44 protein-coding genes and 2 pseudogenes (2 of these 46 cut by a window edge) are annotated in these 57,671 nt (G+C 61.6%); 22 read left to right on the plus strand and 24 right to left on the minus strand.

Annotation, left to right across the window (positions count from 1 at the left end; all coding sequences use genetic code 11):
* On the plus strand, window positions 1-440 hold the 3' end of the coding sequence (locus GIV26_RS03770) for a bifunctional O-antigen ligase/aminoglycoside phosphotransferase family protein (RefSeq protein ID WP_236279520.1). Its footprint begins 1,402 nt before the window's first position; 440 of the gene's 1,842 nt are visible here — the last part of the coding sequence; its start codon lies beyond the left edge, outside the window; the stop codon is at window positions 438-440.
* Window positions 441-488: 48 nt separating this feature from the next.
* Here the strand turns inward: GIV26_RS03770 and GIV26_RS03775 are convergent, their stop codons facing one another.
* The 7 genes from GIV26_RS03775 to GIV26_RS03805 all read right to left on the minus strand — a co-directional run bounded on the left by GIV26_RS03775 (window position 489) and on the right by GIV26_RS03805 (window position 7,540).
* Window positions 489-1,370, minus strand: coding sequence for a glycosyltransferase (locus GIV26_RS03775; RefSeq protein WP_054896247.1), 882 nt, complete (start codon window positions 1,368-1,370; stop codon window positions 489-491).
* Window positions 1,367-2,515 (minus strand): glycosyltransferase family 4 protein, encoded by a 1,149-nt coding sequence (locus tag GIV26_RS03780; RefSeq protein ID WP_057975427.1) that lies wholly within the window; start codon window positions 2,513-2,515, stop codon window positions 1,367-1,369. Before GIV26_RS03780 ends, GIV26_RS03775 begins: the two co-directional genes overlap by 4 nt.
* A gap of 85 nt (window positions 2,516-2,600) precedes the next feature.
* Window positions 2,601-4,007: a PIG-L deacetylase family protein gene (locus GIV26_RS03785; protein ID WP_186526783.1), complete on the minus strand. Its 1,407-nt coding sequence runs from the start codon at window positions 4,005-4,007 to the stop codon at window positions 2,601-2,603.
* Window positions 4,004-4,900 carry a GNAT family N-acetyltransferase gene (locus tag GIV26_RS03790; RefSeq protein WP_236279521.1) on the minus strand — a complete coding sequence of 299 codons (897 nt, stop codon included), beginning with the start codon at window positions 4,898-4,900 and terminating at the stop codon, window positions 4,004-4,006. The genes GIV26_RS03785 and GIV26_RS03790 overlap by 4 nt, the downstream gene beginning before the upstream one ends.
* Window positions 4,901-6,658: a carbamoyltransferase family protein gene (locus GIV26_RS03795; protein ID WP_014716634.1), complete on the minus strand. Its 1,758-nt coding sequence runs from the start codon at window positions 6,656-6,658 to the stop codon at window positions 4,901-4,903.
* Window positions 6,659-6,800: 142 nt separating this feature from the next.
* Window positions 6,801-7,157: a YceK/YidQ family lipoprotein gene (locus tag GIV26_RS03800; protein WP_236279522.1), complete on the minus strand. Its 357-nt coding sequence runs from the start codon at window positions 7,155-7,157 to the stop codon at window positions 6,801-6,803.
* A 56-nt stretch (window positions 7,158-7,213) separates the two neighbouring features.
* On the minus strand, window positions 7,214-7,540 hold the full coding sequence (locus GIV26_RS03805) for a YceK/YidQ family lipoprotein (protein ID WP_127880472.1): 327 nt from the start codon (window positions 7,538-7,540) through the stop codon (window positions 7,214-7,216).
* 189 nt (window positions 7,541-7,729) lie between these two features.
* Here GIV26_RS03805 and GIV26_RS03810 point away from each other — a divergent pair, with 189 nt between their 5' ends.
* Window positions 7,730-9,817: a TonB-dependent receptor family protein gene (locus GIV26_RS03810; RefSeq protein WP_236279523.1), complete on the plus strand. Its 2,088-nt coding sequence runs from the start codon at window positions 7,730-7,732 to the stop codon at window positions 9,815-9,817.
* A gap of 98 nt (window positions 9,818-9,915) precedes the next feature.
* Here the strand turns inward: GIV26_RS03810 and GIV26_RS03815 are convergent, their stop codons facing one another.
* From GIV26_RS03815 to glnE, 8 genes are all read right to left on the minus strand, one after another.
* Window positions 9,916-11,367, minus strand: coding sequence for a lipopolysaccharide kinase InaA family protein (locus GIV26_RS03815; protein ID WP_236279524.1), 1,452 nt, complete (start codon window positions 11,365-11,367; stop codon window positions 9,916-9,918).
* The gene (locus GIV26_RS03820; RefSeq protein ID WP_236279525.1) at window positions 11,367-12,119 is read right to left on the minus strand and encodes a lipopolysaccharide kinase InaA family protein; all 753 of its coding nucleotides are present in this window, start codon (window positions 12,117-12,119) and stop codon (window positions 11,367-11,369) included. The genes GIV26_RS03815 and GIV26_RS03820 overlap by 1 nt, the downstream gene beginning before the upstream one ends.
* A complete protein-coding gene (locus tag GIV26_RS03825) occupies window positions 12,116-12,850 on the minus strand; it encodes a lipopolysaccharide kinase InaA family protein (protein ID WP_003187993.1) in 735 nt (244 codons plus the stop codon). The genes GIV26_RS03820 and GIV26_RS03825 overlap by 4 nt, the downstream gene beginning before the upstream one ends.
* Window positions 12,850-13,656, minus strand: coding sequence for a lipopolysaccharide core heptose(I) kinase RfaP (gene rfaP / locus GIV26_RS03830; protein ID WP_014716628.1), 807 nt, complete (start codon window positions 13,654-13,656; stop codon window positions 12,850-12,852). Before rfaP ends, GIV26_RS03825 begins: the two co-directional genes overlap by 1 nt.
* Window positions 13,653-14,777: a glycosyltransferase family 4 protein gene (locus GIV26_RS03835; protein ID WP_014716627.1), complete on the minus strand. Its 1,125-nt coding sequence runs from the start codon at window positions 14,775-14,777 to the stop codon at window positions 13,653-13,655. The genes rfaP and GIV26_RS03835 overlap by 4 nt, the downstream gene beginning before the upstream one ends.
* Window positions 14,777-15,838 (minus strand): lipopolysaccharide heptosyltransferase I, encoded by a 1,062-nt coding sequence (waaC, locus tag GIV26_RS03840; protein ID WP_054896238.1) that lies wholly within the window; start codon window positions 15,836-15,838, stop codon window positions 14,777-14,779. The genes GIV26_RS03835 and waaC overlap by 1 nt, the downstream gene beginning before the upstream one ends.
* Window position 15,839: 1 nt before the next feature.
* Window positions 15,840-16,874, minus strand: a complete 1,035-nt coding sequence (gene waaF / locus GIV26_RS03845; protein WP_236279526.1) for a lipopolysaccharide heptosyltransferase II — start codon at window positions 16,872-16,874, stop codon at window positions 15,840-15,842.
* A gap of 221 nt (window positions 16,875-17,095) precedes the next feature.
* The gene (gene glnE / locus GIV26_RS03850; protein ID WP_236279527.1) at window positions 17,096-20,035 is read right to left on the minus strand and encodes a bifunctional [glutamate--ammonia ligase]-adenylyl-L-tyrosine phosphorylase/[glutamate--ammonia-ligase] adenylyltransferase; all 2,940 of its coding nucleotides are present in this window, start codon (window positions 20,033-20,035) and stop codon (window positions 17,096-17,098) included.
* 383 nt (window positions 20,036-20,418) lie between these two features.
* Here glnE and aceE point away from each other — a divergent pair, with 383 nt between their 5' ends.
* The 4 genes from aceE (at window position 20,419) to msrA (ending at window position 28,540) form a co-directional block, all read left to right on the plus strand.
* Window positions 20,419-23,064 carry a pyruvate dehydrogenase (acetyl-transferring), homodimeric type gene (aceE, locus tag GIV26_RS03855; RefSeq protein WP_003187985.1) on the plus strand — a complete coding sequence of 882 codons (2,646 nt, stop codon included), beginning with the start codon at window positions 20,419-20,421 and terminating at the stop codon, window positions 23,062-23,064.
* A gap of 11 nt (window positions 23,065-23,075) precedes the next feature.
* Window positions 23,076-24,710: a dihydrolipoyllysine-residue acetyltransferase gene (gene aceF, locus GIV26_RS03860; protein WP_236279528.1), complete on the plus strand. Its 1,635-nt coding sequence runs from the start codon at window positions 23,076-23,078 to the stop codon at window positions 24,708-24,710.
* A 416-nt stretch (window positions 24,711-25,126) separates the two neighbouring features.
* Window positions 25,127-27,820, plus strand: coding sequence for a putative bifunctional diguanylate cyclase/phosphodiesterase (locus tag GIV26_RS03865; protein WP_034125612.1), 2,694 nt, complete (start codon window positions 25,127-25,129; stop codon window positions 27,818-27,820).
* Window positions 27,821-27,892: 72 nt separating this feature from the next.
* Window positions 27,893-28,540, plus strand: coding sequence for a peptide-methionine (S)-S-oxide reductase MsrA (msrA, locus tag GIV26_RS03870; RefSeq protein ID WP_014716620.1), 648 nt, complete (start codon window positions 27,893-27,895; stop codon window positions 28,538-28,540).
* 127 nt (window positions 28,541-28,667) lie between these two features.
* Here msrA and GIV26_RS03875 read toward each other — a convergent pair whose 3' ends face one another.
* The 4 genes from GIV26_RS03875 to putP all read right to left on the minus strand — a co-directional run bounded on the left by GIV26_RS03875 (window position 28,668) and on the right by putP (window position 34,050).
* Window positions 28,668-29,504 carry a 23S rRNA (adenine(2030)-N(6))-methyltransferase RlmJ gene (locus GIV26_RS03875; RefSeq protein ID WP_014716619.1) on the minus strand — a complete coding sequence of 279 codons (837 nt, stop codon included), beginning with the start codon at window positions 29,502-29,504 and terminating at the stop codon, window positions 28,668-28,670.
* A 97-nt stretch (window positions 29,505-29,601) separates the two neighbouring features.
* The gene (locus tag GIV26_RS03880) at window positions 29,602-30,327 is read right to left on the minus strand and encodes a DUF4123 domain-containing protein (protein ID WP_060764896.1); all 726 of its coding nucleotides are present in this window, start codon (window positions 30,325-30,327) and stop codon (window positions 29,602-29,604) included.
* Window positions 30,327-32,348 carry a type VI secretion system Vgr family protein gene (locus tag GIV26_RS03885; RefSeq protein WP_236279529.1) on the minus strand — a complete coding sequence of 674 codons (2,022 nt, stop codon included), beginning with the start codon at window positions 32,346-32,348 and terminating at the stop codon, window positions 30,327-30,329. Before GIV26_RS03885 ends, GIV26_RS03880 begins: the two co-directional genes overlap by 1 nt.
* Window positions 32,349-32,565: 217 nt before the next feature.
* A complete protein-coding gene (gene putP / locus GIV26_RS03890; RefSeq protein WP_034125609.1) occupies window positions 32,566-34,050 on the minus strand; it encodes a sodium/proline symporter PutP in 1,485 nt (494 codons plus the stop codon).
* Between the two features lie 461 nt (window positions 34,051-34,511).
* On the opposite strand from putP, the gene putA reads away from it, so the two are divergent.
* Both putA and GIV26_RS03900 read left to right on the plus strand, forming a co-directional pair.
* Entirely contained in the window at window positions 34,512-38,465 is a 3,954-nt protein-coding gene (putA, locus tag GIV26_RS03895; protein ID WP_236279530.1) for a trifunctional transcriptional regulator/proline dehydrogenase/L-glutamate gamma-semialdehyde dehydrogenase, read from the plus strand.
* Between the two features lie 241 nt (window positions 38,466-38,706).
* A complete protein-coding gene (locus GIV26_RS03900; RefSeq protein WP_236279531.1) occupies window positions 38,707-40,509 on the plus strand; it encodes an acyl-CoA dehydrogenase in 1,803 nt (600 codons plus the stop codon).
* On the opposite strand, the gene GIV26_RS03905 is transcribed toward GIV26_RS03900, so the two are convergent.
* Window positions 40,506-40,799 carry a cell division protein ZapA gene (locus GIV26_RS03905; RefSeq protein ID WP_003187971.1) on the minus strand — a complete coding sequence of 98 codons (294 nt, stop codon included), beginning with the start codon at window positions 40,797-40,799 and terminating at the stop codon, window positions 40,506-40,508. The genes GIV26_RS03900 and GIV26_RS03905 overlap by 4 nt on opposite strands.
* Entirely contained in the window at window positions 40,796-41,026 is a 231-nt protein-coding gene (locus tag GIV26_RS03910) for a hypothetical protein (protein ID WP_003187970.1), read from the minus strand. Before GIV26_RS03910 ends, GIV26_RS03905 begins: the two co-directional genes overlap by 4 nt.
* 343 nt (window positions 41,027-41,369) lie before the next feature.
* Here GIV26_RS03910 and GIV26_RS27295 point away from each other — a divergent pair.
* The 5 genes and pseudogenes from GIV26_RS27295 to selO form a co-directional block, all read left to right on the plus strand.
* Window positions 41,370-42,026 (plus strand): annotated as a pseudogene (locus tag GIV26_RS27295) (MCP four helix bundle domain-containing protein); the annotation flags it as partial.
* A gap of 303 nt (window positions 42,027-42,329) precedes the next feature.
* A pseudogene (locus tag GIV26_RS27300) lies at window positions 42,330-42,929 on the plus strand (methyl-accepting chemotaxis protein); the annotation flags it as partial.
* 242 nt (window positions 42,930-43,171) lie between these two features.
* A complete protein-coding gene (locus tag GIV26_RS03920) occupies window positions 43,172-44,914 on the plus strand; it encodes a potassium/proton antiporter (protein WP_034125605.1) in 1,743 nt (580 codons plus the stop codon).
* A 49-nt stretch (window positions 44,915-44,963) separates the two neighbouring features.
* Window positions 44,964-48,347: a mechanosensitive channel MscK gene (gene mscK, locus GIV26_RS03925; RefSeq protein ID WP_034125604.1), complete on the plus strand. Its 3,384-nt coding sequence runs from the start codon at window positions 44,964-44,966 to the stop codon at window positions 48,345-48,347.
* A 48-nt stretch (window positions 48,348-48,395) separates the two neighbouring features.
* Window positions 48,396-49,859, plus strand: a complete 1,464-nt coding sequence (gene selO / locus GIV26_RS03930; protein WP_236279532.1) for a protein adenylyltransferase SelO — start codon at window positions 48,396-48,398, stop codon at window positions 49,857-49,859.
* A gap of 4 nt (window positions 49,860-49,863) precedes the next feature.
* On the opposite strand, the gene GIV26_RS03935 is transcribed toward selO, so the two are convergent.
* Window positions 49,864-50,265 carry a helix-turn-helix domain-containing protein gene (locus tag GIV26_RS03935; protein ID WP_034125602.1) on the minus strand — a complete coding sequence of 134 codons (402 nt, stop codon included), beginning with the start codon at window positions 50,263-50,265 and terminating at the stop codon, window positions 49,864-49,866.
* Entirely contained in the window at window positions 50,262-50,558 is a 297-nt protein-coding gene (locus GIV26_RS03940; protein WP_034125601.1) for a type II toxin-antitoxin system HigB family toxin, read from the minus strand. Before GIV26_RS03940 ends, GIV26_RS03935 begins: the two co-directional genes overlap by 4 nt.
* 217 nt (window positions 50,559-50,775) lie before the next feature.
* Here GIV26_RS03940 and trxC point away from each other — a divergent pair, with 217 nt between their 5' ends.
* Window positions 50,776-51,210, plus strand: a complete 435-nt coding sequence (gene trxC / locus GIV26_RS03945) for a thioredoxin TrxC (RefSeq protein WP_034125600.1) — start codon at window positions 50,776-50,778, stop codon at window positions 51,208-51,210.
* Window positions 51,211-51,414: 204 nt separating this feature from the next.
* On the opposite strand, the gene GIV26_RS03950 is transcribed toward trxC, so the two are convergent.
* Window positions 51,415-52,185: a ParA family protein gene (locus GIV26_RS03950; RefSeq protein ID WP_034125599.1), complete on the minus strand. Its 771-nt coding sequence runs from the start codon at window positions 52,183-52,185 to the stop codon at window positions 51,415-51,417.
* A gap of 316 nt (window positions 52,186-52,501) precedes the next feature.
* Here GIV26_RS03950 and GIV26_RS03955 point away from each other — a divergent pair, with 316 nt between their 5' ends.
* The 8 genes from GIV26_RS03955 to GIV26_RS03990 form a co-directional block, all read left to right on the plus strand.
* A complete protein-coding gene (locus GIV26_RS03955; protein WP_054896224.1) occupies window positions 52,502-53,221 on the plus strand; it encodes a beta-ketoacyl synthase chain length factor in 720 nt (239 codons plus the stop codon).
* Entirely contained in the window at window positions 53,197-54,009 is an 813-nt protein-coding gene (locus tag GIV26_RS03960; RefSeq protein WP_236279533.1) for a lysophospholipid acyltransferase family protein, read from the plus strand. Before GIV26_RS03955 ends, GIV26_RS03960 begins: the two co-directional genes overlap by 25 nt.
* Complete coding sequence (locus GIV26_RS03965) at window positions 53,987-54,256, plus strand: phosphopantetheine-binding protein (RefSeq protein WP_034125597.1); 270 nt, start codon at window positions 53,987-53,989, stop codon at window positions 54,254-54,256. Before GIV26_RS03960 ends, GIV26_RS03965 begins: the two co-directional genes overlap by 23 nt.
* Before the next feature lie 9 nt (window positions 54,257-54,265).
* Complete coding sequence (locus GIV26_RS03970) at window positions 54,266-54,520, plus strand: acyl carrier protein (protein ID WP_003187949.1); 255 nt, start codon at window positions 54,266-54,268, stop codon at window positions 54,518-54,520.
* A complete protein-coding gene (locus tag GIV26_RS03975) occupies window positions 54,517-55,062 on the plus strand; it encodes a membrane protein (protein WP_014716602.1) in 546 nt (181 codons plus the stop codon). The genes GIV26_RS03970 and GIV26_RS03975 overlap by 4 nt, the downstream gene beginning before the upstream one ends.
* A complete protein-coding gene (locus tag GIV26_RS03980; RefSeq protein WP_236279534.1) occupies window positions 55,059-56,729 on the plus strand; it encodes an ApeI family dehydratase in 1,671 nt (556 codons plus the stop codon). The genes GIV26_RS03975 and GIV26_RS03980 overlap by 4 nt, the downstream gene beginning before the upstream one ends.
* 161 nt (window positions 56,730-56,890) lie before the next feature.
* Window positions 56,891-57,625 carry a glycosyltransferase family 2 protein gene (locus tag GIV26_RS03985; RefSeq protein ID WP_060764890.1) on the plus strand — a complete coding sequence of 245 codons (735 nt, stop codon included), beginning with the start codon at window positions 56,891-56,893 and terminating at the stop codon, window positions 57,623-57,625.
* On the plus strand, window positions 57,622-57,671 hold the 5' portion of the coding sequence (locus GIV26_RS03990) for an LpxL/LpxP family acyltransferase (protein ID WP_236279535.1). Its footprint extends 886 nt past the window's final position; the window shows 50 of its 936 coding nt (coding positions 1-50); it begins with the start codon at window positions 57,622-57,624; the stop codon falls past the right edge of the window. Before GIV26_RS03985 ends, GIV26_RS03990 begins: the two co-directional genes overlap by 4 nt.

Genomic DNA, 57,671 nt, shown 5'->3' on the forward strand with positions numbered 1-57,671 from the left:
TTCCTACGCCGCACATCCTCGGGCTCTATCGCCTGAGCGATGCCAGCAGCGCAGTGCGCTACACGCCGTTGCCCGGGCTGACGTTGCGCCAAGCGCTGCAAAGCCTGGACAGCAGCCTGCGTGAATCACTGGTTGAGCGCTTTGGACGGTTCATGGCGCAACTGCACGAGCGCGGCGTGTACTTCCGCTCGCTGCACTTGGGTAACGTGTTGTTGATGGACGACGGTGAGTTCGCCCTGATCGACGTGGCTGACCTGCGCATCTACCCGTCTTCACTGCGTTACGCCTTGCGCCAACGTAACCTGCGCCACATGCAACGTTATCCTCAGGATCGCAACTGGCTGTTCGAAACGCATTTCGAACAACTGGTCAAAGGTTACGCCTCGGAGGCGAGCCCAGCCGCCACTGCAAAAATCCGCGAGCAGGTCCAAAGCCTGTAAACACCTGTAGGAGCGAGCTTGCTCGCTCCTACAGGGTGCGGCGTTGGTTCAGTTCTTGAGCGGCGCCAGATACAACCGCACCAGCCCGCGCAAGGTCTTGCGCCCCCAGAACTTCAAAGGGATCTGCTTGAGAACCTCCCGCGCCAACGGGCGGTCGCGGTCGGCGGTCTTGAGAAACATCGAGTTCAGGAAGTTGTAGCGAACCGCGTCATAGGCCGGGTGCTCGCTGAACTTGGCGTAGGTCTTGAGGATGTTCTGGATCATGTAGCGGTGGTTCTTGTACGTGTTGCTGGCGTGCTGGCGATACTTGGCCATCACCACGTCAAGGGCGTCAATGGTGTAGCCCGCCGCCGTGATCTTCAGTTGGATCAGCAAGTCTTCCAGGGGAATCTGCGGGTCGAAACCACCGACCTCCTCCAGCACTTCGCGACGAATCAGCATGGTCGGCGCCGGTGGAAACGGCTTGCGGTCCAGGAAGAGGTCATCGAAGTCCAGACGTCGAAACGGCACGTCGCGACGCTGTTTCTTCTCCGGGTGCAGGTTGCCATCCCCGTCGATCAGCTCGATATTGCCAGCACACATGCCCACCTTCGGCTTGCCGTCCATATACGCCACCTGGGTGGCAATACGGTCCGGCAACATGATGTCATCCGAGCCGAACGGTGCGATGAGGCTACCCTTGGCGCGAGCAATCGCACCGTTCAAGGTCGCGCTGAGCCCTTGGTTCTGCTGCACCTGGAAATCAAAGCCGTGCTCGGCCTGCAAGCGCTGGATGCGTTCGACGCTGTCATCCTTGGAGCCGTCGTCGACTACCAACAGCTCGATATTGGGGTAGGTCTGCCCCAGCACGCTAAGAATGCTTTGCTCGATGTACTGGCCATGGTTGTAGGAAGCGATGATCACCGAGACCAGGGGTTGTGGCTGATTCATGCTCTACCTACTTCACGCAAACCGGTTTCAATCAGGGTCAGGTACTTGTGCTTGAACTCATCGAGGGTGTGGTTGGCCTCCAGATAGCGGAACACCTCCTCACCCTTGGCGCGCAATTGTTCATCGCTCATGGCCAGGTAAGTGTCCAGGGCCGCAGCCAATTGTTCGACGTTGCCCGGATCATGGGACAAGCCGCCCGCGCCCTGCACCAGTGGCAGCATCGCCGGGCCGTTGGAGGCAATCACCGGCAGATGGCCGCTCATGCCTTCCAGCAAGGCCAGGCCCAGACCTTCGAACAGCGACGGCATGGTCCAGATATCGAAGCCACGCACGTACTTCATGCCGTCTTCGCGAAAGCCCAGCAAGTGCGCACGGCCGGTCAGGCCCAGGCGCTCGATGTCGGCACGCAGGTCGGCTTCGGCACGGCCGGAACCAATAATCCCCACCTGCGCCTCAGGGTATTTGTCCTTGAGCGTGGCGAAGGCTTGCAGCAGGTGGGTATGGCCCTTGATCGGCACGAGGCGGCCCAGGGCGCCGATCATCCGTGCATCCGTTGGCAGGCCCAGGGCCTTGCGCGCGTCCTCACGAGACAGCTGCAAAGCCTCGGCCTGGGGAATGTCGATCGCATTGGTGACGTAGGTGGTGTTCTCACGGGTGAACCCGCAGTTGAGGTCTACCAGGTAGTCCTTGACCGCTTCGGACACCCCGACAAAACGCCACGCCGGGCTGACCCAGCGCTGGGTCTGACGCCGACGGTAACCACGGGCGTACTCGCCAAAGCCGTGGGAGATGCCGATGCACAGCGGGATCTTCAACCAGCGGTTGAGCGACAGCATCATGTTCACCGACTTGAAGCGGTTACAGATGACCACGTCGAACTTCTGCTCGCGGCAGTACTTGTAGATCTGCCACATGGCGCCAAAGCGAATGCCCTTGAGGGACTTTTCCGGCAGCTCGAAATAATGGGAGTGCTCGGCCACGCTCAGGGGCTGGCCGGGCAGCGGGCGCCCACTGAGAAATCCGGAGGTCACCTCGAAGCGCTCAGCCGGCAGGGATTTGACGATTTGCTCACCCAAGTCCGCGAAGTCATGGGTCTTGACGTTGTAGTCCGGCTGTAACTGCAAAACCTTGAAACGAGGCTTCATAACTCTCCATGCAGCGATCTGGCTACGGGCACGCAGCCCGGTAAAAAGGGCGACAGGCGCATAACGGCCTGCCTTCAATCGGCTCTCAGTCCTGCTTCAGGACCCACAACAGCTCGTGACGGCGCACGGCCTTGCGGAAGAATTCGTTCTCGCCATAGGGCGATGGACTACGGCCCGCCAGCAGTTGCTGCAACCACCTACGCACTCGACGCTTGAACGGCGCTGGCGGCTGCAGGTCGTGCATCATGCCCAGGGCCATGGCCTTGTCCTGCTGCTGGCTCAAGGCGAGGGCGAAACTGCACGGCACCAGCTCCACAGCACCATCGAAACGTGGCGGCAGCGCCACGCCAGCGCCGGAATCGCCCATTGGCCAGCGGTCGTTATCATGCAGGTGATTGGCGTAGCCGAGCAATGTGTCGGGCTGCCACTCCAGGCCCTGCAAGGCTTCCAGCACTGCCGCGTGGGCGCAGATATGGTCGGCGTGAGGGTCAAGCAACGGCGTGGGCAAGACGATGACCTGGGGCCGCGCCTTGAGCAGCAGCGCCCGCAGGTCGGCGATCAGGTTATGCCAGGTCGGTGCACCATCAGCATCGCCAGGCAGGGCAAAACCATTGAACTGGCGGAACAGCCGCGTATCGGCCAAACCGGCTTCGCGGGAGGCTTGAGGCTGATCTGGCGCGGCCTGCATGGCTTGCAATTGCATGCAGAAGTACCCCAACTGCACGCACTGCGCCTCGGGCACGCCCGCCCAGCGGGGCACGGCGACGCTGTCCCAGGCCCGCAAACGGCCCTTGAGGCGCGCAGCTTCAGCCTTGGGCAGGCCCATGTGCTGATAATGCTCAGCTTCGATTTCACCGGCCGTCAGCGTGACGATCCAGCTTTCAGTCGCCTGGCTGTAAAGGCTGAACGCAGCCAGCTCGGCATCGTCGGCATGGGGCGCGATCACCATCACACGTTGCTGGCGATAGTCCGGCTGGCGAAAGCGCCACAGCGTCGGCTGCCCCTTTATCCGGCAAAAACGCCCGCGCAATTCGAGCTTGCCCGCGGCCAAGGCTTCGGCGGCGCCGGTCAGGTTCAGATAACGCCGCCCAGCGACGCCGCGCTCGAAGGCTTGCCGGTCCGGGCTTTGCAGGCCCAACAGGTCCACCGCAGGGTCGAAGAAACGCCCCAGCCAGGTACTTTTCAACTCAATGCCGACGATCAGGGTTTCATCCGCCGCCAACTGCGCATCCAGCAACAGCCGGCCCGCCTCCAGGCGCAAGCCGGGCTGTTCGTTGCCGGCCGGGAACGCGTACTCATAGCTGTCTTTGGGCGAGTAAAACAGGTGATCGGCAAACCAGGCTTCATGGGCGGCCCACAGCAGCACCGCAAGGATCAGCGGCAACCACCAGGCGACCAGTACGCCGGTGGCGACCAACACCAGCACGCCGATCAATAGCGCAATACGCTTGTTACGCCGATGGCGCTTGAGCAGTTGCTGTTTACGGCTCATACACTGAACACCGGCACCGGGTTGCACCAGCGCTCCTTGTATTCACGGTCGGAACGCCCGAAGGAGAAGCGCAGCGACTTGTTCGCCACCCGCGCCTGCTCCCAGGCACCTTGGGTATTGAGAAAACTCAGCACACTGCCAGGGCTGAATGCACGGGTTTCAGGGTCGACGCCGCCATTGACATACTCGGCACTGAACCACTCGTTGGACTGCACCTGATACACCAATTGCACTGCAATCGGCGCGTCGTTCAGAAACAGCACCGAGCCGAACAGGAATTCCTTGAGCAACTCCAGCACCTCGGCCAGACGCGCCGCGCCCGCCGCCGGGAAGCCCCAACGACGCTGGAACAGGTCGCAATAGATCGCCGCCAGTTCTACGCTGGAAAACTCACTGACCGCCCTTACCAAGCCGCCCGCCTCTTCCAACAGGCGCAGTTCACGCCGCTGGTTGTAGCGAAACTTCTTCGACAGGTCTTCGGGAGTACGCGCCATGGCCAATTGCTCGGCCTGGGGCTTGAGGGTGCTCACGCGCCCTTGATTGAGCGTCGACAGGTAGCGCGCACGATGACGCAACGGCAGCTGCGCATCGGCAGCAATCGGCAGGATGATCTCGGCGTTGCCCAGGTCAAACAGGCCTTTCTTGCCGCTGCGCTTGAGCACATCCTTGGACAGCGCCAGGTCGCGCCCCCAGGTGGCGATTGCCCCCTTGAGTTCACCACCGTGCTCCCAGCCCAGGTAGCGCACAGGTATCTGCGCCAGCCCGGCCAACCGCTCGATCACCTGGGGATGGGTCGCCACACTGCCGCCGTAACGCTGCCAGGCCTGGGCGTAAACCTCGGCCTCGACAGGCGCCCAGCCACGTTCACGCCAGCCCTGGAAGCGGTTCAGCATTTAAACCACGGCGTCATAAGGGTCCACGCCGTCCTTGACCACCAGGATGTCTTCCATGATCAGGTACTGCAGGTCCGAGCCGAAGAACATGTTCAGCGCGTCGGTCGGCGAGCAGATCATCGCTTCGCCACGACGGTTGAGCGAGGTGTTCAGGGACACGCCGTTACCGGTCAGCACTTCCAGCTCTTTCATCATGTCGTAGTAGCGCGGGTTGTACTCGCGCTTGAGCACCTGGGCGCGGGAAGTACCGTCTTCGTGCACCACTTCCGGTACACGGGTCTTCCACTCTTCGGCGACTTCGAAGGTGAAGGTCATGAACGGCGCAGGATGATCGACCTTGATCATCTGCGGGGCAACGGTGTCGAGCATCGACGGGCAGAAAGGCCTCCAACGCTCGCGGAACTTGATCTGGTGGTTGATGCGATCCGCCACGCCGGTCGCACTCGGGCAACCGATGATCGAACGACCGCCCAAGGCACGCGGGCCAAACTCCATGCGGCCCTGGAACCAGGCGACCGGGTTGCCGTCGACCATGATCTTGGCGATGCGCTTGGGCATGTTTTCGATCTTGCGCCAGTTCGGCTTGCTCTCGTGCTTGGCGCACGCGGCGATCACGTCTTCGTTGCTGTAGGACGGGCCGAGGTAGACGTGTTCCATCTTCTCGACCGGTACGCCACGAGCATGGGACACGTAGGCCGCCGCACCGACGGCGGTGCCGGCATCGCCGGAAGCCGGCTGTACGAACAGCTCTTTGACGTCGTCACGGGCAATGATTTTCTGGTTCAGCTTGACGTTCAGCGCACAGCCGCCGGCGAAGGCCAGCTTGCCGGTGTCCTTGAGGATGTCGCCCAGGTAGTGGTCGATCATCTGCAAGGCCAGTTTTTCGAACAGCGCCTGCATGCTGGCTGCATAGTGGATGTACGGTTCGTCGGCGATGTCGCCTTCGCGTTTCGGCCCCAGCCACTCGATCAGTTTTGGCGAGAAGTAGAACCCCTTGCCCTTCTCTTTGTAGCGGCGCAGGCCGATGACGTTGGCGTAGTCGGTGTTGATCACCAGTTCGCCGTTTTCAAAGGAGGCCAGGCGCGAGAAGTCGTATTTGCTGGCATCGCCGTACGGCGCCATGCCCATGACCTTGAACTCACCATCGAGCATCTCGAAACCGAGGAACTCGGTGATTGCGCCGTACAGGCCGCCGAGGGAGTCCGGATCGTAGAATTCCTTGATCTTGTGGATCTTGCCGTTTTCGCCGTAGCCAAAGAAGGTAGTGGCGTACTCACCCTTGCCGTCAATGCCCAGGATCGCGGTTTTTTCCTGGAAGCCCGAGCAGTGGTAGGCGCTGGATGCGTGAGCCAGGTGGTGTTCTACCGGTTCAATCTTGATTTTCTTCGGATCGAAGCCCAGTTGCTCCAGGCACCAGACGATCTTGTTGCGATAGCGCTTGTAGCGACGGTTGCCCATCAGGATCGCGTCAAGGGCGCGGTCCGGGGCGTACCAGTAACGCTTGGCGTAGTGCCAGCGCGCCTCGCCGAACAGGCTTATCGGGGCGAACGGGATCGCCACCACGTCAACGTCCGAAGGCTTGATGCCAGCCTGCTCCAGGCAGAACTTCGCCGACTCGTAGGGCATGCGGTTCTTTGCATGTTTGTCGCGTACGAAGCGCTCTTCTTCGGCGGCCGCAATCAGCTTGCCGTCGATATACAGGGCTGCGGAAGGATCATGGCTAAGGGCGCCGGACAGGCCAAGAATCGTCAATGCCACTGGGGTCTAGCCTCTTTTAGTCTGCATGCAGGCGCATCGCGCCTGAAAAAAGTGTGTTTCCCGCCGGGGCGGGAAACAGCTAAAGGGCGGGATTATAGCTTAAAAGCAGAGGGAAGCTGTTAGCGACAAGCGCCGAGAGGGGCTAGCGGAAGATCTCGATGCTGCCGTCCTTGTTCTGGCGGTAGATCGTATAAGGCAGCATCAGGGTGTCCATGACACCAGAGGCGAAAAATTCAATCGCGATGATCGGGAAGGCATTGCCTTGGCGATCCAGCAGGTTTTGGTCCTTCAGGCTTTTATCCGGTGCGGGCTCGCCATTGAGGGTACAAAAGCCGTAGATCACCCCACTGTAGATACGCGGCACGTTTTCGCAGTGGCTGCGCGACTCCTTGAGATTCTGGCTGGCCACGGCATCCGGACGGAAGACGGTATTGATCGTTCCGCAACCGGAGGCCAATAACAAGGTTGAAACCAGCAGGACTCTGAAACCACGACTCACGAACAACTCCTTTCACTAAATAGATGGGCTGGGCACGTGCTCTTATATCCATAGGCTTATGAACGGCCTGGACGCCAATAGATGCTGATATTACCGTCGGCCGATTGTCGATAAATCGTATAGGGTAAAACCACCGTATCGGCAACCGCGGACACCGCAATATCCACGAGCACGAATGGTATGAGGAACCCGGTGGGGTCCGGGGCCGCGTGCAGCATGCAAAAATCAAAGGCCACACCGCTGTACGCGCGGGGAATGGATTGGCAATAGGTTTTTACGAGCCTGAGCTCACGCGCCGTGTCGCCCTCTTTGCGCATGACGCTATTAACCGTTCCACAGCCGCTTAATAACAGCGCAGCGACGCTTATACACAGCGCAGCCATTATTTTTCTTGTCATATCCTAGCCTCGCAAACGGTCAGCCAAGCTAGCACCGAGAGATTGGCTCATTCATCTGAGAAGCGCCGCCGCATTGCGTAAGAAAAATCCGAAATGATAAAACCTACCTGACTGTTTAAACTTGCGCACTTTTTGCGCGCCTTCGCTATGCGTGCCCAAGACTCTGGCTGCCTCATGAAAAAAACGCACGCTCGCTTTTTCCTCTTGCTGCCTGGCCTGCTGGCCTTGAGCAGCACAGTGCAAGGCGATGACTCGCCACTAACCCTCGCCCCCACCGTCGTCAGCGGCTCGCGCAGCGCCAGCCCGACGTTCGATTTGCCCTATTCCGTGGACGGCATCAACCGCGAGCAGATCAGTGACGGCCAGCTCGGCATCAACGCCTCCGAAGCCCTGTCCCGCGTGCCCGGCCTGGTGGTGCAGAACCGTCAGAATTACGCGCAAGACCTGCAGATCTCGTCCCGAGGCTTCGGCGCCCGTTCAGCATTCGGCGTGCGCGGCATCAAGCTGATCGCCGACGGCATCCCCGCCAGTACCCCGGATGGCCAGGGCCAGGCCGCGACGTTCAACCTCGACACGGCCGAGCGCATCGAAGTGCTGCGCGGCCCGGCGGCGACGCTGTATGGCAGCAACGCCGGGGGCGTGATCCAGATGTTCTCCCGCGACGGCGAGGGCCCGCCGCGTATCGGCGCCGAAACCCTGGTGGGCAGCGACGGCCTGAACAAGAACCACCTCAGCGCCGAGGGCGCGGTGAATGGCGCCGGGTTTGTGCTCGATGCCTCGCGCATGGACACCAACGGCTACCGGGATCACAGCAGCGCGCGCCGCGACCAGACCTTCGCCAAGCTCAATGTCGAGCCCGATGACGACAGCAAGCTGGCATTGATCTACAGCAGCCTGGAGCAGAACGGTACGCAGGATCCGCTGGGGCAGACCTGGGCAGCTTACAAGGCAGACCCGCGCTCGGTAAGCGCCAATGCGCTGAACTACAACACGCGTAAAAGTATCGATCATCAGCAATTGGGGATGAATTACGAGCGGTATTTCGGTGGCGCGACCTTGCAGGTCAATGCCTACACCGGGAGGCGCAGTGTGATTCAGTACCTGTCGATCCCCAAGGGCACGCCCGCCAACGAACGCGGCGGTGGCGTAGTGCAATTTGATCGAAAGTTCTACGGCGGCAGCGTGCGCTGGCTGCAGCCCATCGAAAGCGCGCCTGGCGAGCTGACGATCATTACCGGCCTGGACTTCGACCAAAGCGAAGACAGCCGCCATGGCTATCAGAACTACAGCGGCAACACCCTCGGCGTGAAAGGCCAACTACGCCGCGACGAAATCGACACGGCTCGCAGCCTCGACCCGTATATCCAAGCCAACTGGGCCCTCGACCGCTGGACCCTGCAAGCCGGCGTGCGCCACAGCACGATGCAAATGGACGTTGACGATCAGTTCCTGAGCAATGGCGACGCCAGCGGCAACAAGACCTACCAGAAAAACACCCCTTCGATGAGCGTGATGTACGCGCTCACCCCCGACTTGCACGCCTACATCAGCGCAGGCAAAGGCTTTGAAACCCCGACTCAGGCCGAGCTGGCCTATGCACCGGGCAACGCCGAGGGCTTCAACTTCGGCTTGAAGCCGTCTGAAAGCACGCAATATGAAATGGGCGTGAAAGCGCAACTGAACAACACGCGGATCAACGCCGCCATTTTCCAGATCACCACCGAGGACGAACTGGTGGTGCAGCAATCCATCGGTGGCCGTACCAGCTACCAGAACGCCGGTCGCACGTTGCGCCGCGGCTTCGAACTGGGTGTTGAAAGCCAGCTGAGCGACCATTGGAGCACCAGCCTGGCCTACACCCGCCTGCACGCAACCTACGACAGCGACTTTACCAGCGGCGCCAACACCATCGACAAAGGCAACTACCTCCCCGGCGTGCCACAAACCACCCTGTTCGCCGAACTGAACTGGAAACCACGGGACTGGGTCAGCACCGCCATCGAAGGCATGTACCGCAGCAAGGTCTACGTAGAAGACACCAACCAACAACACGCCGCGCCGGCCTACAGCGTCTTCAACTGGCGCGCACGGTTTGAGCAGAAGGTAGAGCACTGGACCTTTCACCAGACCCTGCGCCTGGATAATCTGCTGGATCGTCAGTACGTGGGGTCGGTGATTGTGGGGGATGGCAATAACCGCTACTACGAAGCGGCGCCGGGGCGCTCGTGGTATGCGGGGGCTGGGGCGCAGTACCAGTTCTGAATGCAGCGCCTGGACGGGCGCCATCGCGGGCAAGCCCGCTCCCACATTTTGACCGCGTTCACAGATCAAGTGTGGGAGCGGGCTTGCCCGCGATAGGTTTAACTGCCGACACCCGCCTCTTTGGGCAACCGCTGATCAATCACGCGATACAACGCACTGCCTTGCGGCCAGTTACGCATAAACCTTGCACGGTCTTTGGCATAGGCCGGCGCAAAGCTGGCAGCGGAAGAGTGCTGACACATCGCATCCAGATCAATCATCGCCCAGTGCCCGTCGCTCCAGAACAGGTTATGGCCTTTGAAATCCCCATGACTGATGCGCTCGCGGATCAAGTCGGCAAACAACTGGTCCAGCGCCTGCAACTCGCTCTCGGGCGCCTCGCCGCTCTCCACATACGGCGCAAAGCGCTCGATGATGTCCGGCCCAGGCAGGTATTCGGTGACCAGGTAGGCGCGGCTGCGCAACCACAGGAATCGTTTCTCCAGCACCGCCAGCGGCTTGGGTGTGGCGAAGCCCAGGAAGGCCAGGCGGTTACCTTCGCGCCAGGAGTGCCAGGCGCGGCTCGGGCGCCAGAAGCGCTTGAGCCAATGGGCAAAACCCTTGATGTTGTAGCGCTTGATCACCAGCGGCCGGCCGGCCACGTCGACCTTGGCCACGCTCGCCGCGCCACCGGTCTTGTACAGGTGACCCTGGTCGAGCAACGCATCGGCCTGCTCAAGCACCGGCACCATGGCGGCTTCTTCTTCGCGGCGGATCGCACGCAAGCCAAAAGCGCCGCGCACCACACTGAACAGCGTGCATTCGCGGCCGGTCTTGTCCAGGTAGTCTCTCAAGCGCCAGGCGCTGACTTTACGCACCTGTTTTTCCAGGGCTTGCATTGGCAAGGCGTGTTCGCCGTTGGCCAGCAAGTAATACACCAGCAACTCCTCGGTAAAGGGCTCGAGGTTTTTCGGCAGTTGGGCGAAGAACACACCGAGGTTCTCCAGCACTCGATTGCGCGATAGCGCCTTGCCCGCCTCTTCGACACGAATGCCGGCGCCATCGATCAGATACAGCTTGCCATCCTTGCGTAGCAAGTTGTCCAGGTGCAGGTCTTCTTGCCACAGGCCCTTGGCATGCATCTGGGCGATCGCGCCCAGCGCTTCGGCGAGCACAGCGGTTTGTTCGTCCGCCAACGGCGGCAGGTTTTCGACGGCGAGCCAAGCGTCGGACAGGCTTTGGGCCCCCTCGATAAATTCAAACAGCAGCCAACCACCCTCGCCGTCCTGCAAGCCATCGGCCAGCAGCAACGGCGTGGTCAGGCCTTGCTCAGCCAACAGACGCACACCCGTGAGCTCACGCTGAAAATGCCGCGCCGCCTTGCTGCCCACCAATAGCTTGGCCAACACCGGGCGACCACGCCACACGGCGGCACCCACGTAGCGCTGCCCCGGCAACACCCGCAGCAGGCTCAACAATTGCAATTGCCCAGGGCCGGCGGCATCCGCCAGGTCGAGGGTCAGTGGCAGGCTGGGGGTACGCCCAGCCGATTTCAGCTCGGATAAACGCATCAGCGGTTCTCCTTGTGGCTGCGGCGCGCGGTCAGGCGCTGGTGCCAAGTGGACACCAGGGCACCGTCCTCGGGCTGCTCAAGGTACGCCGCCAGCAGTTGGCGCACCTGCGCATCCGACCATTGCGGCGCACGGCGCAGCAGCGGTTCCAGGTCCTTGACCCGGTCACGCCAGCCAAACAACAGCGGGCGGGTTTTCTCCAGGTCGATCAACTGTGCGACATACCCCTCACCGGCAGGCTGCAGGAAAATATGCTTGGGGTAAAAACAGCCATGCACCTGCCCGACGCTGTGCAGATGACGCGCCAGCTTGCCGCAGGCCAACAGGATCGCACTGTGCTGGGCTGCGCTCAATTGCGCCCACTGCTCCAGCAACGAATCCAGGTCATTCCAGCCATCCAGCGCACGGGTGAGCAGCATCGCCCGGCGCTCACCCTTGACCTTGCGCTCACCGAAGAACGCCGCTTGCAGGGCCGGGATGCCGAGCTTTCGATACAGGCTGATGTTGCGAAACTCGCGGGCAAAACTCGGCTCGCCAAACGGCCGGTGCAAGGTGCGTGTGAGGTAGTTGCTCTGGCGCTTGAGGTAGTAGCCCTGCCCCTCAAGCTCCAGGCGATACACACTGCTCCAACCGTCGCCGCTGGTGTTCGGCTCGTCCACCGCATCCAGCTGCTTGGCCCACAGGGCGTCGAAGGTCGCCAGGCCGTTGCGCTCAAGCAGAGCGCGGTCTTCAGCCGCCAGGAAGTCACTCATTCGCGTCCCTCGAAAAACTTCACCACATGGCGAATTCGCTGTTTGTCCGACGCGGTCAGGTGCGCGCGCTGGCGATATTGCAGGTAGAAACGCAGGCGCTGGGTGGCCGACAAGTGATACTTGGCGACTTTGTCCAGGCAGGCCAAGTCCTTGGTGATGCGGTACTTGAGCCAGAAGCCGCGCCAGAAATCACCGTTGGGGCAATCGATCAGGTACAGGGTGCGCTGGTCGTCCACCAGCAGGTTGCGCCACTTCAAGTCGTTATGGGTGAAGCGGTGATCGTGCATGGTGCGCGTGTATTCGGCGAGCTGGCGGCTGATGCCATCGACCCACCGGGGGTCTTTGAGGCGCTCATCGTGACGCTCGGCCAGCACCGACAGATCTTCGGTCTTGGGCAGTTCACGGGTGATCATGGCGCCACGGTTATAGGCCAGGCCCTTGCGGTCCAGGCCCCAGGCCACCACGTCGGCGGTGGGGATGCCCCACTTGGCGAAACGCTTGAGGTTCTGCCATTCGGATTTCACCCGCGGCCTGCCCAGGTAACGACGCAGGCCCTTGCCGGCACCTACGTAGCGTTTGACGTAATAATTGACCCCGCCACGCTCCACCCGAATCACTTCCGACAACGGGTCGCGGGTCAGCCGCTCGCCTTGCAAGGCGAACACCGCGTCCAGGCTTCCAAAGTCATCCGCCAGGGCGGCGTAGGCAGGTTCCAGATTCCAACCCGCCATCAGATCGCATCCCCATATCGTTGTTTACGCGCATACAGCTTTGCTGCCATGCGTTCCAGCGCAGACAACAGTGCGGTTTGCTCCGCCAGGATCTGGCGCAGCGGCTGCTGGAAATAGGCCTTGAGAAAACGCAGCTTGTCGCGCTGGGTCAAGCCGATCTCCAACGCGGAGTAATACAGGCCGGCCAAGTCTTTGTTGCGCCAGCGCACCGGGATCGTCGCACGCACCTGGGCACGGTGCAGGTCGATCACCGACAGCTTGAGGTTGTCGACACTGATGGGCCGGTCGGTGTGCAGCAGGAAATGGCAGAGGTAGCAGTCACGGTGGTTGACGCCGCCCCGGTGCATCGCGCCCACGGTACGCGCCAGCTCAAGGGTCAAGGCATGCTTGATGGCCGGCACGGGCGGTTGCTTGACCCAGTCCAGGGTCAGGTCTTCCAGGCTGATGATGGGGGTCAGTTCCTGGGTGATGATGAACGAGTGCTGGTCGGCCGGGTTGCTGCCTTTTTCACCGAACGCCACGGCGGTCATGGTCGGTACGCCAAGCGCCTGCAAGCGCTGGATCGCCACCCACTCCTGGCCCGCGCCCAACACCGGCAATTTGGCAGTAACCAGGTTCTTGAGGATTTCGCCCCAGCCGATCCCACGGTGGATCTTCACAAAATAAGGCTGGCCCTCGACCACCGTACGCAACGTACGGCGAGCGGCCAGCTCGCGGAACACCTGGCCTTCCAGCTTCTCGACCTCGGCGAACGCATCGCGTCCGGCCCAGAGGGTCTTGAAGGGTTCGGCTAGAATCAACTTCATCGGTTTGGCTCCGCCAGAATCAGGTCCGCAGCGTACTGCGGCATGCTAAAGAGGTCGGCCGTCTCGGCGAAGGCCAGACCATTGCGACTCCAGGTCGCACGCGCTTGTGGGTCGTCGAGCATATCGACCAGATACTGGTTGAGCTGGGTTTGCTCGAACGGCTCGTCCAACACCCGGCCGCTCTGGGCCTTGTCGATGTAGAACGCGTAGCCGCACACCTGGCTCACCAGTACCGGGAGGCCGGCGACCACCGCTTCGACCAGCACCATGCCGGCCGCCTCGTTGTACGCGGGGTGAATCAACAGGTCCGCCCCCAGCAGGAAACGCGGAATATCATTGCGGCCCTTGAAGAACTGCACCTGGTCGCCCAGGCCCAGCGCCGCGCTCTGCAATTGGAATACTTTGGGGTCGTCCTGGCCGATTACAAATAGCCGGGTACGTTTCTTCAGCCGCGAAGGCAGTGCGGCCAGCGCCTTGAGGCTGCGGTCGACGCCCTTGGTCTTGAACCCCGAACCGATTTGCACCAACAGCAAATCGTCTTCGGCCAAGCCGAATTCAGCGCGGAACTCGGCGCGGATCTCGGCGGCGTTCGGCGGGGCGCGGCGGTCGCGGGCAATACCCGGTGGCAACAGGTGAAAACGCTCGGCCTGGGTGCCGTAATACTGGGTAAACAGCTGTTGCTGATGCTCGGACAACACCATGATCTGCGTCTTGGCGTTTTTATCGAACACGGCGCGCTCGTATTCGGCAAAGTGCTTGTAGCGCCCGAACCAGCGATACATCGGGTTGCGCAGGGTCTGGGCCTTGTCCTCGAACACACCGTCGGCGGCAAAGTACAGGTCCAGCCCCGGCATCTTGTTGAAGCCCACCACGCGGTCCACTGGGCGCTTGGCCAGGTCGGCCTGGATCCAGGCGTAGAGCTTTTCGTTGCGGCGGTGGTTGACCAAGGCCTTGACCGGCGCCACCAGCACCTCAAAGCCTGGCGGGATATCGCCTTCCCAGATCAGGGTGTACACCCGAATGCTGTGGCCGCGCTGCTGGCATTCCAGGGCGATGCGCATGAAGTCGCGCTGCAGGCCACCGAAAGGAAAGTACTTGTACAGAACAAAAGCCAGTTGCATCAGTGCTGCTCCTCGGCCAGTAACAACGTGCTCAGCCGGCTTGCGACACGCTCAGGGTTCAAGCGCGTGAAGCACAGGGGCGACTCGCGGGCGATGTCGAACCGCCGCAGGTCGTCGGCAGTGGGTTGATAAGTGCACTGTTTTTGCAGGCAAGGCGCACACGGCCAGTCGCTGGCCAAGTGAATCTGGCCCTTGCCGTAGGCACCGGTGAGGCCTGGGTTGGTGGGGCCGAACAGGGAAATGGTCGGCACGTCCAATGCCGCCGCCAAGTGGCCAAGGCCGGTGTCGACGGCCACGCAGGCACGGGCGCTCGCCAAGACACGGGCAACGCCCGCCAGGTTGAGCTTGGGCAACACTTCGGCGTTGGGCAGGCCGAGGGCCAGGCGTTCGGCCCGCGCCTTTTCGGCGGCGTTGCCCCACGGCAGCTTTACATCGACGCCCAAACGGCCCATGCGTTCGGCCAGCTCGCGCCAATAGGCTTCGGGCCAGTGCTTGGTGTCCCAGGTAGTACCGTGCAGCAGCAATACGAACGGTTTTTTCGGCGGCAGGCCAAGCAGCTTTTCAACGCTCAGGCCGTAGTCGCCCAGGCGTTGGGGCAGGTCGTAGCCCAGCGCCACGGCGAACAGCTGGCGCAAGCGCTCCACCGCATGCTGCCCACGGGCCACGGCCAGGCGCCGCGAATAAAAGCGCGCAGCCAGAGGTTCACGCGCAGAATCTTTGTCGAAGCCGGCGATGGGCGCCCGCACATAGCGGGTCAGCCAGGCGCTTTTGAGCAAGCCCTGGGCATCGATCACCAGGTCATATTTGGTCGACTGCACCGCCTGCTTGAAGCGCCGCCATTCACCGCTCTTGATGGTTTGCCAGAGGTTCTTGCGCCAGCGGCGAATCGCTACCGGGATGACCTTGTCGACCGCCGGGTGCCAGGTTGGGATTTCGGCAAAGCCTTCTTCCACCACCCAGTCGAACCGAATGCCGGGAATCGCCCGGGCTGCATCAGTGAGGGCCGGCAAGGCATGGATCACGTCGCCAAGGGATGAGGTCTTGATTACCAGAACCCGCAACTCAGTGAACCTCGACCACGTCGCCCTGCAAACGCTGCAAGGCATCGGTTACCGGCTGGGGCAGCAACTGGCGCAGGCAGTTGTAGTGGCCGAAACGGCAGGTACGCTCAAAGCACGGGCTGCAATCCAGGCCCAGGCGCACCACTTCGACCTTGTCGGCCAACGGCGGAGTGAAGCCTGGGGATGTGGAGCCGTATACGGCCACCAGCGGACGGTTCAGCGCCGCCGCCACATGCATCAGGCCGGAATCGTTGGACACCACCGAGTCGGCGCACGACAACAGGTCGATGGCCTCAGCCAGGGACGTGTCGCCACTGAGGTTCACCGCTTCTTCACGCAGGCCGGGTATAAGGCGCTGGCGAATGTCTTCGCCCACCGAATGATCGTTCTTGGAACCGAACAACCACACCTGCCAGCCTTCGCGGATCTTGGTATCAGCGACTTTGGCGTAATGCTCCGACGGCCAGCGCTTGGACTCGCCAAACTCGGCGCCCGGGCACAAGGCCAATACGGGCCGATCCAGAGTGAGGCCGAACTTGGCCAGCGCCGCGTCACGGGTCACCGGGTCGATCTGCAAGCTGGGGCGCGGGTACGGCTTGGGCAGTTCAGCGCCCGGCTCGTAGGCCAAAGCCATAAAGCGTTCGATCATCAACGGGTAACGGGCTTTATCCAGGGTGCGCACGTCATTGAGCAGCACATAGCGAAACTCGCCGCGCCAGCCGGTGCGCTTGGGGATACCGGCAAAGTACGGCACCAGCGCCGACTTCAGCGAGTTAGGCAGCAGGATCGCCTGGTCGTACTGGCCCGCCATGGACTTGCCGATGCGTCGGCGGGTCGCCAACTCCAGGGCACCGTGGCCGAGCGGGAAGCTCAAGGCCTTGCGCACCTCGGGCATGCGCTCAAGGATCGGCCGGCTCCACTCAGGGGCGAGCACGTCGATCTGGCAGTCTGGATAGCGCAGGCGCAGGCACTGAAACAGTGTCTGTGCCATCACCATGTCACCGACCCAACTGGGCCCAACGATCAGAATATTCATGTAGTTTCCACAAACGATGCGGGGAGGCCTATGCCTCCCCGCCTCGATAATGACTGTAGATCGCGGTGCGCCAGGGAGCATCTTTATGTGGGAGCTGGCTTGCCTGCGATCGCATCACCTCGGTATCCCTGATAAACCGAGGCGCCTGCATCGCGGGCAAGCCCGGCTCCCACATCAATCCGCATCCCATATAAAAATTGGCGTCGCCAATCAGTCGAGTTTCAATTTAAGCCCAGCGCCTGCCAGATTCGCATCACCTGTCGCCGCTCGTCGGCGAACTGGTCCCCGGCTACCGTACCGGCCTCGTTCTGCAAAGCCTGGCGGTGCGCGGCTGAGCGGTAAGCCTTGTACACTTCACGCAGCAAATGGGCATCGGCGGCGGGCATCAGCCCGACCTGCTCCAGGCCCTCCAGAATGCGGATATTGTCGGTGTAGCGCAGCAACGATGGATGTTGCGCAGACCACGCCAAAGCCGCGTATTGCACCATAAATTCAATATCGACGATACCTCCGGCGTCCTGCTTGAGGTCGAACAGCGCCGTGGCCTCGAAGGCATTGGCGCCCCTGCCGGCCGTCGTGGCCTTGGTGCCCAGGTTGTCACGCATCTTGGCCCGCATCTCGCTGACCTCCTGGCGCAGCTTCTCCAAGTCCCGCTCACGCCCCAACACGTTAGCCCGTACCTGCTCGAACGCCTGGCCCACGTCCAGGCTGCCCACCAGTACCCGCGCGCGGATCAGGGCCTGATGTTCCCAGGTCCAGGCTTCATTTTGTTGATAGCGATCAAACGCCCCCAGGGAACTCACCAACAAGCCGGATGCGCCGGAAGGTCGCAGGCGCATGTCCACTTCATACAGCTGGCCGGAGTTGGTCTGGGTGGTCAGCAGGTGAATGATGCGCTGGCCCAGGCGTGTAAAGAATTGCGCGCCATCGATCGGCTTGGCACCGTCCGTCTCGGCCTGGGGGTCGCCGTCATGGATAAACACCAGGTCCAGGTCCGAACCATGCCCCAGTTCGATACCGCCGACTTTCCCATAACCGACAATGATGAACCCAGGATCGCACAGGGTGCCGTCCAGTCGCTGCGGCGAGCCGTGACGGGCGACCGTCTGGCGCCAGGCCAGGGCCAGCACTTGTTCAAGAATCGCTTCGGCCAGCCAGGTGAGGTAGTCGCTGACCTTCATCAACGGCAGGCTGCCGGCGATTTCGGAAGCGGCCACCCGCAGGCGGTGCGCCAGCTTGAAATGGCGCAAGGCTTCCATTTGTTGCTCAAGGTCATCTTCGGGAATGCGCGTGAGGCGCTCGCGCAACTCAGCGGCCAGTTCCGGCGCCAGCGGCGGCTTGAACAAGCGGCCTTCGTTGAGCAATTCATCCAGCAACAGCGGGAAACGGGTGATCTGCTCGGCGATCCACGGGCTGGCTGCGCACAATGTCAACAGGCGACGCAGGGCGTCGGGGTTCTCGGTCAGCAACACCAGGTAGGCCGAACGCCGGGCCACGGCTTCTACCAGCGGCAATACGCGTTCCAGCACCAGGTCCGGGTTGGCATGTTCAACGGCCTGGGCCAGCAGGCGCGGGATAAACGCATCCAGGCGCTCACGCCCCAGGCGCTGCATGGCGCGCAACTGCGGGCTGGCGCGCAGGCTGGCCAACGCCTTGAGGGCCTTGGGGGCATCGGTGAAACCACCTTCACTCAGTTGACGGCACGCCGCGTCGTCATCCTGGGATTCCTCCCACAGTGGCAACCATTCACCACCGACCACCAATTCGCTTTCTTCGCCTTCTTCCTCATCAGGGTCGGCAATCACCTGGCGAAAGTGCCAGTCCACGCGACCACGCCAGTACATCAGGCGCTCGTGGAACGCGGCCCAGTCACTGAAGCCAAGCATAAAGGCAATGCGCGCCTGGTCTTCGGGGCTGTCCGGCAGCATTTGCGTCTGGCGGTCGGCAATCGCCTGGATCGCATGCTCGGTGTAGCGCAGGAACTCGTAACCGCTGCGCAGCTCGCTGATCACCGCTGCGGGCAAATAACCCTGGCCTTCCAGCGTGCCCAGCACGTTCAACAGCGGGCGTTGCTGCAGGCTGAGGTCGCGGCCGCCATGGATCAGCTGGAATGCCTGCGCGATAAATTCCACCTCACGAATGCCGCCTGCGCCCAGCTTGATATTGTCGGCCATGCCCTTGCGCCGTACTTCCTGCTGGATCAGTTGCTTCATGGTGCGCAGCGCTTCGATGGCCGAGAAGTCCAGATAACGGCGGTAGACAAACGGGCGCAGCATGTCGAGCAGTTGCGCGCCAGCCGCCTGGTCGCCGGCCACCACCCGCGCCTTGATCATGGCGTAGCGCTCCCAGTCCCGGCCCTGGTCCTGGTAGTACTGCTCCAGCGCGTTGAAGCTCAGCACCAGGGCGCCGGCCGAACCGTAGGGGCGCAGGCGCATGTCGACGCGGAAGACAAAACCGTCGACGGTCATCGGGTCCAGGGCCTTGATCAGTTTTTGACCCAGGCGAATAAAGAACTCCTGATTATCCAGGGCGCGCTTCACGCCCACCGTCTCGCCGCCCTCGGGGTAGGCGAAGATCAGGTCGATATCCGACGACAGGTTCAGCTCCACTGCACCGAGCTTGCCCATGCCGAGGATGACCATGTGCTGCGCCTCGCCGCTGCGTGCGCCGGTCGGCGTGCCGAACTGGGCGCAGTGGCGCTGGTACAGCCATTGATAGGCCTGGTCGATGCAGGCGTCGGCCATGTCGGACAGATCGCGACAGGTTTGCACCAGGTCGGCCTGGCGTGTGAGGTCGCGCCAGATGATGCGCACCTGCTGGCGCGTGCGTTGGCGGCGCAGCACGCGGCCCAGTTCATCTTCTGTTTCGGCCTGTTGCACGGCACCGGCTATCTGGCTGCACAGCTCGCCGGGCGCAAACCCGCGGTCCAGCTCGCCCCAGGCCACCAGCTCCAGCAACATCAAAGGGTCACGAACACCCTGTTCAATGACGAAATCACTCGCGGCGCACACGCGGGCAAAGTCGGCCCACCGTTGCGGCGTCCACGCAGAAAGGCCATGATCGTCATCCAGCGCGGCCACCGCGTCACGAAATGACTGCTCGGCCCGGTTGGCGTAAGGCAACAGAATGGCCGGCAGTTCGGCCAGCGTTGGAAGGCTCATGGTCTATCCTTGATCGGCGTGTAAATGGCGTGTAGTTGTGAAGGCAAGAGCCATGCTCGGTGAAGGACTGTCGAACAAAGGTTAGAAATAGCTGAAATTAAATTAATCTTGGCAGGCAACATCAAAGTTTCACCTTTTCTTGTTCGCAATAGACCAACAATAACGATTATGCTCACCAGCAAGACCGAGCCATACGCTCAGTCTTGTGTAGTTTTACTACTCGTATATACATTCGAAAGGCTGAAATGGCCGACGATTTGTAGTAAAACTACAGGACGCCGAAGCAACCTTCGGCCATCCAAGAATTTATGTCGTCTGCCCACAAGGCCAGTCGCAAACTTCAGGCAACCGATTCTGGTAGCCTTTCCGCCCTGGAGCAAGCCATGCAAGACCTCGATCCCGTCGAAACCCAGGAATGGCTGGACGCCCTGGAATCGGTTCTCGACAAAGAAGGCGAAGACCGTGCTCACTACCTGATGACCCGTATGGGCGAACTCGCGACCCGCAGCGGCTCGCAACTGCCTTACGCCATCACTACGCCATACCGCAACACCATCCCCGTTACCCACGAAGCACGCATGCCTGGCGACCTGTTCATGGAACGCCGCATTCGCTCGCTGGTACGTTGGAACGCCATGGCGATGGTAATGCGCACGAACTTGAAAGATTCGGACCTGGGCGGTCACATCTCCAGCTTCGCTTCCAGCGCAACCCTGTATGACATCGGCTTCAACTACTTCTTCCAGGCCCCGACCGACGAACACGGCGGCGACCTGATCTACTTCCAGGGCCACACCTCGCCAGGCGTCTACGCCCGTGCGTTCATGGAAGGTCGCATCAGCGAAGAACAAATGAACAACTTCCGCCAGGAAGTCGACGGTCAGGGCCTGTCGTCCTACCCTCACCCTTGGCTGATGCCTGACTTCTGGCAGTTCCCGACCGTTTCCATGGGCCTTGGCCCGATCCAGGCGATCTACCAGGCACGCTTCATGAAGTACCTGGAAGCCCGTGGGTTCATCCCGGAAGGCAAGCAGAAAGTCTGGTGCTTCCTGGGCGACGGCGAGTGCGACGAACCGGAATCCCTGGGCGCCATCTCCCTGGCCGGCCGCGAGAAGCTCGACAACCTGATCTTCGTCATCAACTGCAACCTGCAGCGCCTCGACGGCCCGGTTCGCGGCAACGGCAAGATCATCCAGGAACTCGAAGGCGTGTTCCGCGGTGCTCAGTGGAACGTGACCAAAGTCATCTGGGGCCGTTTCTGGGACCCACTGCTGGCCAAGGACGTCGACGGTATCCTGCAACGCCGCATGGACGAAGTCATCGACGGCGAGTACCAGAACTACAAGGCCAAAGACGGCGCGTTCGTTCGCGAGCACTTCTTCAACACGCCTGAACTCAAGGCCATGGTTGCCGACCTGTCCGACGACGAGATCTGGAAGCTCAACCGTGGCGGCCACGACCCGTACAAGGTCTACGCGGCGTACCACGAAGCGGTCAACCACAAAGAACAACCCACCGTCATCCTGGCCAAGACCATCAAGGGTTATGGCACCGGTGCCGGCGAAGCGAAGAACACCGCGCACAACACCAAGAAAGTCGATGTCGACAGCCTGAAGTTGTTCCGCGACCGCTTCGACATCCCGGTCAAGGACGAAGAGCTGGAGAACCTGCCGTTCTTCAAGCCAGAGCCAAACAGCGCCGAAGCCCGCTACCTGAGCGAGCGTCGCAGCGCACTGGGCGGCTTCGTGCCACAGCGCCGCGCCAACAGCTTCAGCGTACCGACGCCAGACCTGAGCACCCTCAAGGCTATCCTTGACGGCTCGGGCGACCGTGAAATCTCCACCACCATGGCCTTCGTGCGCATCCTGGCGCAGCTGGTCAAGGACAAGGACATCGGCCCGCGCATCGTCCCGATCATTCCGGACGAAGCCCGTACCTTCGGTATGGAAGGCATGTTCCGTCAGTTGGGCATCTACTCCTCCGTCGGCCAGCTCTACGAGCCAGTCGATAAAGACCAGGTGATGTTCTACAAGGAAGACAAGAAGGGCCAGATCCTCGAAGAAGGCATCAACGAAGCAGGCGCCATGAGCTCCTTCATCGCTGCCGGTACTTCGTACTCCAGCCACAACCAGCCAATGCTGCCGTTCTACATCTTCTACTCGATGTTCGGCTTCCAGCGTATCGGCGACCTGGCCTGGGCCGCTGGCGACAGCCGCACCCGTGGCTTCCTGATCGGCGGCACCGCCGGCCGCACCACGCTGAACGGCGAAGGCCTGCAACACGAAGACGGTCACAGCCACATCCTGGCTGCCACCATCCCGAACTGCCGCACCTTTGATCCAACCTACGGCTATGAGCTGGCGGTGATCATCCAGGACGGCATGAAGAAGATGACCGAAGAGCAGCAGGACGTTTTCTACTACATCACCGTGATGAACGAGTCCTACCAGCAGCCAGCCATGCCGGCCGGTGTGGAAGAAGGCATCATCAAGGGCATGTACCTGCTCGAAGAAGACACCAAGGAAGCGGCGCACCACGTACAGCTGATGGGCTCCGGCACCATCCTGCGTGAAGTGCGTGAAGCGGCGAAGATCCTGCGCGACGAGTTCAACGTCGGTGCCGACGTGTGGAGCGTTACCAGCTTCAACGAACTGCGCCGCGACGGCCTGGCCGTGGAGCGCAGCAACCGCCTGCACCCTGGCCAGAAGCCAGCCAAGAGCTACGTCGAAGAGTGCCTGGCCGGCCGTAAGGGTCCAGTCATTGCCTCTACCGACTACATGAAACTGTTTGCTGAACAAATTCGCCAGTGGGTCCCGTCCAAGGAATTCAAAGTCCTGGGCACCGATGGTTTCGGCCGCAGTGACAGCCGCAAGAAGCTGCGTCACTTCTTCGAAGTCGACCGTCACTTCGTGGTGTTGGCAGCCCTGGAAGCCTTGGCTGACCGTGGTGAGATCGAACCCAAGGTGGTGGCTGACGCTATCGTCAAGTTCGGGATCAACCCGGAAAAACGCAACCCACTGGACTGCTGAGGAGATTTTTTGTGAGCGAACTCATTCGCGTACCTGACATCGGCAGCGGTGAAGGTGAAGTAATCGAGCTGTTTGTGAAGGTCGGCGACACCGTCGAAGCCGACCAGAGCATCCTGACCCTCGAGTCGGACAAGGCGAGCATGGAAATCCCTGCTCCCAAGGCCGGCGTGGTCAAAAGCCTGAAAGTGAAGCTGGGCGACCGTCTGAAAGAAGGCGACGAACTGCTGGAGCTGGAAATCGAAGGCGCTGCTGATGCAGCCCCTCCGGCCGCCGCTGCACCTGCACCTGCTGCTGAAAAGCCTGCCGCTGCCGAGGCTGCTCCAGCCCCGGCCGCTGCACCTGCCGCCGCGACCGTCCAGGACATTCACGTCCCGGACATCGGTTCGTCGGGCAAGGCCAAGATCATCGAGCTGCTGGTCAAGGTCGGCGACACCGTTGAAGCCGACCAGTCGCTGATCACCCTGGAGTCCGACAAGGCTTCCATGGAAATCCCATCGCCGGCTGCCGGCGTAGTGGAAAGCATCGCGGTCAAGCTGGAAGACGAAGTCGGCACCGGTGACTTCATCCTCAAGCTCAAAGTACAAGGTGCTGCGCCAGCCGCCGCACCAGCACCGGCTGCTGCTCCGGCTGCCAAGGCTGAAGCGGCACCTGCCGCTGCTGCCCCTGCTCCGGCCGCAAAAGCCGAAGCTGCACCAGCCCCCGGGGCTGCTGCGCCTGCGCCAAGCGGTGCCAAGGTTCACGCCGGCCCAGCCGTGCGTCAGCTGGCCCGTGAATTTGGCGTCGAGCTGAGCGCTGTTGCAGCCAGCGGCCCTCACGGCCGTGTGCTGAAGGAAGACGTGCAGGTTTACGTCAAAGCCATGATGCAAAAAGCCAAGGAAGCTCCGGCTGCCGGCGGCGCTACCGGTGGTTCGGGCATTCCGCCGATCCGTACCGTGGATTTCAGCCGCTTCGGCGAAATCGAAGAAGTGCCGATGACCCGCCTGATGCAAATCGGCGCGGCAGGCCTGCATGCCAGCTGGTTGAACATCCCGCACGTGACCCAATTCGACCAGGCCGATATCACCGACCTGGAAGCGTTCCGCGTTGCGCAGAAAGCCGTGGCCGAGAAGGCCGGCGTGAAGCTGACCGTGCTGCCACTGCTGCTCAAGGCCTGTGCACACCTGCTCAAGGAACTGCCGGACTTCAACAGCTCGCTGGCGCCAAGCGGCAAGGCGATCATTCGCAAGAAGTACGTGCACATCGGCTTTGCGGTCGACACCCCGGATGGCCTGCTGGTACCGGTCATCAAGAACGTCGATCAGAAGAGCCTCCTGCAACTCGCTGGCGAAGCGGCTGCGCTGGCTGCCAAGGCCCGCGACAAGAAGCTCACCCCGGACGACATGCAGGGCGCCTGCTTCACCATCTCCAGCCTCGGCCACATTGGCGGCACTGGCTTCACGCCAATCGTCAACGCACCCGAAGTGGCGATCCTGGGTGTGTCCAAGGCCACCATCCAGCCTGTGTGGGACGGTAAAGCGTTCCAACCCAAGCTGATGCTGCCACTGTCGCTGTCCTACGATCACCGTGTGATCAACGGTGCTGCGGCTGCGCGCTTCACCCAGCGCCTGAGCCAGCTGCTGAACGACATCCGCACCATCCTGCTGTAAGTCGCGGGGCCTTCCTGTTACCTGGAAGGCCCTTGCCACACCGATTTCCGAGCGCCACGCTCGTACCTCAACCCCGCCACTTGGCGGGGCTTTTTTTGCCTGCCTTTCGTAGGAGCGAGCTTGCTGTGACGAGGGAGCTTGCTCCCGCTGGAGTGCGAAGCGCTCCCAAGATTTTGGGGCCGCTGCGCAGCCCAGCGCAAGCAAGCTTGCTCGCCACACGCAAGCACCCTACCTGCGTCAACGCACCATCGATCACCCCAATTACAGAAATCCCTCGCGCGGCCGATAACAGGCTTATAGCACTTAGCCTTCATCCTCTCTTGTCACTGCGTCCTGCATGATGCAACCTTGCCGCAGTCGACAGTCAAGAGGGCGTGAGCCCAGCGCAGTGCGCATTTTCCCAAGCGAGCTTCCCCATGAAAAGCCAACCCGATGTCGCCCGTATGGCGGCCGAGGTAGTGACGCAATTACCGGTGCCTTCGCGCCTCGGTATGCTGCGTTTCGAGCGGCTTAATGAGGCAAGCTGGGCCCTGCTCTACCTCGATCCCAATTGCGAACGCCAGTTTGGCCTGCCGGCGGTTGAACTCTGCGCCTTGATCGGCACGCCCTACGCCAGCCTGATGGAACCCCAGGCGCGCTACCAGTTGCACGATGCGATCCAGCAGCAACTGGCCCACAGCCCCCATTATCTGGTGCGCTACAACCTGCACACCCATGACGGCCCGCTGAGCGTGCTGGAGATGGGCGAGGCCTACAAACAACATAACCGCCACCTGGTGCGCGGCTACCTGATGGTGGTCGAGGGGCTGTTCAGCGAGACCAGCGCACCCGCCCCGACGGTCGACCTGGAAAACCAGAACAGCCGCCTGCAAATCGCCCTGGAGCTCAACCAGCGAGCGCAGCAGGAGCAGTTGCAACATCTGGAGCGAGTGCGCGCCCAGCAAGAACTGATCCTGCTGCTGGCGCGCCAACGCTACACAACGCCAAATTCCCTGCAAGAAGCCGCTGAACTGATCACGCGCAGCGCCTGCGACATTTACCAGATCGACTGCGCCAGCATCTGGAACCTCGAAGGCCATCATCTGGTACCGATCTCTGCCTATCACCGCGCCGATCAACAACACCATCTGCCTGAAGCCATTGATGCCAGCGGCTTCCCGGATTATCTGGAGGCCCTGCACTCCAGCCGCGCCATCGACGCCACCCACGCCCTGCGCGACCCACGCACCCGGGAAATGGCCGAAAGCCTGCGCGCCAAGGACATCCACGCGATGCTCGACGCCAGCATCCGTGTCGACGGCCAGGTCGTCGGCGTGCTGTGCCTGGAGCAAGGTGGCAGCCCGCGCGCCTGGCAGTCCGATGAGATCGCATTCGCCGGCGAGCTGGCAGACCAGTTCGCCCAGGTCATCAACAACCACAACCGCCGCACTGCCACCAGCGCCCTGCACTTGTTCCAGCGCGCCGTGGAGCAAAGCGCCAACGCGTTTTTGCTGGTCAATTGCGACGGCGTGGTGGAGTACGTCAACCCCAGCTTCACCGCGATTACCCAATACAGCGCCGAAGAAGTCCACGGCCATCGCCTGGCCCAACTGCCAGCTCTGGAGAACCTCAGCGAATTGCTGTTCGACGCGCCTTCGGCCTTGGCCAAAAGCAACAGCTGGCAAGGCGAGTTCAAGAGCCGCCGCAAGAACCTGGAACCGTACTGGGGCCAGCTGTCGATTTCCAAGGTGTATGGCGACAACCGCGAGCTGACCCACTACATCGGCATCTACGAAGACATCACCCAGACCAAGCTGGCGCAGCAGCGCATCGAACGCCTGGCCTACACCGACAACCTGACCAACCTGGGCAATCGCCCCGCGTTCATTCGCAACCTCGACGAGCGCTTTGCCCGCGACAGCGACAGCCCGATCAGCCTGCTATTGGTGGACATCGACAACTTCAAGCGCATCAACGACAGCCTCGGCCACCAGACCGGCGACAAGTTGCTGATCAGCCTGGCGCGCCGCCTGCGCAACAGCTTGAGCAGCGGCGGCAGCCTGGCGCGTTTTGCCAGCAACGAATTCGCGGTGCTGTTGGACGACGCCGACCTTGAGACCGGCCAGCAGGTGGCCAGCCAGTTGCTGACCACCCTCGACAAGCCGATGTTCGTCGACAACCAATTGATCAGCGTCACCGGCTCCGTGGGCCTGGCCTGTGCGCCGCTGCATGGTCGCGACCCACAGACCTTGATGCGCAACGCCGGCCTGGCCCTGCACAAGGCCAAGGCCAACGGTAAACACCAGGTGCAGGTGTTCACCGAAGCCCTGAATGCCGAGGCCAGCTACAAGCTGTTCGTGGAAAACAATCTGCGCCGTGCCCTGACCCAGAACGAGCTGGACGTGTTCTACCAGCCCAAGCTATGCCTGCGCAGCGGTCGCCTGCTGGGCATGGAAGCACTGTTGCGCTGGAACCACCCGGAAAAAGGCATGATCCGCCCCGACCAGTTCATCAGCGTGGCTGAAGAAACCGGGCTGATCATCCCCATCGGTAAATGGATCGCGCGCCAGGCCTGCCGCATGAGCCGCCAATTGACGGCCGCAGGCCTGGGCAACTTGCAGGTGGCCATCAACCTGTCGCCCAAGCAATTCTCCGACCCGGACCTGGTGGCCTCGATTGCCACCATCCTCAAGGAGGAACAGCTGCCGGCCAACCTGCTGGAGCTGGAGCTGACCGAAGGCTTGCTGCTGGAAGCCACCGAAGATACGCGCCTGCAACTGGACCAGCTCAAGAGCTTTGGCCTGACCCTGGCGATGGACGACTTCGGTACCGGTTACTCGTCGCTGAGCTACTTGAAAAAATTCCCCATCGACATCATTAAGATTGATCGCAGCTTTATCCATGAAATCCCGGACAACCAGGACGACATGGAAATCACCTCGGCGGTGATCGCCATGGCCCACAACCTCAAACTCAAGGTCGTGGCCGAAGGCATCGAAACCGCTGAGCAGTTGGCGTTCCTGCGCCGGCACCGTTGCGACGTGGGCCAGGGCTACCTGTTCGACCGCCCGATCCCGGGTGCCGAGCTGATGCAGAGGCTTAAACGCTACCCACGCGGGCCAATCGCCTGACAGCGCTGTAACACTCGGGCACACTGGCTGTCTGACAATTTACTGTTACTTAACCTGACGAGAGGACTGATCATGGTCTTGCGCTCGGAAATTCTGGTGAACAAAAACGTGCTGCCTACTCAAGAACAAGCGTTGCCTGGTCGTGAAACCCCGATGAAGTTGCCGGAAACGCACTTCGTCAACGGCAACCCACTGCTGGGCCCGTTCCTGGATGACGTCGGCTTTGCGATCTTCGGCCTGGGCTGCTTCTGGGGCGCAGAACGCAAGTTCTGGCAGCGCGACGGCGTGGTCAGCACCGTGGTCGGCTACGCTGGCGGCTTTACGCCTAACCCCACTTATGAAGAAGTCTGCTCGGGCCTGACCGGCCATAGCGAAGTGGTGCTGGTGGTGTATGACCAGGCCAAGGTGAAATACGAAGACCTGCTGAAAATGTTCTGGGAACTGCACAACCCGACCCAGGGCATGCGCCAGGGCAACGACATCGGCAGCCAGTACCGTTCGGTGATCTACGCCACCACGCCTGAGCAACTGGCGGCAGCCAAGGCCAGTGCCGAGGCGTATCAGCAAGAGCTGAGCAAGGCCGGCCTGGGTGAGATCACCACGGAAATCGAAGAGGCCCCGACGGTGTACTTCGCCGAGGCGTATCACCAGCAGTACCTGGCGAAGAACCCCCAGGGCTACTGCGGGATCGGCGGCACGGGCGTGACCTGCCCGATCTGACCCTTGTGCCATGATCATTCCCACGCTCCGCGTGGGAATGCCGTACTGGACGCTCCGCGTCCGCTTTTAACATCGTGACGCGGAGCGTCACAGGCTGCGTTACCACGCGGAGCGCGGGAACGATCGGTTACTCGGCGATCAGCCAATCCATCTGCCAGCCACCCTGGGTCTGGCCCAGTTGCTTGGACAACCATGGCAGCAACTCACGCAATTCCTCTTCCAGGCCCCACGGCGGGTTGGCAATCGCCAGGCCCGAGCCGGTGAGGGTATTGGGCGTGTCCAGCGGATGCACCAGCAACTCCACACGCAGCAGCTTCGGCGCACCGGTACCGGCCAGGTCTTGGTAGAAACGGCGCAACATGCGCTGGTCTTTCACCGGGTACCAGATCGCCGCCACCGTCTGGCGCATACGGCTAACAGCCTCCTTGAGGGACGCGGCGCAACGCTGCATTTCGTCGAGTTTTTCAAACGGCGGGTCGATCAGCATCAGCCCGCGCTTTTCCGGCACCGGCAGCAAGGCCCGTGGTACATGCCAGCCCTCGCCCAGGTGCACTTTGACGCGGCGATCACCCTTCATGTTGTCCTTGAGCAGCACGCCATCTTCCGGGTGCTTCTCATTGAGCAGCACACGGTCCTGGGGCCGTGTGAGGCGGCGCGCCAGTTCCGGCGAGCCCGGGTAGTAGCGTAACTGGCCATCCGGGTTCATCTCGTGCAACACGCGCATGTAGTCGGCGGTCAGCGGCGGCAGGTCGCTTGCGCCCCACAGGCGGGCGATGCCTTCCAGGTACTCACCGGTGCGGTTGGCCTGGTCGCCCTGCAAGTCATACAAGCCAATGCCTGCGTGAGTGTCGAGGTAGGCGAACGGCTGTTCCTTGCGCGACATCAGGGCGATGAGGCGGGTCAAGGTCAGGTGTTTGAAGACATCGGCATGGTTGCCGGCGTGAAAGGCGTGACGATAATTCATGGTTGCTCCTGCGCAGAGGGCGAAGTTTACCTTCTACCGGTGCAAAGGTGCAGGGCCGCATGGCGGGCGGCACGGAAGTGACGCTATCGCCAGGGGCTCAACTGAGCTGCGAGGCAAGGTAATCAGCCAGTGCACCATGGCTGATTTGCGGCCTGCGTGCGAAGTAGGCGACTTTATGCTGCAAGGTTGCTGGCGTAAACGCGGTATAGAGGTCAGGACGCTGCTCTTGGAGCCATTGCAGCAGGTTGTCGACCAGCACCTGCGGTGACTGCTGCGCCATATGCTTGAGCAACGATTCCGGCACCTGCCACCAGGGGCTGGCTGGGGCCGCAGTGACTGGTTTGGCCGCCACCGACAGCGGCTGGCCGTTGATCAAGTAGCGCTGGAACACTGGCAACACGCGCCCGGCCTCGTCGCCTAATGACTGCAACATCGGCAAAAGGTGCGCGCCATCCCAGAAACGCAAAAACACCGGCTGGTTTTCAGAGAGGTACACCTGGGTCAAACCCTTAAAATGCGCGATCACCACCTCCAGCGGGCTGGACGAGACCGCCAGCCAGCCCCAATCCGGCGCTTGGGTGGTGGCTATCCAATCGAGAAAGGCACTGCTCGGCTCAACGACGCCAACGTAGGGCATGACCTCATCCCAGTCAGCGTAGGCCGTGCCCGCCCAGATCGGTCGCGGCATCTTTGCAGCGGCCGTGGCTTGCCAGGCGGCGAGCGGCTTGGCGTCGCTGGCATTGCCCAGCACGGCGTACAGCTGTTCATCAGGCTGCAACGGGTATTGCGCCAGCCAGGCATTGGGCGTCAAGAGCGCGGGCATCAGGACGCACTCCGTGTATGGGCGTCGATGTCGCACTGGCCGTTCTTGCAGCGCTCGCATTCTTCGCAGAACGGCGCGCTGCGTTTGAGGCTGAACACTTGTGCACGGCTTAACGGCGCGGGAACCGCTGCCAATACAGCCTCTTTCAACCCAGGCATTAACGGCGCCGGCGTCGGGGCAGGCGCGCTGCCGAGCTGGATCGGCACACTGCTGAAAATCCCGCCCGCTGACAATGTGATCGACTGCCCACCCGCCTGGATCGTCACGCTGGCACCCGCATCAATGATGATGCTTTGCCCGGCCCCCAGCGCAATGATTTGCCCGGCACGCATGTGCTGCGAACCGCCAACCACCAGATGGTCATCCTGCTTGAGCTCGGTCAAACGGTTGCCGTGGGTGATGCGCTGCTCCTGGCCCTGCAACTCATGGCGCGACTCGCCACCCACCTGCACGCGACGCTGGTTATCGACCTGTACCTGTTGATCATGCAGCACATGCTCGGTCCAGTCCCGCTGGGCGCGCAGGTAGATTTCTTCGGCGCCCTTGCGGTCCTCGATACGCAGTTCGTTGTAGCCACCACCGCCAGGGCTGCTCTGGCTACGCCAGAGACTACGGGTCTTGTCCGCGGGCAGGTCGAGGGGCACAGGCGTGGCGGCGTTGGGCAGGCACCCCACCACCAGCGGCATATCCATGTCGCCATTGACGAACCCCACCAGCACTTCCATGCCCACCCGGGGTATCAGCACCACGCCATAACGGTCATGGGCCCAGCCACTGGCGACCCGCAGCCAGCAACTGGAATGGTCGTTGTGCTCGCCGACACGATCCCAGGCCAGTTGCACCTTGACCCGGCCGTATTCGTCACAGTGAACCTCACTGTCAACCGGGCCGGTGACCACTGCACTTTGATATCCCGATACCGTCGGGCGCGGCTGCTCCGGCAAGGGCGGACGAAACACCGCATCCCATGGCGCGGCGACAAATGCGTTGCGATACCCTTGGCGCAGTTCCCCTCCGTCCTCCTCGGTGACCGCCTCCTCAAGCACCTGAGGCTGCTTGCCTTCATGGCGCACCTGCGTCACCAGCCACAGGTCGTTCCAGTCCTCACGGGGGTGCTCACGCAACTGCAGAAACCGGCCACTGGCCAACGCCGGCTCATCGGCCTGGCCATGGGCACTACGATAGTCGCTGCGGTACCGCTCCAGGCCACGCTGGGCGAGGCATCTGCCTTGGGCTCGGTCGGAAAAGTTGCCGGGGTAGCGCTGCGCTTCAAGCTTGGGCAATGACTTGTCGACGGCTGCGCTTTCCAGCTCGACATGGGGTTTGCGAAAGTCGTAATCGCGAAGACTCAACGCCGTGGTGCAGGTCGCCAATTGCAAGGTGAAGCGCTTGATCGCAGGGTTAGCGGCGACCATTCCCGAACCAGGCCGGTACGGCGTGGGCTGATCTGCCTGGGCAAATACGGTCTGGTCATCGCCAAACACCAGCAGATGCCCTGCGGGGGAATGCTGGAAGTGATAGTGAATACCCAGCTCGGCACACAGGCGCTGGATGAACGCCAGGTCGCTCTCGCCGAACTGCACGCAATATTCACGCTCAGGGTAATCACCGCTCAACCGGAACTCGAAGCGGTCACTGTGAATCCCCTGCCCGGCCAGCACTTGGGCAACAATCTGCGGCACCGTCTTATGCTGAAAAATGCGCTGGTGGCTGCTGTGTGCCAGGTACGCCAGATGCGGCGCAAGGCTGAGCTGGTAGCGCGTCAGGCGCCGGCCCGAGTCGCCCTGGGCAACCCGATACACCAGGCCGTGAACGCCATGCCCCTGATCGTCGAAGCCCAAGTACACCTGGCGATGCAGCAAGCCCTCCAGGTCGATATCCGGCTGCTCGCTGACCAACTCAAGTTCAAAACGATAGGGCTGGCTGATGGCCTCGGTGCCGTCGAACGCGAACACCTCGAAATCACTCGGCGCCCCATCCAGGGCCAGGGTAAATGCAGGTTGGTTGGCAGGAGCGAACATCCGGTGTTTCTCTGCGAAGGGTGGGCGGTCGATTCTGCACCAGCCGTTCGCCTTGCCGAGCGCTGCCTCGGCAAATAAGTAAGGTCCTACGTGAGCACCGCTGGAACCCACGAGCATCGACGGCAATTGCACCAATCAGCCCACACAAAAAAAGGCCCAGTGTCCTTCGGACGTGGGCCTTTCTTGTTCGTTCAGCAGGCGTTAAACGCCCAGCGAATTACTTGTTCAAGTTGTAATCTTTTTCCGCAGCATCAAAACGCTCGACCATGCCCACCGTCGGTGCGCCCATCTTGCTCACGAAGTAGATCGCCAGGCTGGCGAAGATGAAGCCTGGGATGATTTCGTACAGGCCCAGCAATTCGAAGTGCTTCCACACGATCACGGTGATCGCGCCGACCAGGATGCCGGCCAGGGCGCCGTTGCGGGTCATGTGTTTCCAGATGACCGAGATCAGTACCACAGGGCCGAAGGCTGCACCGAAACCGGCCCAGGCGTAGCTGACCAGGCCCAGTACGCGGTTTTCCGGGTTGGCGGCCATGGCGATGGCGATCAAGGCCACTACCAGCACCATGATGCGACCGACCCATACCAGCTCAAGCTGGGAAGCGCCTTTGCGCAGGAACGCCTTGTAGAAGTCTTCGGTCAGGGCGCTGGAGCACACCAGCAGTTGGCAGCTCAGGGTGCTCATCACAGCCGCCAGAATGGCCGACAGCAACACACCGGCAACCCATGGATTGAACAGGATTTTGGCCAGCTCGATAAACACACGCTCTGGGTTTTCAGTCACCGGGCCTGCCACTTCCGGGTGCGCCGAGAAGTAAGCGATACCGAAGAAGCCCACCGCCACGGTGCCGCCCAGGCACAGGATCATCCAGGTCATGGAGATGCGACGCGCCTTGGCGATCGACTTAACCGAGTCCGCCGCCATGAAACGCGCGAGGATGTGCGGCTGGCCGAAGTAGCCCAGGCCCCAGCCCATCAACGAGATAACGCCGATGAAGGTGGTGTTTTTCAGCATGTCGAAGCTGGTCGGGTCCTTGGCTTCAATGGCCAGGAAGGTGGTGTCTACGCCGCCGGTGGCCAGCAGCACGATAATCGGCGTGAGGATCAGCGCGAAGATCATCAGCGTGGCTTGCACGGTGTCGGTCCAGCTGACTGCCAGGAAACCACCGATGAAGGTGTAGGCAATAGTCGCCGCAGCACCGGCCCACAGCGCGGTCTCGTAGGACATGCCGAAGGTGCTTTCGAACAGGCGGGCGCCGGCGACGATGCCGGAGGCGCAGTAGATGGTGAAGAACACCAGGATCACCACGGCGGAGATGATCCGCAGCAGGCCGCTTTTATCTTCGAAGCGGCTGGAGAAGTAATCCGGCAGGGTCAGGGCGTCGCCGTTGTGTTCGGTCTGCACGCGCAGGCGGCCGGCCACGAACAACCAGTTGAGGTAGGCACCGACGATCAGGCCGATGGCAATCCAGCTTTCCGACAGACCGGACATGTAGATCGCGCCCGGCAAGCCCATCAACAGCCAGCCGCTCATGTCGGAAGCACCGGCGGACAAGGCTGTCACCACGCTACCGAGGCTGCGACCGCCCAGGATGTAATCGGAAAGGTTGTTGGTGGAGCGATAGGCCATCAGGCCGATCAGCACCATTGCTGCGATGTAGATCACGAACGTGATCAGGGTTGGATTACTAACGCTCATAGGAGTGACGCCCTGGCTTTGTTTTTATGTAGCGACGGTCATGGGGACGGCCACCCGTGGATAACCGGATAGACGAACCTGCATGCCGCGCATTTATGACTGGCGTTTCCCCAGGAAAGCCGCCAGCCGATGAACCCACCCAGAGGGTTGGTTGCACCTTGGTGCGCGAATGCTATTCAACAAAGCAAATAAGGTGCAACCAGTTTCTGCCGATTAAGTTGCACCCAAGTGTGTTTTAGGACAAACGCGCTTTTTTTGCTCCTTTTCGGAGCAAGAACAGCCGATCTCAGAAGCAAATGCACCAGCGCGAAGCGGATTCGGTCGTGTGTTTATTTTTTTCCGATCAAGCGTCGAATATTTAACCAACAAAAGGGTTGCACCCGGTTGCACCTCAGGATGGGCAAAGCTAATCTTGCCGCCAGCAGATGCCACTCGGTAGTGGCACCCATGAGGATAAAAAAATGGCAACGACCACCCTTGGGGTCAAACTCGACGACCCGACCCGCGAACGCCTGAAGGCCGCCGCGACCTCCATTGATCGCACGCCGCACTGGCTGATCAAGCAGGCGATTTTCAATTACCTGGAGAAACTCGAGGGTGGTGCAACCCTGTCCGAGCTCAATGGCTTGAGCACCAAGGAGGCCGATGATGCCGGCGAGGTCCAGGCCGACCACGCCCACCAGTGCTTCCTTGAGTTCGCCGAGAGCATCCTGCCGCAATCGGTATTGCGTGCCGCAATCACCGCCGCTTACCGCCGCCCCGAGCCGGAAGTGGTACCGATGCTGATCGAACAGGCGCGCCTGCCGGCACCGATGGCCGAAGCCACCAACAAGCTGGCCGCGAGCATTGCCGAAAAACTGCGCAATCAGAAGAGTGCCGGCGGCCGTGCCGGTATTGTTCAGGGCCTGCTGCAAGAATTCTCCCTGTCGTCCCAGGAAGGCGTGGCGCTGATGTGCCTGGCCGAAGCGCTGCTGCGCATCCCGGACAAAGGCACCCGCGATGCACTGATCCGCGACAAGATCAGCACCGGCAACTGGCAGCCGCATTTGGGCAACAGCCCATCGCTGTTCGTCAACGCCGCTACCTGGGGCCTGCTGCTGACTGGCAAGCTGGTGTCCACCCACAACGAAGCAGGGCTGACCTCGTCCCTGAGCCGCATCATCGGCAAGAGCGGCGAGCCGATGATCCGCAAGGGCGTCGACATGGCCATGCGCCTGATGGGCGAGCAGTTCGTCACCGGCGAAACCATCGCCGAAGCCTTGGCCAATGCGAGCAAATTCGAAGCCAAGGGCTTCCGCTATTCCTACGACATGCTCGGTGAAGCCGCACTCACCGAACACGACGCCCAGAAGTACCTGGCCTCGTACGAACAAGCCATTCATTCCATCGGCAAAGCCTCCCATGGCCGTGGGATCTATGAAGGCCCGGGCATCTCCATCAAACTCTCCGCCCTGCACCCGCGCTACAGCCGTGCGCAGTACGAGCGTGTGATGGATGAGCTGTACCCGCGCCTGCTGTCGCTGACTTTGCTGGCCAAGCAGTACGACATCGGCCTGAACATCGACGCCGAAGAAGCCGACCGCCTGGAGCTGTCCCTGGACCTGCTCGAGCGCCTGTGCTTCGAGCCGCAATTGACTGGCTGGAACGGCATCGGCTTTGTGATCCAGGCGTACCAGAAGCGTTGCCCGTATGTGATCGACTACGTCATCGACCTGGCCCGCCGCAGCCGCCATCGCCTGATGATCCGCCTGGTAAAAGGCGCGTACTGGGACAGCGAAATCAAGCGCGCCCAGGTCGAAGGCCTGGAAGGCTACCCGGTCTACACCCGCAAGGTGTACACCGACGTTTCCTACATTGCCTGCGCACGAAAACTGCTGTCGGTGCCGGAAGTCATCTACCCGCAGTTCGCCACGCACAACGCCCACACCCTGTCGGCTATCTACCACATCGCCGGTCAGAACTATTACCCCGGCCAGTACGAGTTCCAGTGTTTGCACGGCATGGGTGAACCGCTGTACGAACAGGTTGTAGGCAAGGTTTCCGAAGGCAAGCTGAACCGTCCGTGCCGTGTATACGCGCCGGTTGGTACCCACGAAACACTGCTGGCCTATCTGGTACGCCGCCTACTGGAAAACGGCGCCAACACCTCGTTCGTCAACCGTATCGCTGACCAGTCCATCTCGATCCAGGAACTGGTAGCCGACCCGGTGGCCAGCATCGAGCAAATGGCAACCCAGGAAGGCGGTTTCGGCCTGCCACACCCGCGCATCCCTTTGCCGCGTGACCTGTACGGCAGCGACCGCGCCAACTCGGCCGGTATCGACCTGGCCAACGAACATCGTCTGGCCTCGCTGTCCTGCGCCCTGCTCGCCACTGCTCACAACAACTGGAAAGCCGCACCGATGCTCGGTTGCGCCGCCAGCAATGAAGCGGCACAACCAGTGCTGAACCCATCCGACCTGCGTGACGTGGTCGGCCAGGTACAGGAGGCCACCGTCGAAGACGTCGACAACGCCATCCAGTGCGCCATCAGCGCCGCACCGATCTGGCAGGCCACCCCGCCCGCCGAACGCGCTGCCATCCTGGAACGCGCCGCCGACCTGATGGAAGGCGAGATCCAGCCGCTGATGGGCCTGCTGGCCCGCGAAGCCGGCAAGACCTTCGCCAACGCCATCGCCGAAGTGCGTGAAGCCGTGGACTTCCTGCGCTACTACGCAGTGCAGGCGCGCAACGACTTCACCAATGACGCCCACCGCCCATTGGGCCCAGTGGTGTGCATCAGCCCGTGGAACTTCCCGCTCGCCATCTTCAGCGGCCAGGTAGCTGCAGCGCTGGCTGCCGGTAACCCGGTGCTGGCCAAGCCTGCCGAGCAGACGCCGCTGGTGGCTGCCCAGGCCGTACGCATCCTGCTTGAAGCTGGCATTCCGGAAGGTGTGCTGCAATTGCTGCCAGGCCAGGGCGAAAGCGTCGGTGCCCGTCTGGTGGGTGATGATCGCGTCAAAGGCGTGATGTTCACCGGTTCCACCGAAGTGGCGCGCCTGCTGCAACGCAATGTCGCCGGTCGCCTGGATGCCCAGGGTCGCCCGATTCCGCTGATCGCCGAAACCGGTGGCCAGAACGCGATGATCGTCGATTCCTCGGCGCTGACCGAACAAGTGGTGATCGACGTCGTATCGTCGGCCTTCGACAGCGCCGGTCAACGTTGTTCGGCCCTGCGCGTACTTTGCCTGCAGGAAGATTCGGCAGACCGTGTGGTCGAAATGCTCAAGGGCGCCATGGCTGAATGCCGCCTGGGTAACCCGGAACGCCTGTCGGTCGACATCGGCCCGGTGATCGACGCCGAAGCCAAGGCCGGCATCGAGAAACACATCCAGGCCATGCGTGACAAAGGCCGCAACGTTTACCAGGTGGCGATTGCCGACGGTGAAGAGATCAAGCGCGGCACCTTCGTGATGCCGACCCTGATCGAGCTGGAAAGCTTCGACGAACTGCAACGCGAGATCTTCGGCCCGGTATTGCACGTAGTGCGCTACAAGCGCAAAGAGATCGACCAGCTCATCGGCCAGATCAACGCTTCCGGCTACGGCCTGACCCTGGGCGTACACACCCGCATCGACGAGACCATCGCCAAGGTGATCGACAACGTCAATGCCGGTAACGTCTACGTCAACCGCAACATTGTTGGCGCCGTGGTCGGCGTGCAGCCGTTCGGCGGCGAAGGCCTGTCCGGCACTGGCCCGAAAGCCGGTGGCCCGCTGTACCTGTACCGCTTGTTGTCGACTCGTCCTACCGATGCAATCGAGCAATCCTTCATACGCGGCGACAAGTTGGCCGCGCCGGATGTGCGCCTGCGTGATGCCATGAGCCAATCGCTGACCGCCCTGAAAACCTGGGCCGACGGCAATAAGTTCAGCGAACTGAGCGCGTTGTGCACGCAGTTCGCCGCCCAATCGCAGAGCGGTATCACCCGCCAACTGGCCGGCCCGACTGGCGAGCGCAACAGCTACGCCATCCTGCCGCGCGAGCACGTGCTGTGCCTGGCCGAAGTGGAAGGCGACCTGCTGACCCAACTGGCGGCGGTATTGGCCGTCGGTGGTTCGGCGGTATGGCCGGAAACCGAGCTGACCAAGGCCTTGTTCCCACGCCTGCCTAAAGAGATTCAGGCGAAGATCAAGCGCGTGGCCGACTGGTCCAAGGACGACGTGGTGTTTGACGCTGTGCTGCATCACGGTGATTCCGACCAACTGCGTGCGGTGTGCCAGCAAGTGGCGCAGCGCGGTGGGGCAATTGTCGGGGTGCATGGCATGTCGCAAGGCGAAACGGCGATTGCGCTGGAGCGTCTGGTGATCGAGCGTGCGTTGAGCGTTAACACTGCTGCAGCGGGTGGTAACGCCAGCCTGATGACCATCGGCTAACTGATACAACGCGGCTGATCGCGGCTGATCGTTCCCACGCTCCGCGTGGGAATGCAGCTCAAGGACGCTCTGCGTCCAGAAGCGTGACGCGGAGCGTCACAAGAGGCGTTCCCACGCAGAGCGTGGGAAAGATCTCGATGCCTCGCCAGCGTTCTGCCCTTCTATCACTTAAATCAATCTTGCTATCCACCCTCCATTCGCGGACTTAGACTCAGGCCAATTCCTTCAAAGGTACGCCGCCATGTCCGAGACGCTGCTCAGTTCCCGCAATCTGGCTTTCGAGCTGTACGAAGTCCTCGATGCCGAGGGCCTGACCCAGCGCGAGCGGTTTGCCGAACACAACCGCGAAACCTTCGATGCCGCGATCAGCACGGCGCGCAACATCGCAGAAAAGTACTTCGCCCCTCACAACCGCAAGAACGACGAAAACGAGCCACGCTATGAAAACGGCCAGGCGATCCTGATCCCCGAGGTCAAACCCGCCGTGGACGCCTTCCTTGAAGCCGGCTTCCTCAACGCAGCACGCAGCTTTGAAGCAGGCGGCATGCAACTGCCGACCCTGTTGTCCCAGGCTTGTTTCGCGCACTTCCAATCGGCCAACGCCGCCTCGACGTCCTACCCGTTCCTGACCATGGGCGCCGCCAACCTCATTGAGAGCTTCGGCACCGAGGAGCAGAAACAACGCTTCCTGCAGCCAATGATCGACGGGCGCTTCTTCGGCACCATGGCCCTGACCGAGCCCCATGCCGGTTCCTCCCTGTCGGACATTCGGACCCGTGCAGAACCCGCGGCTGACGGCAGTTATCGGCTCAAGGGCAACAAGATCTTTATCTCCGGTGGCGACCATTCGCTGTCGGAAAACATCGTGCACATGGTGCTGGCCAAATTGCCGGACGCTCCCGCAGGCGTGAAGGGCATTTCGCTGTTTATCGTGCCCAAGTTCCTGGTCAACGATGACGGCAGCCTGGGCGCTCGCAACGATGTGCTGCTGGCGGGGCTGTTCCACAAGATGGGCTGGCGCGGCACCACGTCCACGGCGCTTAACTTCGGCGATAACGGCAACTGCGTCGGCTATCTGGTGGGCAAGCCGCACCAGGGGCTGAGCTGCATGTTCCAGATGATGAACGAGGCACGCATCGGCGTGGGCATGGGCGCGGTGATGCTCGGTTACGCCGGCTACCTCTACTCCCTGGACTACGCCCGCGAACGGCCCCAGGGGCGCCTGCCTGATAGCAAAGACCCGAGCACCGTACCGGTGGCGATCATCCAGCACGCCGACATCAAGCGCATGCTACTGACCCAGAAAGCCTATGTGGAAGGCGCCTTTGACCTCGGCCTCTACGCGGCGCGGCTATTCGACGACACCACCACCCTGCAAACCGACACCGAGCGCAAGCAAGCCCACGAACTGCTGGACCTGCTTACGCCGATCGTCAAATCCTGGCCGTCGGAGTTCTGCCTCAAGGCCAACGAGCTGGCGATCCAGATTCTTGGCGGCCACGGCTACACCCGCGAATACCCGGTGGAGCAGTACTACCGCGACAACCGTCTGAACCCCATCCATGAAGGCACCCACGGCATCCAGTCCCTGGACCTGCTCGGGCGCAAATTGGCGCAGAACGGCGGCGCCGGTTTAAAGCAGTTGATTCGCCTGATCGCCGAAACCGGAGCCCGGGCGCAAAAGCACCCTTCACTCACGGCACTGCGAGAGCCTCTGGAGCAACTGGTAAACCGGCTGCAAAGCGTCACGATTGGCCTGCTGACCGATCTCGCCCAAGGCAAGGTCAACAGCAGCCTGGCGAACTCGGCGCTGTACTTGAAAGTGTTCGGGCACACGGTGATTGGCTGGCGCTGGCTGGAACAGGCGATCCGCGCCGAAGAAGGGCTGGCCAAGGGGGAAGCGGCTGACGCGGCCTTTTATAAGGGCAAGCTCCAGGCCGCCCGGTACTTCCTGACCTGGGAAGTACCGAGCTGCCATCATGAACTGGCGATTCTTGAGGCACGCGACGATACGTGCCTGGGCATGCAAGACGAGTGGTTCTAAGGCTGACCGATCACCTTGGAGATCACATCGACCGTGGCGCTGACTTGCTCTTGGTAACGGTCGAGTTCCTGCTGGTGAGCCTGTTGCATTTCAATCTGCTCGGCGCACAGGTTCAGCGCGGCCAGTACCAATAGCTTGTCACCGATCAGGGTCGGGTACTTTTTCTTGGTAACCGCCAGGGAGGCCTTGAGCATGGTCACGGCATGCATCAGGGTCTGATCTTCGCCGGCCGGTGCCTTGATCGAGTAATCCTCTCCGAGAATCGAAACGACCTTTATGCCCTCACTCATGCGCTGACAGGCCCTGCACTTACACGCTCAACCAGCGCCTGAATGCGGGCGGCGGTGGCGCCGTGCTTTTCTTCCTGTTCCATCAGGTTCAGTTGCAGGCTGTCGTTTTCGTCCTTGGCGCGGGCCAGCTCGGCCTTGAGGGATTCGTTGCTGCCCAGCAATTCTTGATTCTGCTGTACGAGGTCGCTGACCAGTTGTTCCAATTGGCTGAGGGATGCTTCTAACATTTTGATTTCTCGGGCTTTTAAAAAGGGCGGTGACGATAAAGAAAATTCACCTCGGATGCCAGGGTTATCCCTGGCCGCGCAGCCCGATGATGCAAGGCCGGGCCGCACTTTCGAGCCTTAGTGACTGCATTTACCCGATCTGGTTCCTGAACTCACCCAACCCCTGGTCCGATGCGACAAAAGCGCGCGCCCCCTTAAGACTTTAGTCGCATGGCCGATAAGGCGGGCACACCTCGTCTCATGGCCGCATGGATAGCGCCTCCCCCAGGACTCCAGCATGTCTCTTCGTAATATGAATATCGCCCCGAGGGCCTTCCTCGGCTTCGCGTTTATTGGCGCCTTGATGTTGTTGCTCGGTGTGTTCGCCCTGAACCAGATGAGCAAAATTCGTGCAGCCACCGAAGACATCACCTCGGCCAGCGTGCCCAGCATTCGCGCCCTGGATGAATTCACCCAACTGACCCTGCGCCTGCGCGTGCTGTCGTACCGCTTGCTGACCAACCGCGAGCCGGATGTACAGCAAAAGACCCTGGAAGCCTTCGAACTGCGCAATCAACAGATTCGCACAGCCCAGGACATCTACGAAAAACTGATCACCAGCACCGAAGAGCGCAACGCTTACAACGAGTACGTGCGCCTGCTGGGCCAGTACCGCCAGATTGAAGAGCGCATGAAGAGCCTGTCTCGCGCCAATCAGGTCAACGAGCTGCGCAGCCTGCTCAACACCGAGTTGCTGGACAACTCCGAGCAGGTCAATGCGGTCTTGACCCGCTTGCTGGATATCAATAACGACGACGCCAACGCCACCAACCAGCGCGCCAAAGACCAATACGACATGGCCTTTGACCTGGTGGTAGGCCTGCTGGTGATTGCCACGGCGCTGACCTTGCTGTTTGCCTGGTTGCTGACCCGCAGCATCACCCTGCCCATCGCCCAGGCGCTAGAAGCCGCCGAAGAAGTGGCCGAAGGCAACCTGACGCGCCCGATCAGTGTGGACGGCAACGACGAAGCCGGGCGCCTGCTCGCGGCCATGGCCAAGATGCAACACAAACTGCGCGACACCCTGCAACGTATCGCCGGCTCCGCTACCCAGCTGGCGTCTGCCGCTGAAGAGCTGAACGCCGTCACCGACGAAAGCGCCCGTGGCCTGACCCAGCAGAACAACGAAATCGAACAGGCCGCCACTGCCGTCAACGAGATGACCAGTGCGGTGGAAGAAGTCGCACGCAACGCGGTGAGCACCTCCGAAGCCTCGCGCAATGCCACCACCTCTGCCGGTGACGGTCGCGACCTGGTGCAGGAAACCGTTAGCGCTATCGAACGCATGAGTACCGACGTGCAGGCCACCGCTTCCCTGATTGGCGACCTGGCCAATGAATCGAGGGATATCGGTAAAGTGCTGGACGTGATCCGTGGCCTGGCTGACCAGACCAACCTGCTGGCCCTGAACGCCGCGATCGAAGCAGCGCGAGCCGGGGAAGCCGGGCGTGGTTTCGCCGTGGTGGCTGATGAAGTGCGGGCGCTGGCCCATCGCACCCAGCAGTCCACCAGCGAAATCGAGCGCATGATCGGCAGCATCCAGACAGGCACTGAACACGCGGTGGATTCGATGCGCAACAGCACCGAGCGCGCCGAATCGACACTTAACATCGCACGAGGCGCGGGCCTGTCGCTGGACACCATCAACACGGCGATTGTGGAGATCAACGAGCGCAACCTGGTGATCGCCAGCGCGGCGGAAGAACAGGCCCAGGTGGCGCGTGAAGTGGACCGCAACCTGGTGAATATCCGTGACCTGTCGGTGCAATCGGCCACGGGTGCCAGCCAGACCAGTGCGGCGAGCGGCGAGTTGTCGCGCTTGGCGGTGGATCTGAATGGGATGGTCGGAAGGTTCCGCCTCTGAAATAAGCCTTTGCTCACACCCCATACCTTGTGGGAGCTGGCTTGCCTGCGATAGCAATCTGTCAGCTGACGCCCATGGCGCCTGGCACACCGCAATCGCAGGCAAGCCAGCTCCTACATTTGAGCGATGTGCAGCCACAAAAGCTTTTTGACAGCGCAGCAATTCAACAGGTTAGAATCCCTGGCACGCAGACTGCATGGTCAGTTTGCGTCCTGTCTTCCCCCTGCCCTGGAGTACTGCCTTTGAATGCGACGACCATCAACAGCCTGTTCTTGATCGGCGCGTTGCTGGTGACTGCGAGCATTCTGGTGAGTTCGCTTTCGTCACGCCTGGGTATCCCCATCCTGGTGATTATCCTGGCCGTGGGCATGACCGCCGGTGTCGATGGCGGTGGCATCATTTTCGATAACTACCCGACCGCCTACCTGGTGGGCAACCTCGCCCTCGCCGTGATCCTGCTCGACGGCGGTTTGCGCACCCGGGTGGCGAGTTTCCGCGTGGCGCTGTGGCCGGCCTTGTCCCTGGCCACGGTGGGGGTGTTGATTACCACCGGCCTCACGGGGATGGCCGCGGCCTGGCTGTTTAACCTCAACATCATCCAAGGCTTGCTGATCGGTGCCATCGTCGGCTCCACGGACGCCGCAGCGGTGTTCTCGCTGCTGGGCGGCAAGGGCCTCAACGAACGGGTCAGCGCCAGCCTGGAAATCGAATCCGGCAGCAACGATCCGATGGCGGTGTTCCTCACCGTCACCCTGATCGACATGCTCGCCAGCGGCCAGACCGGCCTGCACTGGAGCCTGCTCACGCACCTGATCCGCGAATTCGGCATCGGTGGCCTGGTAGGCCTGGGCGGCGGCTGGCTGATGCTGCAACTGGTCAACCGCATCAACCTGGCCAACGGCCTGTACCCGATCCTGGTGATCGCCGGTGGCCTGTTCGTATTCGCCCTGACCAATGCCCTGCACGGCAGCGGCTTCCTCGCCGTGTACCTGTGCGGGCTGGTGATCGGCAACCGCCCGGTGCGCAGCCGCCATGGCATTTTGCATATGCTCGACGGCATGGCCTGGCTGGCGCAGATCGGGATGTTTTTGGTACTGGGCCTGCTGGTCACGCCTCACGATTTGCTGCCCATCGCCCTGCCCGCCCTGGGCCTGGCGCTGTGGATGATCCTGTTTGCCCGGCCGCTGTCGGTGATGGTTGGCCTGCTGCCATTCAAGGCGTTCCACGGGCGCGAAAAAGCCTTTATAGCCTGGGTGGGCCTGCGCGGCGCGGTACCGATCATCCTCGCGGTGTTCCCGCTGATGGCCGGCCTGCCCCATGCGCAGCTGTACTTCAACCTGGCATTCTTTATCGTGCTGGTCTCGCTGTTGGTGCAGGGCACCAGCCTGCCGTGGGTGGCCAAGTTGCTCAAAGTCACCGTACCGCCAGACCCGGCGCCGATCTCCCGCGCGGCCCTGGAAGTGCACGTTACCAGCGAGTGGGAGTTGTTCGTCTACCGCCTCGGCGCCGAAAAATGGTGCATCGGCGCGGCCCTGCGCGAGCTGAAAATGCCCGAAGGCACGCGCATCGCCGCGCTGTTTCGTGGCCAGCAACTGCTCCATCCGTCGGGTAGTACGGTGCTGGAAGTCGGCGATTTGCTCTGTGTGATCGGCCACGAACACAACCTGCCGGCCCTGGGCAAACTGTTCAGCCAGGCGCCGCAACGGGGCCTCGATTTGCGCTTCTTCGGTGACTTCGTACTCGAAGGCGACGCCCAGCTGGGCGCGGTTTCCGCCTTGTACGGGCTCAAGCTTGAAGGTATCGACCCGGACATGCCATTGAGCCGCTTCATCACCCAGAAGGTTGGCGGTGCACCGGTAGTCGGCGACCAGGTGGAGTGGAACAACACCATCTGGACCGTCGCCGTCATGGACGGGAACAAGATTGGCAAAGTCGGCGTCAGATTCCCCGAAGGAAGTCGCCCGGGCCCCGGACTCTTCCTCTAAACTGCGGGACAACGACGCCCCGATTCTTCACTTTGCAAGACCGGTCTCTATGCCAACCCTGCGTACTTTTCTCGCCACTGCCCTGCTGGGCCTGACCCTTTGTGTTGGCAGCGTATACGCCGCCGACCCGCCCAGCGCCGAAGCCGTCCAGCAAAGCCTGGATAAACTGCCCGACCGCAAGCTGCCTGACGCCGACATGAAGGCGCTGCAGGCGACCCTGCAACAGACCCTGACCTACCTGGGCAATCAGCAGGACTACGAGCAGCGCCTGGCCGACCTCAAGCGCCAGTTGGAAGAGGCCCCGCGCCAGACCAATGAGAACCAGCGTGAGCTGGCGCGCCTCAAGGCCACCAAAATCATTCCGGTGGCCCAACGCTACGCCAGCCTGCCGGTGCCGCAGCTTGAGCAGTTATTGGTGCAACGCAGCACCCAGCAAGGCGACCTGCAAAAAGAACTGGCCGACGCCAACAGCCTGACTATCGCCGCCCAGACCCGCCCCGAGCGCGCCCAGACCGAGATCAGCAGCAGCCAGACGCGCATCCAGCAAATCAACGCGACGCTCAAGCTCGGCAAAGACAATGGCAAACCTCTCAGCGGCGACCAGCGCAACCAGCTCAACGCCGAACTGGCGGCCCTGAATGCCTTGATTCCCCTGCGCCGCCAGGAATTGGCCGGCAACAGCCAGCTGCAAGACCTGGGCAACAGCCAGCACGACCTGATCCAGGAAAAAACCGCACGCCTGGAGCAAGAAATCCAGGACCTGCAAACCCTGATCAACCAGAAACGCCTGGCGCAGTCCCAGCAGACGGTGACCCAACAGTCCATCGAAGCGCAGAAAGCTGGGGGCAGCAGCATCCTTGCCAAGGAAAGCGCAGACAACCTCAAGCTGTCCGACTACCTGCTCAAAAGCACCGACCGCCTCAACGACCTGACCCAGAAAAACCTGCAGACCAAGCAGCAACTGGACACCGTGACCCAAAGCGATTCGGCCCTGGACGAGCAGATCAACGTGCTCAAGGGCAGCCTGCTGCTGTCCAAGATTCTCTATAAACAAAAGCAGGCCCTGCCGCGTCTCACCGTGGACAAAGACCTGGCCGACGACATCGCCAACATTCGCCTGTACCAGTTCGAGGTCAACCAACAGCGTGAGCTGATCAGTTCCCCAAGCGCCTATGTGGACAACCTGCTGGCCAACCAGCCACCGGATGAGGTCACCCCGCAACTGCGCCGCACCTTGCTGGAAGTGGCGATCACCCGCAGCGACCTGTTGGAGCGTCTGAGCCGCGAGCTGAGTGCACTGCTCAACGAATCCATCACCCTGCAACTGAACCAGAAACAACTGCTCAGCACCGCCAGCACCCTGCGCGCCACGCTCGACGAGCAAATGTTCTGGATCCCCAGCAACAAGCCGCTGGACACTGAATGGCTGGAAACCGTACCGGCGCATCTGAGCAAACAGGTCACCACCCTGCCCTGGGCGTCCAGCGTCAGTGAGCTGTATGACGGCCTGACCCAACGCCCACTGCTGTTCCTGCCGTTGCTGTTGCTGATCGGCGCGCTGTTGTGGCGACGCAATGCGCTGTATGTGCGCCTGAAAAAGGTTCACCAGGACATCGGCCACTTCAAGCGCGACAGCCAGTGGCATACGCCGCAGGCCATCCTGATCAACATCCTGCTGGCGATGCCCGTGGCCCTGGGCCTGGCGCTGTGCGGCTACGCGTTGCAGATCGACGCCCGCGGGCAAAACGCCAACCTGGGTGCGGCCTTGCTGCAGATCGCCCAAGCCTGGCTGGTGTTCTACACCGCCTACCGCATCCTCGCGCCCGGCGGCGTGGCGGAGCTGCACTTTCGCTGGGAAAGGCCGCAGGTCGAATTCCTGCAAGGCTGGATACGCAAGCTCGGGCTGGTGGTACTGGCGTTGGTGGCCGTGGTCGCAATTGCCGAACATCAACCGGCGGCGCTGGCTGACGACGTGTTGGGTATCGCCGTGGTACTGACCTGCTACGGGCTGATGGCCTGGCTGCTGGGCCGCCTGCTGCTGAACAGCCCGACCCACGAAAAGGCCTCGTTGTTTCGCAAAGCTATCGGCGTGGTGTTCACCGCCCTGCCCATCGCACTGTTTATTGCCGTGTGCTTTGGCTATTACTACACCGCACTGAAACTCAGCGACCGGCTGATCAATACCCTGTACCTGCTGATGTTCTGGCTGGTGATCGAAGCCACCTTCGTGCGCGGCCTGGGTGTTGCCGCACGGCGCCTGGCCTACGCCCGGGCCCTGGCCAAACGCCAGGCAGCCAAGGAGGCCGGTGACGGCGAAGCGGTGATCGAAGAGCCGACCCTGGACATCGAGCAGGTCAACGAACAGTCCATGCGCCTGATCCGCCTGGCCCTGCTCGGCGGCTTTATCGCGGCGCTGTACTGGGTGTGGTCGGACCTGATCTCGGTATTTTCCTACCTGGACAACGTCACCCTGTACGAATACACCAGCGGCACAGGTGCAAATATCAGCATGGTGCCCATCAGCATCGGCGACCTGCTGGGCGCGTCGATCATCATCGGTATCACCTTCGCCCTGGCGCGCAACCTGCCCGGCCTGCTCGAAGTCCTGGTGCTGTCCAAGCTCGACCTGGCCCAAGGCAGCGCCTACGCCACCACCACCTTGCTGTCCTACATCATTGCCGGCGTGGGCTTTGTCACCACCCTTTCCACCCTCGGCGTGAGCTGGGACAAGCTGCAATGGCTGGTGGCCGCGCTGTCGGTGGGCCTGGGTTTCGGCATGCAGGAGATCTTCGCCAACTTCATCTCCGGCATCATGATTTTATTCGAACGCCCGGTGCGCATCGGCGACACCATTACCATCGGCAACCTGTCGGGTACGGTGAGCAAGATCCGCATTCGCGCCACCACCATCACCGACTTCGACAACAAGGACATCATCGTCCCCAACAAGACCTTCATCACCGGGCAACTGATCAACTGGTCGCTGACCGACACCATCACTCGGGTGACCCTCAAACTCGGCGTGGACTACGGCTCCGACCTGGACCTGGTGAAGGAATTGCTACTCAAGGCGGCGCGAGAGAACCCACGGGTACTCAAAGAGCCGGAACCCCACGTGTACTTCCTCAACTTCGGCGAAAGCACCCTCGACCACGAGCTGCGCATGCATGTTCGCGACCTGGGCGACCGCAACCCGGTGTTGGACGAGGTCAACCGCTATATCAATCGTGAATTCAAGAAACAGCACATCAACATCTCGTTCCGGCAGATGGAAATCTACCTGAAGAATCTTCACGGCCAGGAATACAAATTGGTGCCGGCCGAAGACGAGCGCAAGACCATCGCCGAGCCCATCGACAAGCCCGACGCTCCGGAGCCTCCCGCAGGCAAAGTGGCGGATGCGCCAGAGCCGCCACCCAGCAAACTCGACTAAACGCCCTATCCCCAGCAGAATGCTCGGACATTCTGCTGGAGATGGCCGGTGAAAGCCCTCGACGAACTGACCTTCGACAACCGCTTCGCACGCCTGGGCGACGCATTCTCGACCCACGTACTGCCAGAGCCCCTCGACGAGCCGCGCTTGGTCGTCGCGAGCAAGGCCGCCATGGCCCTGCTCGATCTCGACCCGGCCGTGGCCGAAACCCCGGTATTTGCCGAGCTGTTCGGCGGCCACAAGCTGTGGGCCGAGGCAGAACCACGGGCGATGGTGTATTCCGGGCATCAATTCGGCGGCTACACCCCGCAGTTGGGCGATGGCCGCGGGTTATTGCTGGGCGAGGTCTATAACGAGGCCGGCGAGCATTGGGATTTGCACCTCAAGGGCGCCGGGATGACGCCTTACTCGCGCATGGGCGACGGGCGTGCCGTGTTGCGCTCTTCGATTCGTGAATTCCTCGCCTCCGAGGCCCTGCATGCGCTAGGCATCCCCACCAGCCGCGCCCTGTGCGTGATCGGTTCCAGCACGCCGGTATGGCGGGAGAAACAGGAACGCGGGGCGATGGTTTTACGCCTGGCCCACAGCCATATTCGCTTCGGACACTTCGAATATTTCTACTACACCAAGAAGCCTGAGCAGCAGGCCGAACTCGCCGAGCACGTGCTGAACCTGCACTACCCCGAATGCCGCGAGCAACCCGAGCCTTACCTGGCGATGTTCCGCGAAATCGTCGAGCGCAACGCCGAAATGATCGCCAAATGGCAGGCTTATGGTTTTTGCCACGGCGTGATGAACACCGACAACATGTCGATCCTGGGCATTACCTTCGACTTCGGGCCCTTCGCGTTTCTCGATGATTTTGACGCGCACTTCATCTGCAACCATTCCGATCATGAAGGCCGCTACTCCTTCAGCAACCAGGTGCCGATCGGGCAGTGGAACCTCAGCGCCTTGGCACAGGCGCTCACGCCATTCATCAGCGTTGAGGCACTGAAGGAAGCCCTCGGCCTGTACCTGCCGCTGTACCAGGCGCACTACCTGGACCTGATGCGCCGCCGGCTGGGGCTGACCACCGCCGAAGAAGACGACCAGACGCTGGTGGAGGGTTTGCTCAAGCTGATGCAGAACAGCGGTGTGGACTACACGCTGTTCTTCCGCCGCCTGGGCGACGAATCGGCGACGTTAGCCGTGGCGCGGTTGCGTGATGACTTTGTCGACATGGCCGGATTTGATGCCTGGGCCGAGCGGTACAAGGCCCGTGTTGCACGGGATGGGGATTACACCCAGGAACAGCGCCGTGAGCGCATGCACGCGGTCAACCCGCTCTACATCCTGCGCAACTACCTGGCCCAAAACGCCATCGCCGCCGCTGAATCAGGCGACTACAGCGAAGTGCGGCTGCTGCATGACGTGCTGACCAGGCCGTTTGAGGAACAAGCGGGCATGGAGCAGTACGCGCAACGGCCGCCGGATTGGGGTAAGCATTTGGAGATTAGTTGTTCGTCGTGACCCCTTAGATAAAGGTCTCCACCGACACACCGAAACGCTCGGCCAGCCAACGAATCTGGCGCACGTTGAGCTGGCGTTTTCCGCTCAGTATCTCCGAGACAACCGATTGCGCCCCAACGCCAGGAAGGTCACTCTGGGTAAGATTGTGCTCGCGCATCATGTAGCGCAGCACATCGACCCCGCTGGCGACGGGCATTGGGCGATGCTCACGATCATAAGCTTCGATCCAGTCGCTCAGAATGTCGACCAGGCTCATCAGCGGGCTGTCCTCGTCTTCACCCACCAGACTCAATAGCTCATCCAAACCGCATACCAATGCGTCGTAGTCTGCCTCGTTTTCCGGCTTGCGCAGCACAGGCGAAACGAACTGCCAGTGCTCTGCCGCCACTCGCATAAGTGCGCTCATATGATTTTTTCCTTCCATTTGTTTTTCTCATAATCACGGTGGTCAAGCAGGTGTTTGATGTAAACGCGCTGCATTCGATACTGCACCGACGCAATCAACCTCAGCTTGTTACCGCCAATATCAAATACATGAAATTCACCTACCTTGTCGGTGGCGGGAAACATGGCTTTCATTGCGGCAAAGTCCTTGGGGGCGTTGCGCTTGATCACGCGATACCACTGATCCAGAGCTGTTGCAGAGCGCGGCCATTTTCCTTTTGCTTCCCAGATCCTGCTTTCACTGATGACTCGCATGCAACGTCCTTATCGCATCTTGCTATGAAGGTTAAACCTGAATTCGAATTATCGCAATTTGCTATAGCCGCAAACAGACCGGTGGTGCACAACAAAAAGCCTAGCCACACCGTTCACGCTGGCGAGGACGAAAATGTGAGCGAATAAGTATCTATATCCTTGATAAACCTCTGTCTCGACACCAAATACCCAACTGGCCAAACCCCAGGAGCCTCCGATGTCCGAACCTCTTGTCATCCCCTGCCCTCATTGCAACGGCCTCAACCGCATCCCCGGCGAACGCCTGGGTGATGCGCCCAAGTGCGGGCGCTGCAAGCAGTCGGTGTTGCTGAACAAACCCTTTGATTTGAAACAGGGTGACTATGCCAACCAGATCAAGGGCGACCTGCCGCTGCTGGTCGATGTGTGGGCCGACTGGTGCGGGCCGTGCAAGTCGTTTGCGCCGGTATTCGAACAGGCAGCCGGGCAGTTGGAAGGCAAGTGCCGGCTGGCGAAGCTGGACAGCGAGGCTAACCAGCAGCTGTCGGCGCAGTTGGGGATTCGCTCGATTCCCAGTTTGATTCTGTTCAAGAACGGCCGCGAAGTGGCGCGCCAGAGCGGGGCATTCCCGTTGCCGCAGTTGATGAGTTGGTTGAGCAGCCAGGGGGTGTAAACATCCCCCTCAATCAACTCGGTCAATGTGGGAGCTGGCTTGCCTGCGATGCAGGCGACTCGGTGATTCAGGCACACCGAGTCGATATCTTCGCAGGCAAGCCAGCTCCCACATTTGGATCGCGGTGCCTCATCTCGATCAGCGTGGGCTGTCAGGCCGTAACCGGCAAGCCAGCTCCCACAGTGTTCGGTGTTGCCTGTTGGGTCAGGCGTTTTCCAGCAGGTTGTGCAGGTCCACAAACTGCTGCGTCAACTTATGCCGTGGGTCCAGGTGGATCAGCGGCTTGCTCTCCTGGTGCGACTCGCGCATACGCACGGAGCTGGCCAGGTACACCGGCAGTACCGGGAGCCCTTCGGCAATCAACTCATCGAGAATCTGTTGCGGCAGGCTCGCCCGTGCCTGGAATTGGTTGACCACGATGCCTTCCACTTCCAGGCCTTCGTTATGGTCGTCCTTCAATTCTTCGATCTCAGCCAGCAGGCCATACAGGGCCTGGCGGGAAAAGCTGTCGCAATCGAAAGGGATCAGTACGCGATCGGCGGCAATCAGCGCTGAAACCGCGTAAAAATTCAGCGCTGGAGGCGTATCCAGGTAGATTCGGTCGTAATCTTCGCTCAGTTCATCCAGCAGCTTTCGCAACTTGTTGATCTTGTGCTTGGCCTCAAGCTTGGGCTGCAGGTCGGCCAGTTCCGGGGTGGCGGTGATCACATGCAGGTTATCGAACGGGGTTTCGTAGATATCTACCCTGTTTTTCTTCGAAAACGGCCCCGTCGACAGGGTTTGCTTGAAAAAATCCGCGATTCCCATGGGGATGTCGTCGCCCGTCAGCCCGGTGAGGTACTGAGTTGAGTTGGCCTGTGCATCGAGGTCCACCAACAGGGTTCGATAACCTTCGCTGGCGCTGACCGCCGCCAGGTTGCAGGCGATGCTGGACTTGCCCACACCGCCTTTTTGATTGAACACCACGCGCCGCATGGAAAAACCTCCGTGTATCAATGAATCCCCCGAGTGTAGAGCGCAAAAGCGCTGGTTAGCTACCTCGTTCATCCTCACGCGCTGTCTGGCTCACAAATGAATGGAAACCGCGCAACGATCGAGTCCGGCCTTCGCTCGCCGATAATCTGTAAATTCTTCCAACTTATTTGTGATCAATAGTGAACAAACTTTCACCACTATTTGCTAGAACCCCACGGCACCGGGATAATGCGCGCCATACGGCCATTGCTCCCTGTCCCGGAATCCGGGGCCATTGGCCGCACATGGAAGCCCGCAGGGGCGGGATAACTTCTCAGTGATCAACTTCAACATCGCCCAATGGCGCGCCTGGGCTCCTGGCCTTGCGAGTGCGGACGACTGGTACGCCTGGTGCCGGGACCCGGTGTTGCCGCCTGTCAGCGAAGCGTCCCCCGATGTGTCATTTTTGCCAGCCATGCAGCGCCGTCGTCTGAGCCGGCTGGCGCGCATGGCGTTCAGCGTCGGCTGGCCGCTGGCCGAGGGCCTTGAAGACCTGCCACTGGTGTTTATTTCCCGCCACGGTGAAACCCCGCGCACCTTGGACATTCTCAGCGACCTGGCCAACGAGCAGCCGCTGTCGCCGACTCAGTTCAGCCTGTCGGTGCATAACGCGGTAATTGGCCTGTGGTCGATCCTGCGCAATGAAACCAGCGAGATGACCGCCCTCGCCGCCGCCGGCGATGGCCTCGAACATGGCCTGCTCGAAGCCGCCGCTCTGCTCAACGAAGGCGCCGCTGCCGTATTGCTGGTGATCACTGAAGAACAACCGCCCCACGCCTACGCCAGCTGGATTACGGATGTGCCGTTCCCCTATGCCCTCGGCCTGTTGCTCACGCCGGGCGACGAGTGGCAACTGGAACTCACCACCGGCACTGTCCAACTCACTCAAACCCAGTGGCCCCACGCCCTGAACCTGCTGCGCACCCTGCTGACCGAACAGGGCGCCTGCCAACATGCCTGGAAGAACCGAGTATGGAACTGGCAACGCAAGCCCTGACCCACAAGCCACGGCAGGCCTATTATTGGCGCCTGTTCGCCACGGCCCTCAGCTTTTGCCTGTTCGGCATCGGCGGGCTGTGCCTGCGTTTGCTGGTGTTTCCGCTGCTCAGTTGCCTGCCGGGCGACGCCACCCAGCACCAACGGCGCGCACGCCACACCATCAGTTGCCTGTTCTGGTTTTTCATTCGCCTGATGAAGGGCCTGGGCATTCTCACCTACAGCGTCGAGGGTGCCGAAAAGCTTGGCCGCCCTGGCCAGATGATCGTCGCCAACCACCCGTCACTGATCGACGTGGTGTTCCTGATCGGCCTGATGCGCCAGACCAACTGCGTGGTCAAGCAGAGCCTGTTCCAGAACCCGTTCACCCGCAGCCCGGTGCGCGATGCCGGCTATATCAGCAACGACGGCAGTGCCGACATGCTCGATGCCGCAGCCGATGCCCTGCGCGCCGGCCAGACGCTGATCATCTTTCCCGAAGGCACCCGCACCACGCCGGGCGCGGCGCCGGCCTTTCATCGCGGCGGTGCGGCCATTGCGCTGCGCGGTGCGGAAATCATCACGCCAGTGGTGATCAAGGTCAGCCCCACCACCCTGACCAAGGCCGAACCCTGGTATCGCATCCCCCACCGTCGATTTCACTTCAGTTTGCGCGTGGGCGCCGATATAGAGCCACAAGCGTTTGCCGCAGTCGGGCCCGCGCCCCAGGCTTCACGCAAGCTCAACGATCACCTGCATCACTATTTCATTAAGGAGCTCGCCGAAGATGAGCGACCAACACCGCCTTGAGCACGACATAAAGACGCTGATCATCGAGGCCCTGGGCCTGGAAGACATCAGCCCCGACGATATTGGCAGCGACCAGACCCTGTTTGGCGAAGGCCTGGGCCTGGATTCGGTCGATGCGCTGGAATTGGGCCTGGCGATCCAGAAAAAATACGGCATCAAAATCGATGCCGACGCCAAGGACACCCGCAATCACTTCACCAACGTGGCCAGCCTTGCGGCGTTCGTCACGGCCCGACAGGCAGCTTGAGACCGTACCATGCAAACTCGTGACGATATCTTCAACACCCTGCGCGACGCCTTGGTGGAACTGTTTGAACTGCCCCCGGAACGCGTCACCCTCGACGCCAACCTGTACCAGGACCTGGAAATCGACAGCATCGACGCCGTGGACCTGATCGACCACATCAAGCGCCAGACCGGCAAGAAAATCGCCGCCGAAGAGTTCAAGGCGGTACGCACGGTGAACGACGTGGTAGAGGCGGTGTACCGTCTGGTCCAGCCCGCCGCATGAGCCGGCTGATCGGCCTTGGCCTGTTATTGGCGGGGCTGCTGTACCCCTTCGCGGTGTATTACGGCACCGAGCACTTTGCACCTTGGCAGTTCGGCTTGCTGCTGGGCAGCCTGTGGCTGTTGCGCGCGCTCACCGCTGCGCGGCGCCCGGGCAGCCGTTGGATGGCGGTGGTGGTGATCGTGTTTTGCCTGGCACTGGCATGGTTCGATAACCCCCAGTGGCTGCGCTGGTACCCGAGCCTGGTCAGCGGATTCATGCTGGCGCTGTTCGGCCTGAGCCTGAAGTACGGCCCGCCGATGGTCGAGCGCCTGGCACGCATGACCGACCCGCACCTGCCGCCCCACGCGGTGGTGTATACCCGCCGGGTCACCCTGGTGTGGAGTGTGTTTTTTCTCTGTAATGGCCTGCTCGCCGCCGCGCTCACCCTGTGGGCGCCGCTGAGCTGGTGGACGTTGTACAACGGCCTGATCGCCTACGGGTTGATGGGCCTGTTGTTTGCCGTGGAATGGCTGGTACGACAAAGGGTTCGAGGCCGCGTATGAAAGGGTTGAAACTTGAGCACTTGCTGCTTGAGCCACTGCAAGATCGCGGGGTGACCGCCGAGCCCCTCATGAATCACGCGCAACTGTGCGAACACTCCCTGAGCCTCGCCGCAGGCCTCAAGGCCCGGGGTATCCGGCGCCTGGCCGTGCACCTGGAAGACGCCGGCCTGCTGGCGATTGCGCTGCTGGGCGCCTGGCGGGCCGGTGCGAGCGTACTGCTGCCCGCCGACCTGCAACCCCAGACGCGCCAGCGCTGGGCCGACGCCGTGGATGCCTGGCTGGTCGAAGCCAGCGACCTGGACGCGCTGTATCAAGCGCCCTTGAGTGCCGCCGCCCTCGACCTGGACAACTGCCAACTGAGCCTGTGCACCTCCGGCTCCAGCGGCGAGCCCAAGCGCATCGACAAGTCCCTGCGCCAGTTGGTCAATGAAGTAGAGGCGCTGGAAGCCCTGTGGGGCAAAGATCTCAAGGACGCCTGCATCATCGGCAGCGTCGCTACCCAGCATATCTACGGCTTGCTGTTTCGCGTGTTGTGGCCGCTGTGTGCCGGCCGCACCTTTGTACGCAAGCAACTGGCGTTCCCCGAAGACATGCAGCGCGCCAGCCGTGAGCACCCGCAATTTGCCTGGGTGGCCAGCCCGGCGCTGCTCAAGCGCATGGGCGACAACCTCGACTGGCCGGCACTGAGCCAGGTTGCACGGGTATTTTCCTCCGGTGGCGCGTTGCCGGTTGATGCGGCCGGCAGCCTCTACGACCGTTTACAGCAATGGCCCACAGAAATCCTCGGCAGCTCGGAAACCGGCGGCATCGCCTGGCGCCAGGGTGCGCAACCCTGGCAGCCGTTTGCCGACGTGCAACTGAGCCAGGATGCCGACGGCGCTTTACGCATCGCCTCAAAGTACTTGCCCGAAGGGCATGTCGAACAGACAGCCGACGCCGTTCGCCTGCATGCCGATGGGCGCTTCGAACTGCTGGGCCGCCTGGACCGTATCGTCAAGCTGGAAGAAAAACGCATCTCCCTGCCGATGTTGGAACAAGCGCTGATCGCCCATGAATGGGTGTGCGACACCCGCCTGGGCGTGGTGCAGGAAAACCGTGCGTCCCTGGGTGCCGTGGTGGTGCTCACCGACGCGGGGCTGCATGCCTTGCGCAACCAGGGACGCCGCACGCTCACCCAGACCCTGCGCCAGCACCTGAGCCAACATTGCGAAGCCCTGGCCTTGCCACGCCGCTGGCGCTTGTTGCGCCAACTGCCGCTGAACAGCCAGGGCAAATTGCCCCAGGCCGATATCGAAGCCTTGTTGCTGGCGCCTCGCCCCAAGGGGCCTGAGGTGTTGGCACAAGTCGAAACCGAAGGTGAATGGACCTTGCAACTGAGCATCCCACCGGACCTGGCCTATTTCAGCGGGCACTTCCCGGTCACCCCGGTATTGCCGGGGGTGGTGCAGGTGGAATGGGCGTTCAACCTGGGCCAACAATTGCTCGACCTGCCAACCCGGTTCGCCGGCATGGAAGTGCTCAAGTTCCAGCAACTGGTGCGCCCGGGCGATCACATCGAATTGCATCTGCGCTTTGATCGGGAGCGTAGCAAACTGTACTTCGCCTATCGCAATGGGGTTGCAGCGTGCTCAAGCGGGCGGATCGTGCTGGAGGCCGCGCATGCATAACCTGTTCTTGTGGCGAGGGAGCTTGCTCCCGCTGGAGTGCGAAGCGCTCCCAACCCAGGCATCACCCACTCCCAGGATGATCTCGGTCGCCTCCATTGGGGCTGCTTCGCAGCCCAGCGGGAGCAAGCTCCCTCGCCACGGGGTTTGCGCAGGCTTTGAATATGCATAACCCCTGCGCTTTGATCCCGGTATACAACCACGAAGCCGCCGTGCCGGCCGTGGTCCACAGTGTGCTGAAGAGCGGCCTGCCCTGCCTCTTGGTGGACGATGGCAGCAGCGCCGCGTGCGCAGCCGTGCTGGCGCAGTTGGCGACGCTGGATAACGTCACCCTGCTGACCCTGCCCAGCAACCAGGGCAAGGGCGCCGCCGTGATGGCCGGTTTTCGCGAAGCAGCGCGGCAGGGCTATACCCACGCCCTGCAAGTGGACGCCGATGGCCAGCACGACCTGCGCGAAGTCCAGACCTTTATCCACACCTCACGCCAGCACCCCGAGGCCGTCATCTGCGGCTACCCCGAATACGACGACAGCGTGCCCAAGGGTCGCCTGTACGCACGTTACCTGACCCACGTGTGGGTGTGGATCAATACCCTGTCGCTTGAGATTCGCGACTCGATGTGCGGCTTTCGCGTGTACCCACTGGCGCCGACCCTGGCGCTGATGGACTCGGCCTACATTGGCACGCACATGGATTTCGACTCGGACATCCTGGTACGCCTGGCCTGGCGCAACCAGCCTATGCGCTGGCTGCCCACCCAGGTGCACTACCCCACCGACGGCCTGTCGCACTTTCGCTTGTTGCGTGACAACCTGCGCATCAGCGCCATGCACACGCGGTTGTTCTTCGGCATGCTCGTGCGCGCGCCGATGATCCTGTGGCGACGGTGGCAAGCATGAACGACAGCACCAAGCATTGGGCCGACCGCGAGGAACGCGGCAGCTT

The organism is Pseudomonas sp. PA-1-3F (genome assembly GCF_021609665.1).
Taxonomy (GTDB): domain Bacteria; phylum Pseudomonadota; class Gammaproteobacteria; order Pseudomonadales; family Pseudomonadaceae; genus Aquipseudomonas; species Aquipseudomonas paracarnis.

Bases quoted from the DNA above. Each gene is read 5' to 3' on its own strand.
- rfaP (WP_014716628.1), bottom strand. From the start codon at position 13,656: ATGAAGTTGATTCTAGCCGAACCCTTCAAGACCCTCTGGGCCGGACGC.
- GIV26_RS03960 (WP_236279533.1), top strand. From the start codon at position 53,197: ATGGAACTGGCAACGCAAGCCCTGACCCACAAGCCACGGCAGGCCTAT.
- GIV26_RS03885 (WP_236279529.1), bottom strand. From the start codon at position 32,348: ATGTTCGCTCCTGCCAACCAACCTGCATTTACCCTGGCCCTGGATGGG.
- GIV26_RS03970 (WP_003187949.1), top strand. From the start codon at position 54,266: ATGCAAACTCGTGACGATATCTTCAACACCCTGCGCGACGCCTTGGTG.
- aceE (WP_003187985.1), top strand. From the start codon at position 20,419: ATGCAAGACCTCGATCCCGTCGAAACCCAGGAATGGCTGGACGCCCTG.
- GIV26_RS03950 (WP_034125599.1), bottom strand. From the start codon at position 52,185: ATGCGGCGCGTGGTGTTCAATCAAAAAGGCGGTGTGGGCAAGTCCAGC.
- GIV26_RS03900 (WP_236279531.1), top strand. From the start codon at position 38,707: ATGTCCGAGACGCTGCTCAGTTCCCGCAATCTGGCTTTCGAGCTGTAC.
- GIV26_RS03985 (WP_060764890.1), top strand. From the start codon at position 56,891: ATGCATAACCCCTGCGCTTTGATCCCGGTATACAACCACGAAGCCGCC.
- GIV26_RS03815 (WP_236279524.1), bottom strand. From the start codon at position 11,367: ATGCGTTTATCCGAGCTGAAATCGGCTGGGCGTACCCCCAGCCTGCCA.
- msrA (WP_014716620.1), top strand. From the start codon at position 27,893: ATGGTCTTGCGCTCGGAAATTCTGGTGAACAAAAACGTGCTGCCTACT.
- putA (WP_236279530.1), top strand. From the start codon at position 34,512: ATGGCAACGACCACCCTTGGGGTCAAACTCGACGACCCGACCCGCGAA.
- trxC (WP_034125600.1), top strand. From the start codon at position 50,776: ATGTCCGAACCTCTTGTCATCCCCTGCCCTCATTGCAACGGCCTCAAC.
- GIV26_RS03975 (WP_014716602.1), top strand. From the start codon at position 54,517: ATGAGCCGGCTGATCGGCCTTGGCCTGTTATTGGCGGGGCTGCTGTAC.
- GIV26_RS03835 (WP_014716627.1), bottom strand. From the start codon at position 14,777: ATGCAACTGGCTTTTGTTCTGTACAAGTACTTTCCTTTCGGTGGCCTG.
- GIV26_RS03940 (WP_034125601.1), bottom strand. From the start codon at position 50,558: ATGCGAGTCATCAGTGAAAGCAGGATCTGGGAAGCAAAAGGAAAATGG.
- GIV26_RS03785 (WP_186526783.1), bottom strand. From the start codon at position 4,007: ATGAGCCGTAAACAGCAACTGCTCAAGCGCCATCGGCGTAACAAGCGT.
- GIV26_RS03865 (WP_034125612.1), top strand. From the start codon at position 25,127: ATGAAAAGCCAACCCGATGTCGCCCGTATGGCGGCCGAGGTAGTGACG.
- GIV26_RS03790 (WP_236279521.1), bottom strand. From the start codon at position 4,900: ATGCTGAACCGCTTCCAGGGCTGGCGTGAACGTGGCTGGGCGCCTGTC.
- GIV26_RS03820 (WP_236279525.1), bottom strand. From the start codon at position 12,119: ATGAGTGACTTCCTGGCGGCTGAAGACCGCGCTCTGCTTGAGCGCAAC.
- GIV26_RS03805 (WP_127880472.1), bottom strand. From the start codon at position 7,540: ATGGCTGCGCTGTGTATAAGCGTCGCTGCGCTGTTATTAAGCGGCTGT.
- GIV26_RS03775 (WP_054896247.1), bottom strand. From the start codon at position 1,370: ATGAATCAGCCACAACCCCTGGTCTCGGTGATCATCGCTTCCTACAAC.
- mscK (WP_034125604.1), top strand. From the start codon at position 44,964: ATGCCAACCCTGCGTACTTTTCTCGCCACTGCCCTGCTGGGCCTGACC.
- GIV26_RS03905 (WP_003187971.1), bottom strand. From the start codon at position 40,799: ATGAGTGAGGGCATAAAGGTCGTTTCGATTCTCGGAGAGGATTACTCG.
- GIV26_RS03780 (WP_057975427.1), bottom strand. From the start codon at position 2,515: ATGAAGCCTCGTTTCAAGGTTTTGCAGTTACAGCCGGACTACAACGTC.
- GIV26_RS03880 (WP_060764896.1), bottom strand. From the start codon at position 30,327: ATGCCCGCGCTCTTGACGCCCAATGCCTGGCTGGCGCAATACCCGTTG.
- GIV26_RS03935 (WP_034125602.1), bottom strand. From the start codon at position 50,265: ATGAGCGCACTTATGCGAGTGGCGGCAGAGCACTGGCAGTTCGTTTCG.
- waaF (WP_236279526.1), bottom strand. From the start codon at position 16,874: ATGAATATTCTGATCGTTGGGCCCAGTTGGGTCGGTGACATGGTGATG.
- glnE (WP_236279527.1), bottom strand. From the start codon at position 20,035: ATGAGCCTTCCAACGCTGGCCGAACTGCCGGCCATTCTGTTGCCTTAC.
- putP (WP_034125609.1), bottom strand. From the start codon at position 34,050: ATGAGCGTTAGTAATCCAACCCTGATCACGTTCGTGATCTACATCGCA.
- GIV26_RS03965 (WP_034125597.1), top strand. From the start codon at position 53,987: ATGAGCGACCAACACCGCCTTGAGCACGACATAAAGACGCTGATCATC.
- GIV26_RS03875 (WP_014716619.1), bottom strand. From the start codon at position 29,504: ATGAATTATCGTCACGCCTTTCACGCCGGCAACCATGCCGATGTCTTC.
- GIV26_RS03910 (WP_003187970.1), bottom strand. From the start codon at position 41,026: ATGTTAGAAGCATCCCTCAGCCAATTGGAACAACTGGTCAGCGACCTC.
- GIV26_RS03825 (WP_003187993.1), bottom strand. From the start codon at position 12,850: ATGGCGGGTTGGAATCTGGAACCTGCCTACGCCGCCCTGGCGGATGAC.
- GIV26_RS03980 (WP_236279534.1), top strand. From the start codon at position 55,059: ATGAAAGGGTTGAAACTTGAGCACTTGCTGCTTGAGCCACTGCAAGAT.
- GIV26_RS03810 (WP_236279523.1), top strand. From the start codon at position 7,730: ATGAAAAAAACGCACGCTCGCTTTTTCCTCTTGCTGCCTGGCCTGCTG.